The following is a 57,671-nucleotide window of genomic DNA, read 5'->3' on the forward strand; positions in this document are numbered from 1 at the left end:
TGTCCGGCTTGTCCGGGTTGTCCGGCTTGTCCGGAGTGTCTGGGCCCGTCGGCTTATCGCAGTTGCACTTGGTGCCAACGCGGATCTTGCGGTCCTGCTTATCCTTCGTCACCGTCTCGGTAGTCTCCGGATCGCCCACAGGCTCACCGTTTACAAGCTTCCAAGTCTTGGAAACTTCCTTCTCACCATTGACACCAGGCTGGTCCTCTTCGACCTTGCCCGCTTCGAGGTTCGGGTCGTACTCAATGATGGTCTCGTACGGAATCTCCTCGGTGTGCTTATCCGTCAGCTCAGTCTGGTTTTCAGCCGGACCAACCTCGATGATGCGCGGGGAAGGCTTGCTGATTTCCTCAGAAGACTCCTCCTTGCTCACCTCGCCGTTATCAACAGTCACCGTGACGGTGTGCTTGGTCTCACCAGGCGTGCCTTCTTGGACAACCTTGGTCTCACCCGGCTGCAGGTCCGGGTTCACGCGAATCTCGGTATCGTACGGGGTCTTCTCAGTCCATTCGACCTTGTCGGAAACAGGGTCAGTCTTGGTACCCACACGGATGACCGCGTTGCTCGGCTCCTTGGTGCGCTCGGTGGTCACGGTCGGCTCGCCGGAAGGCTTACCGTCCACGATCTTCTGAGTGGAAGTGACGACCTCAGTACCCAGCTCGCCCTGCTTATCGACGACCTGCTCGCCCGCCTTCAGATTCGGATCGAAGACGATTTCAGTCTCGAACGGAACAGACTTCTCCAGCTTGGTCACTACCTCGCTGTCGTCAATCTTCGGACCGTACTCGATGATCTGCTCAACCGGCTGCTTGGTTACCTGCTCGGTGGTGTTCACCGTGGAGGTGTTCTCCTTCGCAGTGAAGTCGGCTGTGAATTCCTTCTCGCCGTATTCGCCCTTCTGGACAACCTTCATCTCACCTGGCTTCAGCTCCGGGTTCACGCGCACGATCGTGTCGTACGGCAGCGGCGCAACCCAAGTTGCCTTGTTGGTTGCCTCAGCCGGCTTGGTGCCGACAGCGACAATCTTCTCAACCGGCTTCTCGATGATCTCTTCAGTAATCTTCGGGTCGCCCGGCTTGGAGTTGACGATGTCGCGTTCGATCGTCACCTTCTTCTTGCCAGGCTTGCCTTCCTGAGTGACCTTGGATTCGCCCGGCTTCAGGCTCGGGTCGTAGACAACCTTCACCTCGTATGGAACCTCAGTCTCAATGGACTCAGTGTTCTTACCGGTGGTCTTGGTACCCACACGGATGATTTGCTTCGTCGGCTCCTTGGTGCGCTCAGTGGTTACCTCAGGATCACCATCCGGCTTTCCGTCCTTGATCTTCTGGGTAGAGGTGACAACCTCGGTACCGGTCTCACCCTGCTGATCAACCTTCTGATGACCCTCTTCAAGAGAGTCATCGAAGACAATCTCAGTCTCGAACGGAACCGGCTTCTCAACCTTGGTCACCACAGTGGTGTCCTCAGCGGCCGGACCGTACTCAATGATCTCGTTGACCGGATCCTTGGTCTGCTTCTCCTCCGGGGTCACAGTTGCCTGATCACCCTTAGCGGTGAAGTCAGCAGTGTAGGTCTTCTCACCAGGCACGCCCTTCTGGACAACCTTGATCTCACCCGGCTTCAACTCCGGATTCGGACGAGTCTCAACCTCGAACGGAACCTGAGCCTTCCACTCAACCTTCTCGGAAGTCTCCGACGGCTTGGTACCGACCTTGATCACCTGGTCAACCGGCTCTTCGGTGACCTTCTCCTCAACGGTGGCCTCGCCATCCGGCTGGGAGTTAGTGACCTTCTGGGTCACCGTGATGGTCTTCTTGCCCGGCTTGCCCTCGGTGACAACCTCAGAGGTGCCAGCAGGCAGGTTCGGATCGAACTCGATCTTCACACCGAACGGAACCTCAGACTCAACGTTCTTCTTGGTCTCACCGGTGGTCTTGGTGCCAACGCGGATCTTCGCGTTCTTCGGGGCCTTGGTCTGCTCAGTGGTCACGGTCGGCTCGCCGTCCGGCTTGCCGTCCTTGATCTTCTGGGTAGAAGTCACAACCTCGGTACCAAGCTCACCCTGCTCATCGATGACCTGCTCACCCTCCTCGAGGGAGTCATCGAAGATGATTTCGGTCTCAAACGGAACCGGCTTCTCAACCTTGGTCACCACAGAGGTGTCCTCGGCCGCCGGACCGTACTCGATGATCTGGTTAACCGGAGCCTTGGTCTGCTTCTCCTCCGGCGTGACCGTTGCCTGGTCACCCTTGGCCGAGAAGTCAGCGGTGTAGGTCTTCTCGCCCGGCACACCTTCCTGAACGACCTTGATCTCACCCGGCTTCAGTTCCGGGTTCGGACGAGTCTCGACGTCGAACGGGACCTGAGCCTTCCACTCAACCTTTTCGGAAGCCTCAGACGGCTTGGTGCCGACGGTAATGACCTCATCTACCGGCTTCTTGGTGATCTCTTCAGTGATCTGCGGATCGCCCGGCTTGGAGTTGGTGATATCACGCTTGATGGTCACCGTCTTCTCGCCCGGCTCACCCTTGGTGGTCACCTTGGACTCACCGGCAGGCATGTTCGGGTCGTACTTAACGACGACCTTGTATGGCGCCTCAGCCTTATAGGTCTCGGTGTTCTCACCAGTGGTCTTGGTACCGATGCGGATCTTGGCCTTCTTCGGGGCCTTGGTCTGCTCGATGTTGATGCTCGGCTCGCCGTCCGGCTTGCCGTCCTTGATCTTCTGGGTGGAGGTAATGGTCTGCTCACCCGGAACGCCCTCTTCGTCGACAACCTGCTCGCCGGACTCGAGGGTGTCGTCGTAAACGTACTCGATCTCGAACGGGACCTCTTGGGTCTTCTTGCTGGTCAGCTCCTGATCAGGGATGCCCGGGCCGACCTCGATGATGCGAGTGACCGGTTCCTTGGTGGTTTCTTCCTCAGCAACCTGAGCTTCAGAACCCTTGGAGGTGAACTTAGCGGTGTAGGTCTTCTCGCCGTTCTCGCCTTCCTGGATAACCTTCATCTCGCCAGGCTTGAGCTCTGGGTTCTCGCGAACCTCAGTCGGGTACGGAATCGGGAACGTCCACTTGACGTCCTTGGCACTCTCGGCAGGCTTGGTGCCGATGACAACGACCTCGTTCGTCGGCTCCGTGGTGCGCTCCCAGGTTCCGTCCTTGTTCATCTTCTCTGCGCCCGGCACACCCTCGGTCTCAACCTTGTAGGTGCCAGCAGGGATGGAGTCGTCGTACTTGTACTCAACATCGAACGGAACCTCACGCTTCGGGACGTCGATGACGTTGACCGTCGCGGTGGTGTTGTCCTTCGAGCCGTCTTCATAGGTCACGATGACTGGAACGTCGATCTTGTCGCCCGGCTTCGCAGTTTCCGGCGCGGTGGAGATGACGTTGCCCTTGTCATCCAGGCCAACGATCCAGTCGCCGTTTGCCGTCTTCACCTTGTAGGTCGGGTTGCCGAACTCGTTGTTCTCACCCGTGGCCTCAAGGCCCTTGCCCTTCGGATCAATAGTGAACGGCTTGTCCGCATCGAGGTTGATGTCTGCAGGCTTCTCGACGCCAATCGGCGAGGTCGCCGTACCACCCGGGTAGACCGTCTGCGACGGAACAACCGGCTCAGATTCCCAGCTATTGGTCAGCTTCACCACGGTGGTGACCGGGGCCTGGGTGGTCAAACCACCCGGGGCGTTAACCGTTACCGTGACGGTGTTCTTGTCACCCGGCTTGGCATCGGCCGGCGGCGTGGAGGAAACTTCACCGGTCTTCGGGTCAATGGAGTACTTCCAGCCGTTAACCTCCTGGGTAAGAACCGGCTTGCCATTCTTGTTACCGAAGGAGAACGTAGAGTTGTCAGGAGTGTCCTCAACCTGGTGCTTGACTTCCTGACCAGGAGCAGTGGTCTGAACGTTGTAGTTCGCCTCGATGTCGCCCTTGATGACGACGACAGTGCCTACAACCGTCTGTGGCTTCTGCTTGCCTTCATCGCTGTAGTGAGCCTGGACCGGAACATTGAGGATGTCGCCTTCCTGCGCACCCTTCGGAATCGTGGTCGTGATCTCACCAGTATTCTCGTCTACGTAGACAGTCCAGGTCTTGCCGTCCTTGCTGGTGAGGGTGGTTTCATTGGTTCCATCCTCGAAGGTGTAGCGCGTCGGGGCCTCATCGGTCGTGTTGCCGCTCAGACCACGCTCCGGGATCTCGGGAGTGAGGCTGACGCTTGCGTTCGGCTGACCAGTCTTGGTGTCGTACGTCGGGATCTTGATGTCCACGATCGCCTGGAACTGGGTCTCGATCTCATCCGTGGTCTGGTCCGGGTAGGTTGCCTTCACCTTCGGGGTAATGATGCTGCCCGGCGTGACGGTGTCATCTGCCTTCGCGGTAACCTTGCCGGTGTCATCGACGGTGACGGTCCATCCCTCAGGGACAGTGGACTGATCAATCTCGAACTTGGCCGGGTGGACCGGCTTGTGGCCCTTCATGATGGACTTGGTGCCCACCTGGGCGGTAATGTCCTCATTCAACTTGCCCTTGGATAGGCCAGGGCGCACGAGGTCTGTGACCTGGGTGTTGTTCGGATCAACAACCACGAGCAGTTCCAGCTTGTCAGTGGAACCGTTCGAGTACTCCACCGTAACAACAGGGCGTGCAAAGCTACCCGGCTTCGGCTCTTCCGGAGCGGTGACGGTGACGTTGTAGTCATCGTCGATGTCGACGGTCCAGCCCTCGTAGACGCACTTCTCGTCCAGCTCAACCTTGGCCTCGTAGCCGTTGTCACCCTTCTTCTTGGCCAGCTCCTTGATCAGGTCAGGGGTCTGGGTGAAGGTAACTTTCTGCGGCTCGGTAGCAAGAGGGCCGGTAGCACTATCGACGCCGGAGATGATCGCAGCGTCCGTCTTGTCGTACTTCGGGTCGTGGTACTCGGTGTCATCCAGCGAGAACGCCTTAGAGTCGATGACGTTCGCCTTGCTGTAGCGTGTCAGCGAGTTGGAGCTGTCGAAGGCCTTATTTTCGCCCCATTCGTTGTTGTGGTCAGCAGCGGCCTGGAGTTGGTCAACGGTACGCGGCTTCGCCAAAACGGAGAAGTTGACGTTCTTGTCGGTCGCCAGGTCAGTACCGCGGTACTCCGGCCAGGTGAAGTAGATGTCACCGGTCTTTTCGTCGATATGCAGGTTCTGCGTACCACCGGAGGCTTCCGGGTCGGTGGTGCCGATGAACTTGCCGTTGCCGTCATAGGCCTCCACGACCATGCGGGACATGGAGTCGTCCTCGCCGTCGTTCTGCACAGCAGGAATGTTGACGGTACCGACCTTGGTTTCGTCACCGGGCACGATGACGTGCTTCTCCCAGTTCTCCCACGACACCGTAATCGGGTTACATTCAATGTTCTCGCTCGGCCACGGGTTTACAGTAGCGCTGAATGCAGAGCTGTCACCTTCCGTGGCTTTCAGGCCCGAAGGATTGTCCTTCTTGTAGTTGCTCTGCCAGGCGTAGCGCACGGGATTCTCGGCAGTGGCCGAAGCGAACTGCTTGACCTTCTCAGCAGTGAGATCTGCGTAGAGATTTAGGTTTCGTTGGTCGCGAGAACCAGTAATTTCGATGCTTTCGTCAGCCTTGTGCGTGACGCTCTTGTCAAGGAAGGTCTGGCCGGCCTCCATTGAAGGCACATTGCCGGTACCCAAGACCTTGCCAAGGTTCGCGCCATTGGTGAAGGACCAATCGGCGAATGTGCGGTCCTTCGAGTTATCAAAGGAGACGCTTAAGCCCCACAGGGTCTTGTCGGGGCTATCTGTACCTGGCTCTAGGGTGTTCCAGCTGAAACCAGCCTGGCTGTGGTTAGCGGTGTCGGTCTCTGAAACAACACATGATCCGGCCGGCAGGTCGGAGGCCTTCTGGGCGCCCTTCTCTACCGCGCCGGACTTGTCGCGGATGCCGCCGCTCAGCGTGGCAGCGGTGGCCTCGGGCATCACCGTGTTAAAAGAGGTGATGCTCAGCCCACTGAGCGCGAGTGTAATAGCAGAAAGAGCTGCCACTCCTTTACGGGAAGAGCGTCGCCGAGCGGCGCCGTTCCTTGATGCATTCATTCTTTAGGTCCTTTCAAATGCAGTACCCTGCTCCACCCCCACAGTGCGGAAACCCGAAAGCCGCGGAGACCTCTCAGGACAGTTCCTCACAGATTTCCTAGAGAGGTGACAGGAAAAAGGCAGGTGAACCCTAAAAATAATACCCTCCCACACATAAAGTCGCAATAAAAAAGGGATTTTACCTGCAATTTTTAATAATAAACACAACTATATGGAAAGTATAGATTTCCCAGAATCGCCAGCTCTGTGAGATACTCTCCGGTTTCTGCACGTAGAAGGCGGGCGGTGCGGGGAGACGTCGCCAAGCAGGGCGTGCCCATCGCCGTTTTATACAGTCCTAGGTTGTCCCCCTGGCGCCGAGGACTGCGTCCCCTAGCTTGTCACTTCTAGGATTCCTCGTGGACCAAGTCGGACCCGCCGGACGAGTTGGAGTCTCCTTCCTCGTTGAGGTTCTGCATGAGGTTGGCCTCCATCCAGGCACGCACGGCCGCCTCAAAGTCCTCGGCATCTTCCACTTCCTGCACGACTTCATCAAGATCCTGCGTGGTGAGGAACTTGGTAAAGGAGGCTATCTCCAGCTTCTCATCGCGGTTGAATAGCCCGTCTTGGTAGACCACGACGTAATTCTGTGGAAGCTCCGACTTAGAGCTAGGGCAACCTTCAGCACCGGCTGGCTCCACCACGGAGACCTCTGGCGGCAAGGAGGCCATGAGAGCGATGTGGGTGCGCTCCAAAAAATCCACGTCCTTGGTGCCTTCTTCCTTGGCAGCCACGTAGTCCTTGGAAACCGCGCGGGCTTCCTCCGGGTTGTAGACGCTTAAGAATTCACCCGTGCAGCCGACGAAAAAGTTGCCATTAGTGCTTACCCCGCTGACATGCTCCCCTCCCTGGCGCACCAGCATTGGCTTCTGAGAAACGGTAGCCGCGCGTCCCTCATCGCGCAGGGTCTGGCGATAGATCTCCGCCAGCACGCGCTGCTCATGGGAAGTCGGATCAATCATGATGGTGATCGGCGCCGAGTTCACTGGGTTCGGTTCCGGCTTGGGTTCATACCCAGAGCAGGCGCTTAACGACGCCCCCACAACCCCCACCAAGGCCACCCCAACAATGCGGGCGAAGGTGCGGGAATGTGCAATAAGGCGGGGCATCAGAATCAGGCGCATTCTTTCTATTCAACCGGACATGTCGAGCACACATGTCGCTGTTCTTCAGGGTCCAAAGTCCGCAGCGCTGGGCCGCAGCATCTGGCTGAATTTTACACGCCCCGCTGGCCAGACGGCGGGGTGGCTCTCCCCGATAGCACGTGACTAGACTAATGCGCGTTATGACTAGCGCTATTACTGAATCTTCCGTTCGCGACGCGCTCACCCGCGTCGATGACCCAGAAATCGGCCGCCCCATCACGGAGCTCGGCATGGTGAAGTCCGTGACTGTTAACGGTTCGGACGTGGATATCGAGCTTTATCTCACCATCGCCGGCTGCCCAATGAAGGGCACCATCGAGTCCAATACCCGCGCGGCCGTCGCAGAGCTCGACGGTGTCGGCGACATCAGCATCTCCATGACGCCGATGAGCGACGAGCAGCGTAAAGAACTCAAGCAGAAGCTGCGCGGCGGCCAAGCCGAGCCGGAGATCCCCTTTGCCAAGCCGGAATCCACCACCCGAGTCTTTGCGGTGGCCTCCGGCAAGGGTGGCGTGGGCAAGTCTTCCGTTACGGTGAACCTTGCCGCGGCCTTGGTCAAGAAGGGCCTCAAGGTAGGAATCGTGGACGCCGATATTTACGGCCACTCCGTCCCCAGCCTGCTGGGTTCCACGGCGGGCCCCACAGTGCTTGACGACGAAATGCTGCTTCCCCCCATCTCCCACGGCATCAAGCACATTTCCATTGGCCAGTTCGTGGAGGGCAATGCGCCCGTGGTCTGGCGCGGGCCGATGCTCCACCGCGCACTTCAGCAGTTCCTCGCAGATGTCTTCTGGGGTGACTTGGACGTGCTCCTGCTGGACCTGCCACCGGGTACTGGGGACGTTGCCCTGTCCGTAGCCCAGCTCATCCCTAATGCGGAGCTCCTCATCGTGACCACGCCGCAGGCGGCCGCCGCCGAGGTGGCCGAGCGTGCCGGTTCCATCTCCCAGCAAACGCGCCAGCGCGTGGCCGGCGTGATTGAGAACATGGGTGCCATGGTCATGCCGGATGGTTCCACCATGGACATCTTCGGCTCCGGCGGCGGCAGCGTGGTGGCCGAGCGCCTCAGCGTCCTACTGGGCCACGAGGTTCCCCTATTGTCCAGCATCCCGCTCGATCCGAGCCTGCGCGCGGCTGGCGATGCCGGAACCCCCATCGTCATTTCCGCGCCCGACTCCCCCGCTACCCAAGCCATCACCAAGGTGGCGGATTCCATTGCGGTGCGCTCCGATTCCCTCGTGGGTAAGAAGCTCGGCTTGGGTGTGACCCGCAAAGGCTAAATAGCCTTTAGGTGACATCCTCCCAGGAGGAGCTGCCCTCGCCGGTGGGCGCATTCCCACCGCGCGGGGGCTGTGTCGTTTTAGTCGCCTTCTCCCCCGTCGGCTGTTGTACTCCGGCGTTCAGGTCCGGGTAGACCTGCGAATAATCAAAAGTCGGCCGACCAGGATTCTGCTCCGGCGCTGGTTGCGCCGGACCCTGCTGCGTATGCGCGGGTTGGTTGGTCATATCCGCATCGTGCTCATACGGGCTGGTGCTCTTCTTGATGTCCTCGGCCATCTTTTTCGGGTTGAAATCATCCCAGGCGGAGTCGTCGCCGTCGAAAAGCGCCTTGGTAATGACCCCGCGCGGTCCCATCCGCGTCCACTCCGCCGCCTGACTCAAAGGCACCCGGAGATCGTCGAACTCCGCGCCGAGCCCGCTCATCTCACCGTTGAGCTCCGCCTTGGCATTCGCAATGGCCTTGCGCGCCGCGTAGATAGCCGCACGGACATCCATGATCACGCCGGGCAGGCGCTCGGGACCGATGATCACCAGACCCAGCAGCACGATGACAAGGATCTCTACCCAACCAATTGAGGAAAACACGAAACTATCTTAACTACTTAGCTAGTGGTGACTGGGCGACGGGCGCGCGGGAGGCTTCGGTCTCTTGTTAGCCCCGCTGGTTATACCGGATGGCGCGCACCACCATCTCCACCTTGTCCAGGAAATCCTGGCGTGGCTGGTGCGCGGGAGCTTCCGCATCCGGCCCGGGCCCTATGCCCTGATGGGCGATACCCGCGAGCTTTGTCATCAGGGAATCAGGAGCCTTGACATGGGATTCCACGCTGCATTCACGAACCCACTCGGCGGCGTTGCGCTGGTGGTGAATCTCCGCCCGGCATTCCGGGCAGTGCACGAGGTGGATGCGTACGCGGTGGGCATACTTGGCCGGCATTTCGCCGTCGACAAAAGCGACGACCGCCTCGGGCCCTAAATGGCCGATAGTATCTGCCCGCTGGGCGCGGGACTTTGCCTTATCGCGGACTTTGGCTTGGGCCTCGGTGAAGAACCCGGACAGGCTCAGGGAATGCCCGTCGCTGCTATGTCCTTCTGCTTTCACCTCAACGTCACCTCACCTCAGTGCATGCTCTTGTGCAGTGGCCTAGTGCTTAGCTGCGGGAGTCTAGCCCTCTAAGATTCAAACGCTGCCCAGTCTAGCGGGTACGCAGCAGGCTGCGCGTGTCTGCGTTTGTCTGGGCTTCCTTTTCCAGCGCGGCACGCAGCTGGGAGCGGCCGCGGTGGATGCGCGAACGCACAGTACCCATCTTCACGCCGAGGGTTTCAGCGATTTCGTCGTAGCTCATACCCACGACATCACAGAGAACCACCGCCACACGGAAGTCCGGCGCCAGGTTATCCAGGGCTGACTGCAACGCCGGATCCAGGTTGGCCACCGTATAGGCCTGCTCCGGGGTCATATCTGTACCTGGGACACGCTCATAATCCTCCGGCAGCGCCTCCATGCGGATCTTGGAGCGGTGGCGGACCATATCCAAAAAGAGATTGGTGGTAATCCGGTGCAGCCAGCCCCCAAAGGTTCCTGCTTGGTACTTATCCAAGGAGCGGAAGACACGCATGAAGGTTTCCTGCGTGAGGTCTTCGGCATCGTGCTGGTTACCAGACAGGCGATACGCCAAGCGATAGACATCATCGGCGTGCTCAGCCACGAGCTCACTCCACGAAGGCATCTCGGCCTGGCCGGCGTCGAATGCAGCGGTTCCGGTCAACTCCTCAACTTCAGCACTGACAGCATGGCTGCCAGTGGCAGAGGAATCGGTGGAACGGTGAGCGTGCTCAAACTCGCGCTGCTGTGTGGTCATGGCGAATATCTTTCTATAGTGCGCGTCGAAACTCCAGCCACGGCCCTGTGAGCAGCCTGTGAATCCGTCACACCTCTTACATGCGCTTCTTGCGTCACAGCTGAGGAGAGTTGCGGGCGATTCTCGGCACGCAGCTGAGGCGATTTCACTATGGTTTTCTTTGTGACTACTACGGCTTATGACGCAATGCGTACCTATATCGAATCCACCAGCGAGGTCTCCGAGGTGCTCGCCGGCGCCCGCGCCCATGCGGAGGAGTACGGCCTGCCGGCCCCGGATGAAGCCACCGGCCAGCTGCTCAGCACGCTCGCGGCGGCTTCATCCGGCACCACCTCCCGCCCGCAAGCGGTAGCGATCACTCCCGCAGCATCCGTCGTGGGCCTCTACTTGCTCGCCGGCATGCCGGAGAACGGAATCCTTACCTGCATTGACCCGGAAGCCGAGCACCAGGCCAGCGCCAAGAGAACTTTCCGCGAGGCCGGCTACTCCCCTAGCCGTGGGCGCTTCTTGCCCTCGCGTCCCCTCGACATCATGGGCCGCCTAGCCAATGACACCTACCAGGTGATTTACGCCGAGGTCCCAGCGCTCGATATGCCCGCGCTGCTCAAGGCCGCTTGGCCTCTACTGCATCAGCACGGCACCTTGGTGTTGGCCAATGCGCTTCTCGACGGCACCGTCGCCGACCCCTCCCGCACCGACCGCGACACCGCCGCCGCCCGCGAGGCCGACGAATACGCTCGCTCTCTCGAGGGTGCTGCCGTCACTCGCCTGCCGTATGGGGCGGGCCTAACACTCATCACCAAGCTGTAGTCGCCTTCTGAAACTGCCCGATCTGCCAAAACCATCGCCCGTTTTTCGATCGGCACGGAGATTTTCGTCATCTAGGGCACCGTTGGTTTAGCCACTGATACGTCTCCGAGCTAAACCCCGCCCTGTGTCGTCGGTGTCCTTTTTGCGCCGACTTTTTATTCCTTCTCCGTTCCCCCCACCCTTCGCGCTCACCGTGGGGGCTTCGCTAGGCGGGCTGCGCGCTCTCGGTGAGCGCGAAGGGAGTGTACTGAAAGGTGCGGTGTTGCAGGGCGTTGTTGCGCAGGCTCCTGAAGCATTCCGAGACTCGTCGGCGCCACCAAAACCACGAAAGGCGGACGTGGAGTGGACTTCAATCCACCCACACGCCCGCTTAAGGCGCTGCGCTGTCTCGCGGCTTAGACCTTTACGTTCTTGCCCACGACAACCACGCCGCCCTCAGACACCTTGAATCGCTCCTCATCGCGCTCGCGGTCAACACCAATGATGGCCCCGTCGCTGACCACCACGTTCTTATCCAAGATGGCATGACGAACTACCGCGCCCCGGCCAATGCGCACGCCTGGCAGGATGACGGAGCCTTCCACCGTCGCGCCATCCGCCACGTGCACGTCTGAAGCCAACACGGAGTTGCGCACCGTACCACCGGAGACGATGCAGCCCGGAGCCACCATCGAAGACTGCGCAATACCGTTCTGCACGAACTTCGCCGGCGGGAAGTTGGAATCATCCGTGGAGTGAATGGGCCACGAACGGTTGTACAGGTTGAAAATCGGGTGCACCGAAATCATGTCCATGTGTGCCTCATAGAAGGAGTCGATGGTGCCAACGTCACGCCAATAGCCATGGTCACGCTCCGTGGCACCGGGCACCTCATTGGCCATGAAGTCATAAACATGCGCCTGCCCACGCTCCACAAAATAAGGAATGATGTTGCCGCCCATGTCATGTGCGGAGTCCTCATCCTTTTCGTCTTCCAGCAAAGCGTCGATAAGCGCCTGCGTGGTAAAAACGTAGTTGCCCATGGAGGCGTAGGTCATGTTCGGGTCGTCCGGGGTCGCCGGAGGATTGGCAGGCTTCTCGACGAACTCCGTAATCGTGCCCATCCCATCCGCCTGAATGCAGCCAAAGGCAGAAGCCTCAGAACGCGGGACGCGGATGCCCGCCACCGAGCAGTCCAGGCCAGTCGCGATGTGCTCTTCCACCATCTGCGCTGGGTCCATGCGGTAGACGTGGTCAGCACCGAAGACGATGACATAATCCGGCTTCTCGTCATAGATGAGGTTCAGCGACTGCAGGATCGCATCGGCCGAACCGTTGTACCAGCGCTTACCGCGGCGCTGCTGAGCGGGCACGGAAGCGATGTACTGCGGAGTCGGACCAGACAGGTTCCACGCTTGGGAGATATGGCGGTCCAGAGAGTGGGACTTGTACTGGGTCAGCACAGCAATTTTGAGGAATCCGGCGTTGACAAGGTTCGACAGCACGAAGTCGATCAGGCGATAGGAACCACCGAAAGGAACGGCGGGCTTAGCGCGGTCTTCCGTCAGCGGAAAGAGGCGCTTTCCCTCGCCGCCGGCAAGGACAATAGCAAGGACATTAGGAAGGCTTCTCACACCACCCAATTTATAGACGTTTTCTGGATCGCGCAGAAGAAGTGCGTTTGTTTCTACCCCCCATTGTCCACCTCACACCCCGCCCGCTGCTTTCCGACGAACCACCGCACCGACCTGTCCATCAAGGTTTAGCGCGAGCTGTGGATAATCCGTATTCTGGCGAGTATGAGAGCCGGAATATTTTCTAAGGAGTATCCGCCAGAGATTTATGGCGGAGCGGGCGTCCACGTTGCAGAGCTCACGCGCTTCATGCGCGAGATTATTGATGTCTCTGTGCACTGCATGGGTTCTGAACGCGATGAGAAGGACGTCTTTGTACATGGCATTGACCCTGCGTTGAAGGAGGCCAATGGCGCCGTGCAGACGCTTTCCACGGGTCTGCGTATGGCCAATGCCGCCTCCGATATCGATGTGGCTCACTCCCATACCTGGTACACCGGTCTAGGTGGCCACCTTGCCGGCCGCCTATACGGCATCCCCCACGTGGTCACCGCGCACTCGCTCGAACCGCACCGCCCATGGAAGCGCGAGCAACTCGGTGGTGGCTATGAGATCTCCTCGTGGTCCGAGAAGAACGCTATGGAATATGCCGATGCCGTCATCGCCGTGTCGGCCGGGATGAAAGATTCCATCTTGGATGCCTACCCCCGCATCGACGCCGACAAGGTCCATGTAGTCCTTAACGGCATTGATACTCAGGTCTGGCAGCCGGGTGAATCCACGGTGCTGGATGAGCTGGGCGTCGACAAGCAGCGTCCCATCGTTGCCTTCGTGGGCCGGATTACTCGGCAGAAAGGCGTCAAGCACCTGCTCAAGGCTGCCCAGAGCTTTGATGCAGACATTCAGCTTGTGCTGTGTGCTGGCGCGCCGGACACACCGGAGATTGCGGCAGAGACCGAAGCCCTCGTGGAGGAACTGAGCGCGCAACGTGACGGCGTGTACTGGGTCAAGGACATGCTCTCGCGCGAGCAGATCAAGCAGGTCTACTCCGGTGCGGACGTTTTCGTGTGCCCCTCTATTTATGAGCCGCTGGGGATTGTCAACCTTGAGGCAATGGCCTGTGGCACCGCGGTTGTGGCCTCCAATGTGGGTGGCATCCCTGAGGTCGTCGTGGACGGCGAAACCGGCGTTCTGGTCAACTATGACGTAAATGACGAAGCCACCTTTGAAGCTGATCTGGCTGCCGCTGTGAACCGTGTCGCCGCCGATAAAGAGCTGGCATTACGCTTCGGTTCCGCCGGCCGCCAGCGCGCCATCGAGGACTTCTCGTGGGCTACCATCGCGCAGCAGACCGTGGACATTTACCGCTCGTTAATGTAGGAAGGACTGCCGTGACGCATAAAGAAACGCACCATCGCCCAGAACTTCACTTCGTTCCCGATAGCGGGATCCTCGAGGCCCCCGCAGGAATCGTTCGGGACGGTCATACCTGGCACCTGTTCCACCAGTACCGTCCTGATGCCGGCCAGCCTGCGCGCTGGGGCCATTCCACCTCTGAGGAAACGGCCTTCGAGTGGCTGGAGTGCGACGACGTCCTCGCCACCGTCGGCGGCGAGCTATCGCTGCGTGCAGGATCCGTGGCGGAAGGAAAGGACGCTCTCAACCTGTACTTCACGTCGGTGACCTCGGTCGGCACTAGCGTGCGCTTGGCGCGCTACACCGACTACGCCGATGAATGCATCGTGTCAGATGACCCTTCGGCGCTCGACCCAGACGTTGTCCGCTTCGGGGAAGCCGTAGGCGCCCACACCAATTATGACCGCTTCCGCTCGCCCTCCGTGGTCCCGGACTGGGCTAAGGAAGACCGCGAAGAGGGACACGATGGCTGGCTTATGCTGGCGCTGACCGGGCATTCCGACGCACCAGTACCGGTAATCCTGGACAGCCCCAATGGCGAATCCTGGACGCTCCTCGGCCCCTTGAGCTTCGATGGTGATCCTGGCTTTAAGGAGGGCGAAGTTCCGGCCACCTCTCCCATCCCGCCGGTGGTTTCACCGCGTCTGGTACGCCTGCGCGACGAGGTGGATAGGGAAATTTACGACGTTCTCTTCGTGACCTTGGAACGCGAGGGCCGCGATGTCTCCGGATATATCGTGGGCCGCCTTGATGGCACTGTGTTCACCGTGGCGAAGGGCTTCCAGCGCGTGGACTTTGGCCATGATTTCTCCCGTCCGCGCAACACCAACACCACGACCGGAACAATTCCGCAGGATTGCCGCTACGACCGCGCAGTCATCCTCGGTCTGCTCAACGGCAACGGCCGCGGCGATGATGCCACCAAGCACCCCACGTGGGAGGCTGAGGGCTGGGCTAATAGCTTGTCCCTGCCGCGCGCGGTGACGCTACAGGGCGGCGTGCTGTTCCAAACCCCGGCGGAGGGGCTGCCGGATGCTGTAAAGCTTTCGGATTACGCACAGTCTTGGACGGGCGTCCTCGAAGTACCTACGGGTTCGAGCGTGACCGTGACGCTGAAGGACGGCTCTGGCGATACCGCTGCGGTCATTCGCCATACTGGTGAAGAAATCAGTCTGGACCGCTCCATGTCCAAGGCCTTCGATAACTACTTCAAGGACTCCGCTCCTGCGGTAGCGCCGCTGGCTGAGGGGGATTCGGATACCCTCACCGTCATTCAGGATGGTGCCAGCGTTGAGGTCTTCGTCGACGGCGGTTTGGTGGCCATGAGCTCCCGTGTCTACTTCGATGGTGGTTGCTCCGCCATTGAGGTCAGCACCGATGGCGAAGCTGTCATTGAACAGTCCTGGAGCCGCAAGGGTACCAAGCGCTCCTAATCGCATCGACTGCGAGACGGCATATAGGAGGAGGACCGAGTTGTCTCGGTCCTCTTTTTAATGCGCCCCCCTACCCTTCGCGCTCACCGGGGTTCTCAAACAACCACCGCGGGCGCTGCCGGTGAGCGCGAAAGGAGATTGAGGCGGAGGTCTATGCAGATGCCTTCGAGCGCCGACAAGACCACGCAACATCAGAGCCACAACGAGCCAGGCCGGGCCTCACCCCGCCCTTCGCGCTCACCGCGGACCATAAACTTCCTCCACGCTCATCCCCGGTGAGCGCGAAGGGAGACCACGGCGGACTGGGCAGCTGCAAGCCCCCTTCGCGCTCACCGAGGACATCAAACAACCACCGCGGGCGCTGCCGGTGAGCGCGAAGGGTGGTTTCGAAGAGAAGCAGCGAAGGAAGGCCCTAAAAAGGAGCGTCAGCAATTAGGCCGAGCGCAGGCGATCCAGGCGAGCGTGAGCCGTCACGGTCAGCGACTGCGGCAAGGAGGCCATGCGCTCTGCCAGCTCTTCCGGACTGATGTGGCGCGCCGACGGGCTCATGCCAACCTGTGCGGCGATGGAGGCCTTATCCAAGACGATGGGGAAGGAAATATCGACCGGGTCGGCCGCCTGCTCCAAGAAGCCTTCCGCCTGCGCATAGAGGCGTTCCACCTTGCCTTCTTCCACACCGAGGATGCCCAGAGGCTCCCGCAGCTCGTCCAGATGGCCCGCCTGTGGAGTCAGCACGATGACCTCCCCGCCCGGTGCGAGAACGCGCTGGAACTCCGCCGGGTTGCGCGGGGCAAAGACCACCGAAATGGCGTGAATCGAATCATCCTTTAGCGGAAGGCGCTCCCATACATCCGCAACCACGGCGCCAACTCGCTCATGCGACTTGGCCAGGTGCTTAGCCGCGTGCGTAGAGATATCCAGGCCAACGCCGCGTGCGCCCTCAATCGAATCAAGGGTGTGTGCGAGGTAGTAACCCGTACCCGCGCCGACCTCAAGGAGCGCAGGGGCGGTGTCCGCATTCAGGCCAGCCGCATGTTCAGCCGCATCCTGGGTCTCCAGAGAATCCTGCACCGCACCGGTGACTGCCTCCACGAAGGGAGCAAAGTGTCCCATGGCCAGGTAGGTTTCGCGGGCGTTGACCATCGCGGCATCATCGCCTTGGTGCTTCAAACCGGCACCGGCTGCCAGCGTGACGTAGCCCTGCTTGGCCACATCATAGGAATGGCCGGTCTCCGACACGAGGCGGGAAAAATCATCCGCACCCTGCAGGGCGCTGCCATCGGCGGGATCGGCCAGAATATCGACGATATGTGAAAGCATGCTCCTAGACTAGCTAGAAACTGCTACGAGGAGTGAACCCAGCTCCGCTGCTTCTTCTTTGCTGAGCTCAATCACAATGCGCCCACCCCCGTCAGAAGGAATGCGCATGACAATCTTGCGGGACTCCTCTACCGCTTCCATCTCTCCACCAGTGGTACGGGGCTTCATCGCTGCCATATTGAGTCTCCTTCGACTGAGTTTTGTACGTCCCTCTAGTCTAGCCCTTTTTCAGCCGACGGCGGCAGGCTCGTTCCCACAGGCTTCCCCGCAAGCTCCCTCAAGGCCTCGTCCAAGGACGAGTCAAAGGGTTAAGCCGAAGGTTCGGAAGAAGCGTCAGACGCTGTCGCCGGCGCTGCCTTTAAACGGCGCTCCACCGCAGCTAGGAGGGCATCCACCTGGTCCTGACGGTAGCCGCGCGCGACCACGTCGAAACGCAGGTCGTCGAAACGCCCCTCGTCGAGGGCACGCAGATTCTCATAGTCGGTGTCCACAGCCTTGTCGGGGGCCTCCATAACAGGTCCCCGCCCCACCAGGCTTCCCCACGCCCACGTGCCAATGATCACGAGAGCGATGAGGACAACGATCAGCAGCATCCAGGACAACATGCGCTAAATCTTACCCAGCAGCGGCGGTCGTTGGGCAACGGGCCCGACCACGCCCGCGCGGGAGAGGATGGTGCGCGAAACTACATCGGCCATCGGGGATAGCTCATGGAGCGGGCGGTTGCGGTGGGCGCGAGTGCCCAGGTCCACTTCGGCGATGGCGTGGGGGCCGTGGCGCTTGGCGACGTCTATCAGTAACCCCGCTTCCACCCCATAGCCCGCGACGAAAGGCAACCCCACAGCCGCATCGCGGCGAATCGCATACTCCCCGCCCAAAGGCTGATCAATGTGCGCGAGCTCTGGGAAAAACATGCGCAGAAGCGGCTTGGCGCTCAGCTCCGTGACCCGCCCGCCACCTGTGGGCTGACCGTTCAGGCTGCGTGTATAGCGCGCCTTGACCAGCTGCACGTGGGGGTCCACAAAAGGCTCACTTAGCGCGGTCACCATGCCGGGGGCGGCGGATTCTAAATCCGCATCGATGAAGACGACGACCTCGCCCCGGGCCGCGGCCACCCCGCGCCACAAGGACTCGCCCTTGCCAGGCTGCGGCGGCTCCTCCACCACGTCGCGCCAATTGCACACCCGAGCCCCAGCCGCGGCTGCCTGTGCCGCGGTCCCATCGGTGGAGTCGGCGTCGACGACGATGACCTCTAACGGATCGTCGGCCAGGCAGGCGCGCACCACGTGGGCGACGGTGCGCTCCTCATTAAGCGCAGGGATAACTACGGAAACGCTGACAGACATGGCTTAGGCTAGCCCCCGGGTCGTCGCCAAGGGCGCCATCTGGCCCTGGATGGCGGCGGTCATCCGAATGACATCGAGTGTCGGGGCCACCTCATGGACCCGGAATGCCGCGACGCCCCGTGCCGCCGACCACGCCGTTGCCGCCAGTGTGCCCGCGACGCGCTGGTCCACGGCGCGGTCGAGGGTCTCACCCACAAAGTCCTTGTTCGACAAGGCCATGAGCACCGGCCAGCCCGTTGCCACGCTCTCCTCTATGCGCCGCAACAACTCCAAACCGTGGAATGTGTTTTTGCCAAAATCGTGTGTGGGGTCGATGAACGTCAACTCCTCCGGACAGCCGAGGTCGGCGGCGCGCTCAGCTAGCCGCGTGGTCTCGGTGATGACATCGGCGACCACATCGTCGAAGTGCACACGATGCGGGCGGGTGCGTGGGGTCACGCCACCGGTGTGCGAGCACACGTAGCCCACCTTGTGGTGGCCAGCCACCTCGATGAGCTCAGGGTCCCAGCCGGCCCACGTGTCGTTGACCAGACCAGCACCGGCGGCGATAGCCGCTTCTGCTACCTCAGCGCGCCACGTATCCACGGAAATCAGCGCCTCCGGGCGGCGGCAGTGCAGCTCCGCGATGGTGGGCACGACGCGCTCAATCTCCTCGGCCGCGTCGACGTGCTCACCCGGGCCGGCCTTGACTCCGCCGATGTCGATGATGGAGGCGCCGTCGTCAAGCGCCTGCTCAGCGCGCTGGATGGCGGGGTCGAGCTCGAAGGTGGCGCCCTTGTCGTAGAAGGAGTCGGGTGTGCGGTTCACAATCGCCATGACCCGCGCGAGGTTGTGCGCTTGGGTCACTTGTTTTCTTGCTCCCGCAAGCGCTTGTCCGACATCACCTTGTGCGCGGCCAAGATGTGGGCGACGGCTTCGTCGATATCGTCGGTGATCAAGAAGAGATCAAGGTCTTCAGGGTTGATGAACCCGCCCTCGGCCAAGGTTTTCTTCATCCACTCCACCAAGCCGGACCAATATTCGGTGCCCATGAGCACGATGGGATAGTTGGTCACCTTGCCGGTTTGGACCATACACATGACCTCGAAGAACTCATCCATGGTGCCCATGCCACCCGGTAGGCAGATGAAGGCCTGGGAGTACTTGAGGAACATGGTCTTGCGCGCGAAGAAGTAGCGGAAGTTCAGGCCAAGATCGACGTAGGGGTTCAGGCCCTGCTCGTGCGGCAGCTCGATGCCTAAGCCCACAGACAGTCCGCCGGCCTCATGCGCGCCGCGGTTGGCCGCCTCCATGATGCCGGGGCCGCCGCCGGTGATAACGGCGTACTTGGCCTCTACTAGGCGGCGGCCCAAGGCAACGCCCAGCTGGTAATTCGGATCATCCTCCGGGGTGCGCGCAGAGCCGAAGACGGTCACGGCCTTGGGCAGCTTGGCCAGCGCGTCAAAGCCGTCCACGAACTCGCCCTGAATGCGCAGGACGCGCCAGGGATCGGCGTGCTGCCACTCATGATCCGCACCGGACTGCAGCAGGCGCTGGTCAAAGGTGGAGGACTGCTCTCCAGCAGTGCGCACGAGAAGAGGTCCGCGCAGAGTGCGCAGTTGCTCAGGCGTCATAGTGGTCTTATCCCTTCAGGTAATTCAAGAGTGCGGTCGAGACTTCGGTGATCTGAACGACGGGCACTTGCTCGTCCTTCTTATGGGCAAAGCCCGGATCCCCGGCGCCGAAATTGACGGCTGGGGTCCCCATCTCGGAGAAACGGGCCACATCGGTCCAACCATACTTGGCGCGGACGTTGCCGCCGACGGCGTCGACAAGCGCGCGTGCCGCCGGCTGGCCCAAACCGGGCAAGGCCGCACCCGCGATGTCATCGACCTCCACGGTGATGTTCTCGTACTCGCCGAGGACCTCCATCAGGTGCGCCAGCGCCTCCTCGGAGCTGCGGTCAGGGGCAAAGCGGAAGTTGACGAACATCCAGGCCTCATCCGGGATGGTATTGGTGGCCACACCCGATTCGAGGTGGACGATGTTGAGGCCTTCCTTGTAGGTGCAGCCGTCAATCTCAACGTCGCGGGGCTGGTAGTTGGCCACGTTGAGCATCACCGGTGCCAAGGTGTGCGCGGCATTGGAGCCGAGCCAGGCGCGGGCTGAGTGCGCGCGGGTGCCGTGGGCGGTCACGCGCACGCGGATGGTGCCCTGGCAGCCGGCTTCGATCATGCCGCCGGAAGGCTCACCCAGCAGCGCTAGGTCTCCCTGCAGCCACTCCGGGTGATCCTTTTGCAGGTGGCCCAGACCGTTGAATTCGGTGGCGACCTCCTCGCCCTCATAGGCAATAACCGTGAGATCGTGCTTGAGCTCATCGGAATTGTACAGCTGCGCAAAAGCGTTGAGGTAGACAGCCATGCCGGACTTCATGTCAACGGTGCCGCAGCCATACATGATGCTGCCATCCTCCAACATGGTGTGGGGCACGTTATCGGCTAAGGGCACGGTATCGATGTGGCCGGCGAGGACCACGCGGCTTTTAAAGCCCCGATTCGTCCGGGCACAGACGGTGTTACCGTAGCGTTTCACCTCTACTTTGCTCTGGTCCAGACCACGCAGAGCTTCTTCGACCGCATCGGCGATCGCTTGCTCGTGGTGTGAAGGGCTGGGGATATCCACCAAGGCCTTGGTCAGCTCAATGGGATCGGAGAAGAGATTTAAAGTCACAACCCGCCATGCTAGCGCCCCCGGTTGCTTAGTGCATTGCGTAAAGTGCTTCCCGTTGCAAACAATCAACAGCGTTGAAGGTGATTTCCCTATGGCTGCGGCCACTCAACTCAAAACCCGCCACCTCACCATGATGGGGCTCGGCTCCGCGGTGGGCGCGGGCCTCTTCCTGGGCGTCGGCTTGGGCATCCAGGTCTCCGGCACTTCCGTCCTTATTTCCTATGCGGTGGCTGGTGTGCTCATCGCCTTGGTGATGTGGATGCTCGGTGAGATGGCTGCCGCCCGCCCTTCGTTGGGTGCTTTCTCCACTTATGCGGGCCAGGCTTTCGGGCCGTGGGCGCGGTTCACGCTGGGCTGGATTTACTGGTTCATGCTGGTCATGGTGATGGGCGCAGAGATTACTGGTGCCGCGGCAATCGTCTCCAACTGGTTCGGGGTAGACCCCTGGATTCCAGCATTGGTGGCCGTAATTCTCTTCGCCATCGTCAACTTTGCCGCCGTGGGCGGCTTCGGCGAATTCGAGTTCTGGTTCGCCATCATCAAGGTTGCCACCATCGTGGCCTTCCTCGGCATCGGCGTGCTCATGGCACTGGGCATCCTGCCGGGTATGGATCTCTCGGTGGCGGGCCACAACTTTACGGAGAACTTCCTCCCCAATGGCGGCCCCGGCTTTGCTGCCGGCCTGCTCGCCGTGGCTTTCGCATTCGGTGGCATCGAACTGGTCACCATTGCCGCAGCTGAGTCCGAAGACCCCGCACACAACGTGGCCACTGCCGTGCGCGCCATCATCGTGCGCATCATGGTCTTCTACATCGGCTCCATCCTGGTCATCACCATGGCCTTGCCTTTCAGCTCTATCCAGGACGCCGATGTGGCCGCGGACTCGCCCTTCACGTTGGTCCTTGCGGCCGCGAAAATCCCCTTCGCCGCGGGATTCATGGAGGCGATCATTGCCCTGGCGCTGCTCTCCGCCTTCAACGCGCAGATCTACGCCACCTCCCGCTTGGTCTATGACATGGCTAAGGACCACAGCGCGCACCACGTCTTTTTGAAGACCAACGCGTCCGGCTCCCCCATTTATGCGGTGGTGCTCTCCATCGTCTTCGCCTTTGCATCGGTAGCTCTGCAGTACTGGAACCCGCCGGGGCTTCTGGCCTTCCTCTTCAACGCGGTGGGCGGTTGTTTGCTGATCATCTGGTGCTTCATCGTGGCTTCCTACATCAAGCTGCACCCTCAGATGAAGGCCAATGGAGACCTCACTACGCTGCGTGTTCCGTGCTTCCCGTGGCTGCCATGGATCACCGCCCTGGCGCTGGTGGGTCTTACAATTCTCATGCTTTTCGATCCCTCCGCCCGCAACCAAGTCCTCGCCGTCCTCGTCCTGACCGTGGCCCTGGTTGTGATATTCCACCTACTCCCGGGTAACTCAAGGCGCGCGGCGGACGCGTAACTGCTAGGGTGTGAGCCTATGACTTCAGCATCCGCACGCGGCCTGGCAACCATTACCCACGACGGCACCGTCCTGGACGTCTGGTTCCCCGCAGTTCACACCGATATCTCTGTAGAAGCCAGCGGCACCGAGCGCTTGGAGGAGGTTCCGCAGCAGTTCGCTGACCTGGTGGGCCCTGACGAAGAGCGCGGCGTCGCCCGCATCGCGGTGGAGACCTCCATCAAGGATCTGGACGAGGCTCCCGCCGACACCTACGACGCCTACCTGCGCCTGCACCTGCTCTCCCACCGCGCAGTCAAGCCTCACGGCCTGAACGTAGACGGGATCTTCGGCAAGCTGGCCAACGTCGTGTGGACCAACTACGGTCCCTGCGCGGTTGCCGATTTCCAGATGGTCCGCGGCCGCCTCGCCTCCCGCGGCCCGGTCGTGGTCTACTCCGTCGATAAGTTCCCGCGCATGGTGGACTACGTCGTTCCGTCCGGCGTGCGCATCGGTGACGCCGACCGCGTCCGCCTAGGCGCCCACTTGGCCGAGGGCACGACCGTGATGCACGAGGGCTTCGTTAACTTCAACGCCGGCACCCTGGGTGCCTCCATGGTCGAGGGCCGTATTTCCGCAGGCGTCGTCGTGGGCGATGGCTCCGATATCGGCGGCGGCGCCTCCATCATGGGCACCCTGTCCGGTGGCGGCAAGGAGGTCATCTCCATCGGTGAGCGCTGCCTGCTCGGCGCGAACTCCGGTGTGGGCATTTCGCTTGGCGACGACGCCGTCGTCGAAGCCGGCCTCTACGTCACCGCCGGCACCAAGATTGCCGTCTTTGGCAAGATCGCGGCGGCCCTAGGCCTGTCTGAGGGCGACACCATCAAGGGTTCCAAGCTCTCTGGTGTTTCCGGCGTGCTGCTGCGCCGCAACTCCGTGACCGGCGCCGTCGAGGCCGTCGATTGGAAGTCTGAGGCTGTGGCTCTCAACGAGGATCTGCACAAGAACTAAGCGCTGCTGCTTGAGGCCCCCGTTTCTGCGGGGGCCTTTCGTGATCCCAGATTCATTCCCTCGCCCACGTCCCTGCGCCACGGGCACCCCTCGATGCCCTACCTACGACAGCCGCGGCCTAGAATGCTAAAGGTGACTGCTCAAAACGATTCCTCCTCTCGCTCACTCGGCAGCGGCTTGAAGGTCCGCCACCTGACCATGATGGGGCTGGGCTCCACTATCGGTGCCGGTCTTTTCTTGGGCACCGGTGTTGGCATTTCTGCCGCTGGCCCCGCGGTCCTTTTGGCCTACCTCATCGCTGGTTTCCTTGCCATCCTAGTCATGCAGATGCTCGGTGAGATGGGCACGGTCATCCCCGCATCCGGCTCCTTTTCCGAATACGCGGAGCACGGCATCGGCCGCTGGGCAGGCTTTACGCAGGGCTGGATTTACTGGCTCGCCACCGTCGCTGTCCTTGGCGCGGAAATCACCGGCGCCGCCGGATTCATCGGCGCGTGGTTTAACTGCCCGCCCTGGATCCCCGCTGCCATCTGCGTGGCTCTTTTCGGAACCATCAACCTTTTGCGCGTGCGCTTGTTCGGCGAGTTCGAGTACTGGTTCGCCTTCATTAAGGTTGCCGTCATCATTGCTTTCCTCATTATCGGCGCACTATTGATTTTCGGACTGCTTCCCGGCCATACCTTCATCGGCACGTCTGTTTTCCTTACCGATGGCTTCATGCCCAACGGTCTCGGTGGTGTGGCCGCTGGTCTGCTCGCCGTAGCTTTCGCCTTCGGTGGCATCGAGGTCGTCGCCATCGCTGCGGCGGAATCCGAGGATCCCGAGAAATCCCTCGTCAACGCCGTGCGCACTACAATTACCCGCATTTCGGTGTTCTACCTGGGCTCTGTCCTCGTCATCACCTTCCTCCTGCCCTATTCCTCGCTCGGCTCCGCGCAGTCGGCCGCCGAGTCGCCGTTCACCATGGTCTTGGACCGCGCGGGAATCCCAGGCGCGGCCGCCATCATGGAAGTAGTCATCGTTCTCGCACTGCTTTCTGCTTTCAACGCGCAGATTTACGCTTCTTCGCGCATGATGCACTCGCTGGCCTCCCGCGGTGAGGCGCCCAAGCTCTTCGCCGCCACCGACCGCCGCGGCGTCCCGACTGCGGCCATCGCGTTGTCTGTCATTCTTTCCGCGGTGATGGTCATCCTGAACTATGCGGATACCGGGTGGCTGCTGTCCTTCATGCTCAATGCCGCTGGAGCCTCGCTGCTTATCGTGTGGGTGTTCATCGCGGTGAGCCAGTTGCGCCTGCGCCCCCAGCTCGAGGCCATCCACCCACTGCCGGTGCGAATGTGGGCCTACCCGTACCTCACGTGGTTCGCGTTAGCTCTCTTCGCAGCCATCGCGGTGCTCATGCTTAGCGACGCCTCAGCCCGCATCCAACTCTTCTCCGCCGCCACCATGTTCGCGGTACTCGCAGTTGCAGGTGTCATCAACGCCAAGGTCCGCGGTATCGCCCCGACGTCTCGCCTGCCCCTGCCCACGGCCGAGGAGCTCGAGGCCCGCTAGCCGGCCCACACCCTTCGCACCGCCCCTCTCCCCCTCGCGCTGCGCCTCACTACCGGCCCCTCCTTCCCTTCGCGCTCACCGGCGCACGACGTCGCGCTGCTTCCCCGCTCCCCCGTGGCCGCGAAGGGCATAGCGCGTGAATAATCCCCTAAGCACGCGCCTTCACACCGCAGCTCCACCCCTTCGCGCTCACCAACGATGGCTAGCACAACGGCCGAGGCCTCCTCGTGAGCGCGAAGGGTACGCGGCCCCGAAGCCGTCATATCCAATGCCCCTCCCGATCCTTCGCGCTCACCGACATCGATCGGGCAGCCTGTCCAAGGCTGCCTGTGAGCGCGAAGAGGTTTTAAGGGAAGTAAGACTACCTAAATTACAGACACGACAACCTTTACCGCCGAAATCAGCGTCTCGGGGCTGAGTTATCCACAGGCGGGAAATTGACCGTCGACACGTCGTTAAGCACTGCATACCTTGAGCGTCATGAAGGCATGGACGACCGCGGAGCTTCGCGCGCAAGGCTTGAGCAAGGAGGCAATCAGGCGGAAGCTTCGCGCGGGGACGCTCTTTCGCGTGCACCGTGGGATTTATAGCGACGAGTGGTCGCCGCTAGCTGTGGCGCGGGCTCTGGCGCACGGGCTCAGTCGAATACATTTCACGGGCAAGACCGCGCAGGAGATTCACTTGGGGAGGAAGCTGACCTTTCCACTGGAAGCCGAAGGTCCGCGCACGCTCAAGGGCAAGAATTTTCGGGTGACACATTCACGCCTGGCGGCTACTGCAAAGGTGAATGGCCTGCCTGTTGTTCAGGTGCTGTGGGCAGCTCGTCGTATGGCCGCTAACTGCAGACAACTGCTGGAAGAATATTATCGCGGCAAGACTGGCCCTGAGCGTTTGGACAATGACCGGCGGAGAATGCGTCGGGTCCCTCGGCGTTTGAAAGAGACGATACGCCGCACGCCCATCGGTACGGACAGCGTGCCGGAGCGCCAGCTCAGTCGAGGCCTTAGCGCAGACGGAATCTTTCCTGAGCACAACGCGCTCATTGCGGGCTACCGCTTTGACCTGAAGATTGGCAAACTCATCGTGGAGGTCGACGGCTGGGAGCACCACAAACATAGTCGTGCGTTTCAGGCAGATCGCTCGAAACAGAACGCAGCAGTAGCTCATGGGTATACGGTTTTGCGCTTTACTGCTGACGATATCCGCTACCACCTCGACGACGCCGTTCTACTCATCAAAACCATGCTTGAGCAGCTCAAAGGACGGAATCCGACGTTGCCAGCTGTGGTGACGCAACCCTATTGGACATGGCACTTGTGTATGTAACTCTTGAATTTATGACAAGCATTCTTTACACTTGGTCACGCAAGCACGACATACTGTAAAGGAAGCCACATGGCCGAGCATCACAATATGGTCCGCAAATGGCGGCGCTGGCTCGAGATGTCCCAAGCCGAACTCGCCGAACGAGCCGGCGTATCCCGCCAAACTATCGCCAATATCGAACGCGGCAACTACTCGTCCTCTGTCTACCTAGCGCTAGACATCTGCCGCGAACTAGGAAAAACCGTCGAAGAAGTCTTTGGAGATGAACAACATGATTAACGCCATTGCCAACTACACGCTCCGCGAGATCGACCGCGCTTCCCGCGACGAATTCGAGCGCGAGACTTTCTACAAGGCCTACGCCATCTCTGCGCCGCCTGCACAGTTCCTCGAGTTCGTTGTCGCCGCCATCCTTGCCTGGGTCCTCCCCGGTCAGATGAGCATGCTGAGCTTCCTCGTCATCGTGCCTTCTGTCTTAGGAAATACCATCGGAACTACGTGGCTGCGCAAACGCGTTGCCGCTCCGCTTGTCGGCCGTAATTGGTCCGCGATGGCGATTTACTTCATACCGATAATCGCGATGATCGCGGGTACCGCATTCAACGCCTATGCACCAGCTGACGGCCACATTCCCTCCGCTTATCTAGCCGGCGCCGCAGTTGGCGCTATCACCGTCCTCATCCTCGCACCCTTCATCCGCCGCTATCAACACCGTCGAGACCAAGCCCGCCTCGACGCCGAGCTCGACGATTAGACCGCACTGCGCGGCCTATCCCCTTCCCGCCCTTCGCGCTCACCGCGGACGGCGGGTTCTCGTTTTTACAGGCGCTGGTGAGCGCAAAGGGAGAATCAGGCGACTACCGCACTAACCCGCAGCTATGATCCTCCCACCTGCCGAAACATTAGTACCTGCTGCGCCGCTGGCACCGGTTCCGCTGCCATCTCCCTTCACGCTCACCGTGTGCGGGAACTAGCGATTCTTTTAGACGCCGGTGAGCGCGAAGGGCGGGCCTCCAGCTTCCATCCCTAAGCGCTCACCAGCGCGATGGCACGCCTCCACGCCAGGTTCCCGGTGAGCGCGAAGGGAGCATTGCTTGCCGACGCCCCCCTTCCCGCTCACCGCAGCATGTAAAAGTCCCCGGCGGCCAACGCTGGTGAGCGCGAAGGGCAGGCGCGGGGCAGGTGCACTGCGGAAGGGCAAGCGGGTTGGCGGAAGGGCAGGCAGGGCGGAAGGGCGGGGCGAAGGGCCGATATTAAGCCGGCGCGGTCTCGTGGACCACGACCGGTGCCTTGGGCTTCGAACGGAAGGTCCACAGCTTATTGAAGATGAAATTGATGGGCATGGCTACCACGATAGAAATGGCATTGGCCCAGTAGTACATCGTGCGGAAGCCCGTCGAGTCATCGAAAATATGCGGCGGCAACTGCAGCGGCGAGGTCGGATTCATCAGCAGGTACTGCACCGCGAGCGTGACCAGGTAGGCGCCGATACCCGTGATGAGGAACGGGAAAAAGCCACGTAGCCAGGACACCTTGTTGACGGACTTGAACGTCCACATGCGGTTGAGCTGGTAATTCCAGGTATTCGCCACGAGGAAGGCAATCGTGGAAAAGAGCATGAACCAACGCACGTGGAACTGTGTGCCGAAGAGATTGAACATCGCGTCATGCGGCGTAGCGCCAAACCAGGCCAAACCGCATTTCGCAGCCACGATAGAGGTCGCGATGTTGACCAACGCGCCCGAGCCGCCGACCAGACCAAACTTTATGAACTGGCCAAGATTCGAGGCAAAGCGAGCAAAGCTCAGATCCGCCATGGACACGCCCTTCGTACAAAATGCTCAATTATGATGAATAAAACTTCGTACAAGTTTAGTCCGTCGCTCAGCGCAAACTAAAATGCGCGCCGCAATAGCGCCCAATCTCACAGCTTAAACTCACGCTTCTCGCCCGAAAGCGGGTCCTTAAAGCTCATCGCAATGTGGGAAAGCTGCAGCGGCGTTGAAAAGTCATAGAGGGACAACCCGCGATCCACCGGATAGGTATCATCCCCCACGAGCGGATGGCCCAGGTGATTGAGCACCACGCGAATCTGGTGGGTGTGCCCGGTCAGCGGCCAGACATCGGCCACCGTTCCCCGAACGCGCACCCGAGTCACTGTAGGCGTGCCGGAAGGATCCACGCGGACCTGGCGCTCGCCCCGCACCCGCCGCATGCCCAGCCGCACCGTGCCGTCGAAGGAGAAGGGCGCGGCCACCCGAGCACGGTAGTGCTTCACCACCGCCCGCTCCTGAAAAAGCTGCTGGTACGCAGCGCGCGTGCGCGAATTACGCGAACACAGCACCAACCCCGATGTCAATCGGTCCAGCCGGTGCAGCGGCACAATAGAGTCCTCCCCATAGTCCACGCGCAGGCGGGTCTGGAGGGTCTCGCGCACGATGCGCCCATTCGACGTCGTAGGCAAAAAGTGCGGCTTGTCGACGACTATCAGGTCCCCATCCTCATACACCACGCGATAGTCAAAGGGAATAGGTTCTTCGGCAGGCGCCGGAGGGTGATACCACGCCAGCGTTGGACCGGGAAGCACAGTGCCAGGTTCTAAGCGGGCACCAGGCGAAAACGCGGAATCGCCCGCCTCACCTGCCCAATAGGTAGGAGTGGCGGGCACGATGCCGGTGAGCATCACCTTGCGCGGGCTAATCCCCTCCCGCGCCGGCGGGCGAAAGACCACTTACTCAGCCAAGCGCGCGACGGCTGCGGCAATCCGCTCATCGGTGCCGTTCAGGCCGATGCGTACGTACTGCTCGCCCGCTGGGCCGTAGAAATCACCCGGCGCCACGAGGATGCCGCGCTCGGCCAGCCAGTCAACGGTCTCGCGGCAGTTCTCACCACGGGTTGCCCACAGGTAGAGCCCAGCCTCGGAGTGCTCGATTCTAAAGCCCGCGCCGGTCAGTGCGCGCATGAGTTCTACACGGCGCGCGGCGTAGCGCTGGCGCTGGAGGGCTTCGGAGGGGTCGTCGTCAAGCGCGGCAACCATGGCCGCCTGAATGGGGCCCGGCACGATGAGCCCTGCGTGCTTGCGCAGCTCCAATAGCTCCGCGATGAGCTTGGCATCGCCCGCGAAGAAGCCCGCGCGGTAGGACGCCATGTTCGCGCTCTTGGACAGCGAATGCATGGCGATAAGCCCCGTATTGTCCCCATCGGTCACGCGCGGATCCAGGATGGACACCGGCGGGTTCTCATCATCCCAGCCCAAGCCCATGTAGCACTCATCTGAGGCCACGATGGCATTGTTCTCGCGCGCCCAAACGACGATCTCACGCAGCTTCTCGACGCCCAACACCTTGCCCGTCGGGTTCGACGGCGAGTTGATGAACACCAGCGAGGCGTCTTCGAAGTCATCGTCCGCACGCAGGGGCTTAGCACCGGCCAAGAGCGCACCGACTTCATAGGTGGGATAGGCCACCGTCGGGAAAGCTACGGTCTCGCCACGCATGCCCAGCAAAGTGGGCAGCCAGGCGATGGCCTCCTTGGTGCCGATGACCGGCAGCACCGCGTCCACATTCATGTTGTAGCGGCGCTGCAGCGCCTTCGCGATGGCCTCCCGCAGATCCGGGGTGCCCTGGGTCTGTGGGTAACCGGGAGCCTCGGCCGCTGCGGACAGTGCTAACTGCACGCCAGGGGCGACCGGATCAACGGGGTTGCCAACTGATAGGTCAACGATCCCGTCTGGGTGCGCCTGGGCCTTCTCCTTGGCACCGGCGAGCGAGTTCCACGGAAAATCCGGGAGTGTGTGTCCAAGCGGCGTGCGGCTCATGTTCTACTCCTGGTTCTGGGGCGGGAGCGCAGAGATCATCGGCACGTCAAAGTCCTGCGGGCCGAGTGCAGCTGCACCGCCCGGGGAGCCGAGGTCATCGAAGAAGGCGGCGTTGGCGTCGTTGTAATCCAGCCACTCATCCGGGACATCATCCTCGTAGAAGATGGCCTCCACCGGGCAAGCCGGCTCGCAGGCGCCGCAGTCCACGCACTCGTCCGGGTGGATGTAGAGCATGCGCTTGCCCTCGTAGATGCAGTCGACCGGGCACTCTTCAACGCAGCCGCGGTCCATCACGTCGACGCAAGGCTGCGCGATGGTGTAAGTCATAAGGTGTTTAAACTCCTGTGTGTCACGGGTTTTCTACGACTAACAGTATGCTACTCCGAGGCGAAAAATGGCCAAACGCTACCCGCGATTCCCGCGGCGAACAGCAGCAGGCTGAGAATATTATTGGGCAGCAGGCTACCGTCACCGATGGCGGCTCCCAGCATGAACGCAAGAAATCCTCCCACCCACGCCAGCCCGGGCACACCGGCGATGTAGGGATTCTCACTCCACAGGCGGGCTGTGCGAGTCAACACTCCGTTGAACCAGAATGCAATGAGGATGGTGATGGGAAAGGCCATCCCGGACTCGCCGGGCCACGGCAGACGAGCAGTGAGATAAACCACCTCGAGAGTCAGCGAGCAGAGTGCGCCTAAGACGAGCCACACTAGGCCCCCTACCTGCTCGCCGCGGGAGAAATCAGTGCGAATGGCGCGCTCGGTCATTTCTCCCCCAGCAATGAATCCTGTGGTTCACCCTGCCCCAATTGGTAGAACTCTCGACGCAGCAGAGGCATGGTGAGCAAGTTTGACAAGGCATAGGCTGCGGGAACCTCCGCGGGATCCTTGAGCCCTGCCTGGGCGGCGTGCGGGTTGACGGTGGTGAGGGAGCCGTCGGCAAGCCAGATCTGCGTGGCGTGGGCCAGCATCGCCGCACGCTTGGCGCTGAGAGCCGCGTCAGTGAGCTCGTAGGTGATATCGCAGCCAGTGTTGGTGAAGTTGTCAAGGTACTCCTTATCCGGCAGGCTCCAGCCCTCGGGAGGTGTGACAGCCTCGAGGCCGCGATAGTGCGCGGTGCGCTCGAAGACGGCCCACCAGATCCGCTGCTCAGGCGCAGCAGCCGCATGCACGGCCTTGTGTACGGCGATATGGTCGGGGTGCCCGTAGCCACCGTCTGGACCATAAGTCAACACCGCGTGTGGTCGCAGCGCAGTAAGGTGGCTACGCAATAACTCTGCGGCCTCGTCCACACGGTTCACCAGGGCCCGAGGATTCTCGTGAGCGGGCGAGCCTTCCATCCCGGAATCACGGAAGTGCCCAAATCCGCCCAGCTGAATGCCCTCGACCCCTAACGCGTCGAGCGCGTGCTTGAGCTCCCAAGCACGGAAACCTCCCAGCTGATCGATTTCTGCCAGGCCTTGGTAAGGCTCGCCGATGATCTCGCCTTCCTCACCCAGCGTCGCGGTAATCACGGTGACCTGCGCGCCGCGCGCGGACAAGTCCGCCAGCGTGCCGCCGGTAAAGAGCACCTCATCATCCGGGTGAGCGTGAACAGCCACGACGCGGTAGCCCGCGAGATCCTTAATCATCGTCTTTCCTCCACTGCGGTGCGCTAATCAGACCGGAATCCCAGTCCTTAATGCTTTGTCCGGGGCCAACAATACCCTTGCCCAAAGCGTGGACTCGCATCTCATTGAGCAGCGGGATGAAGAGCACTTCTTCCTTGTTGAGGTGCTCTACCCGCTCTTCGGCGGCCTCGGAATCCAGTTCGCCTGAAAGAATGTCAAGGGCTGACTCTGCGGAATTTTCTGGGCAGAATCCCGACAGCGTTGCCGCTGGGCGCGTCGGCGTTGCGCACACGAAGTAATTGGCCAAGGTTATCGCATCCCTGCCGTTCTCATCCCACGCCACCACGGCATCAACCTTGCCCGCCGGAAGCAGATCCGAGGTAATTGTAGTCAGGCGTTCGGTGACGACCTCCGCGTCAATAGCCTTGGCTTGCAGCACGTCCACAATGGTGGTGGCTGCCGCCAAGGCCGTGGGATTTTGAGGATCCACACCGATGCGCACGGGCTTGCGTCCCGCCCGCTCCCGCAGTGGGGCAAGTTCCGCGTTACTGTCAAAGGGGTTGTTCCCAGGCTCCAGCTCTGAGGCACGGCCAGTGGCCAAGCGGGCTATCTGGTCGGTATCGAGAAGCGAAGCCAATGCGCGGCGCTGGGGCTGCTCGTTGAGAGCGCCCTCCGCAGCGGACATTTCCAAGCGGAGCTGGCGTTGCCGTGTCACCACACCGGTATTGACATTGCTGAGCAGGCTCAAGTTCTCCAGGGTGGTCTGTTGCGGGGTGAAATCAGCAAAACCGATCTGCCGCGAGCGCAACATATTCACCGCTTGCGCGGTATCGCGAACCGCACGCAGCTGGATGACGTCGATGTTCGCGGGATCTTCTCCCCAGAAACGGTCATTGCGATTAAGCGTGATGATTCCTCGCCCGCGGTCCATGCTTTCCACGAGGTAGCGCCCAGCAGAGGCGGGGATCCCGTCGGCCAGCACTGAGGCGAAATCCCTGTCTTCTAGAAGGTGGGAGGGCAAAAGATGGGCAAAAAGTTTGTGCCAGTCTTCGACGCGGTGGTCGAAGTCCACGGTCACCACCCGCCCATTGCCGGAGGTCCGCACAGCCGAGATCGCCCGATAGCCAGAAACATTCTTAGCCCCCGGGGTGCGAGTTATCTGGGACCACAAATAGTTAAAGTCGGAACCACTGATCGGCGTGCCATCAGACCATTGGGATGGCGCGGCGATGGTATAGCGCACACGCATCGCAACGCCTTCGGGGGCTTCGATCTCCTCGGCAGATTCCAGGACATCCGTGTCCATCTCGGTGCCGTGGAAAGCAGAGGGCAGCACTAGCTCCGCAATCTGGTTGACCAGCTCAGAATTATTTGCCACGAGGTGCGGGTTGAGGCCGCCGCGCAGCGGGTCAACCCCGATGGCCACGGTGCTGCGCTTCGGCAGAAGGTCCTCTTCGGGCGCTGCCTCAGGTGGCGGGGCGGTGGTGCTGGAATTCGTTGGAGTGGCGCTGCGATCATCCTCGTCCACCACCGGCGGCGGGCCAGGGTTAGCCTGGCAGGCCGTCAGCAGGGCGGCTGCGAGGATAACGCCGAGCCGAGGCAGGAAACGGTCCACTCCACACAACCTCAAATTCCGGAAAGTACTTCTTTACCACCCTGGGGCGGCGCTTGACGACGCCCCACGCATCCCCAGTGGTTACTTGTTGAGCTGCTTAGCGCGGGCGGCCGCACGCTTGCGTTCGGTGGAGGACAGCTCGACCTTGCGCACGCGCAGGACGTTCGGGCCGACCTCGACGCACTCGTCGGTGCCACAGAACTCCAGCGCCTCTTCCAGGGACAGGGTCCGAGCCTTGGCGAGGGTGACGGTGGCATCCGCGGTAGCGGAGCGCATGTTGGTAAGCTTCTTTTCCTTGGTGATGTTGATATCCATATCCTCATCACGGTTATTGGCGCCGACAACCATGCCTTCGTAGGCCTCCATGCCCGGCTCCACGAAGAAGTCACCACGGTCCGCCAACTGCTGCAGAGCGTAGGCGGTGATCTGGCCGGAACGGTCGGCCACCAGCGAGCCCGTCGGGCGTGCCTTGATATCGCCAGCCCAAACATCGAGACCATCGGAGATGGAGTTGGCGATACCAGAGCCGCGAGTCTCCGTCATGAACTGAGTGCGGAAGCCGATAAGGCCGCGGGCGGGGACGCGGAAAACCATGCGGACCCAGTCGCCCTCGCGGACATCCATGGACTGCATTTGGCCCTTGCGGGTGGCCAGCAACTGGGTAATAGCGCCCTGGTGCTCGGAGGGGGAATCGATGGTGAGCATCTCGTACGGCTCCATCGTCTTTCCGTCGATGACCTGGGTGACCACCTGCGGCTTGCCGACGGTCAACTCGAAACCCTCACGGCGCATGTTCTCGATGAGCACGGACAAGGCCATCTCGCCGCGGCCCTGAACCTCCCAAGCATCCGGGCGCTCTGTCGGCAGCACCTTGAGGGAGACGTTACCGATGAGCTCCTGGTCCAAGCGAGCCTTGACCATGCGGGCAGTGAGCTTATCGCCGCCGCCCTGGCCTGCCATCGGGGAGGTGTTGACGCCGATGGTCATGGAAATAGCCGGCTCGTCGACCTTGATGCGCGGCAGCGGCTCTGGGTGCTCGACGTCCGCGATGGTGTCACCAATCATGATGTCGGAGATACCGGAGATGGCCACGATGTCACCGGCGATAGCCTCGGTGTCCGGCTGGCGCTGGAAGCCGACGGTGCGCAGGAGCTCTGCCACCTTGACGGTCTTGGTGTGCATCTCCCCTTCCTCGTCATAATGTATCCAGGCCACCTGCTGGCCCTTCTTGATGGTGCCTGAGTAGATGCGCAGCAGAGCGATACGGCCGAGGAAGTCATCGGAGTCCAGGTTGGTCACGTGCGCCTGCAGCGGGGCGTCGACCTTGGCGGAGGGCTCAGGGAGGACGTCATAGATGACGTCGAAAAGCGCCTGCAGATCATCGGCGTTCGGGACGTTGCCATTGCCCGGGTTTTCGGTTGAGGCCTTGCCCTCACGGCCGGAGGTGTAGAGGACCGGCAGATCCAGCAGTTCCTCGGCAGCAGCTGCTGCTTCCTCATCTTCCAGGCCGGCGGCGATTTCCAGCAGCAGGTCCTGGGCCTCGGTAACGACCTCATCGATTCGGGCATCCGGGCGGTCGGTCTTATTCACGCAAATGATGACCGGCAGCTTCGCCTCCAGCGCCTTGGTAAGCACGAAGCGGGTCTGTGGGAGGGGGCCTTCGGAGGCGTCGACAAGCAGCACGACGCCGTCGACCATCGAGATACCGCGCTCCACCTCGCCGCCGAAGTCGGCGTGGCCCGGGGTGTCGATGACGTTGATGATGAGATCCCCGCCGTCCTTGCCCAGGCCCTTGCGGTGGATGGCGGTGTTCTTCGCCAGAATGGTGATGCCGCGCTCGCGCTCCTGATCATTGGAGTCCATGACGCGATCCGAGTGTTCGCCATGGTCGCCGAAAGCGCCGGACTGCTCCAGCATGCCGTTGACGAGGGTGGTTTTACCGTGGTCAACGTGCGCGACGATGGCTACGTTACGGAACTCAGTATTACTCACGTGTGGGGTGCTCCTTAAAGCATGATGCGTTAGCGATGTGAACGGCCCTTAAATATACTCTCTAGCTCTTTGATGTGCAGCATCGCGCAGGATCCCGCAGAGCGCTGCGGGATGTAACGAATTGATATCAACACCCGACATACCGCACAGTAGTCCTCTATTGAGAGTTGACTACACCAAAAAAGTGAATATTGTGGCAGCAGATACTATTGTGACGCATGTGATTTAGTTTCTGCCGTCACGCCCCCACCCACACACAAGGATTTTCCATGGCCTTTTCCGAACAGCACTCTTCCCGCTCCGCCCGTCGTGGCGTCGCCGGACTCACTGCTGCCGTGATGATGGGCCTACTCAGCATCACGCCCGCAAACGCCGGCGCCCCCGACCTCTCCTCGCTCGTGAATATCCCACAGAGCAGCAACCCGTTGGACAGCCTCGGCCGCCCCACCCCGGAGACGCAGGAGCGCGTTCGTGCTTTCGCGGCACAGCCATGGATCCCGCAGGAGGCCCGCAGCGCCATCCTCACCGCCCTTAATTTCACCGCCGGTGAAGGCGGCGAAGGCGGCGTTGCCATGCCGGAGGGAAATAACCCCGGCTTCCGCCAGTTCTACTGGCCCACGGTCTCCGCGCAGTGCATCGGCGGGCAGGGCGATTCCGTGGGCTCCGCCATCGCTGTGCCTGGCCCGACCGAGATGCCGGCCCCAGGTGCCGGTGAAGGCGAAGCCGTCTTCCTCTTCACCGCGCTGGGCACCCCGACCGCCGCTGAAGAGCAGGGCGCCATGCGCGTTCAGTGGTTCAACCTGAACACCTTCCAGTTTGGCACCACTCCCCTGTTCAACAATGGCATCAACACCGATGGGCCAACCACGGTCTCGGGCCGTGCCACGACTGGCAAGGGTACCGTCGTGGCGGTCCTTTCCGGCGCAGTCAACACTGCTGAATCCTCGTGTTCCTTCCCACCTACCGCGGCTTACCTCGAGGTGAACTAATGAGCACAGACCTGCACCCAGTCAAGCAAGAAACCTTTAATACCACCGACAACATCAACGTCGACCCGAAAGGTTTCGAGCGCGAGGTAGACACCTACCGGGTCACCGACTTTGGCCTCTACATGGCCCGCGGCGCTAATCACCCGCGCTTCGGCTACCTCGAGTCTTGGCTGCTGCCGGACCTTGGCTTGCGCGCCAACATCTTCCACTTCCGCGAGGGCGTCGATGTGCACCAGGACTTCTACATCGACGTTGCCGATATCGATATTGACGGGGACGTGTGGACCACCCGCGATCTCTACGTCGACTTGGTCTCCACCTCTGGCGAGCCAGTCGATGTACTCGATATTGACGAGCTAGCCGCCGCCACCTCCAACGGCCTCATCAGTGCCGAGGAGGCCGAGCGCGCCATGGAGCGGACCCTGACCGCCGTCGAAGGCATCACGCGCTACGGCGATGACGCCATGAATTGGTTGCGCACGCTGGGAATGGACCTTACTTGGGCAGAAAATGTGGAGCTCGTTCCCGCCGAGTAACCTAGGGTGAGTACTTCTCCCCCACCTTAAAAGGATGTGAGCCATGGCCGGTGGTCTCTTTGCCCTGCTTGACGACGTCGCCCTGATCGCCCGCTCCGCTGCCTCCAGCGTCGACGACGTGGCAGCATTGGCCGGAAAGACTTCGGTGAAAGCCGCCGGGGTCGTTGTCGACGACGCCGCTGTCACGCCCCAATATGTCCAGGGCGTCAAGCCGCAGCGTGAGCTGCCCATGATTTGGCGCATCACCAAGGGCTCGCTCATCAACAAGCTCGTCATCATCCTGCCGATTGCGCTCATCCTGTCGTGGATCGCGCCGTGGGCGCTCACCCCTATCCTCATGTGCGGTGGTGCTTACCTGTGCTTCGAGGGCGCAGAGAAGATTTTCCACTCTGTTTTCCACCGCGGGGAAAAAGACGATAAGCCTGCCGAAGAAAGAGGGCCCGACGCCGAAGACTCCCTGGTGAAATCCGCTATCACCACCGACCTCATCCTCTCCGCCGAGATCATGGTGATCTCCCTCAACGAGGTCATTGATCAGCCCTTCTGGCTGCGCCTCGGCGCCTTGGTCACCGTTGGTGTCCTCCTCACATTGGGCGTCTATGGCGCCGTCGGGCTGCTAGTCAAGATGGATGACATCGGCGTCGCCCTGCTCAAGCGCCACGATGGTGACTCCGCCCTGGGCACCGCCTTGGTGAAGGGCATGCCGATTGTGCTCAATATCATCGGCATCATCGGCACCGCCGCCATGCTGTGGGTCGGCGGCCACATTGTGGTCAAGGGTCTGAGCGAATTCGGCGCCGAACAGCCTTATGGCTTTATCCACCACGTGACCGAGAGCATCAACAACGGTGCCCTCGCCTGGTTGGCGGACACCGGCTTGTCGATGTTGTGCGGCTTTATTCTGGGCGCCGTTATCGTCACCATCATCATGGCGGTCAAGGCCACCGCCGAGCGCGTGAAATAGACCTTAGATAAACAGCGCGAGGGAGACGGCCATGACCGCCATCCCGGCGATCAGTCCGTAGATGGCACAGTGGTGTTCTCCGGTCTCCTCCGCCGTGGGCAAAAGCTCATCCAAGGAGATGAACACCATGATGCCGGCGATGACGGCAAAGCAGATGCCGAAAGTCATCGGCCCGATAAATGGCATCAGCAGCGCGAAGCCAATGAGAGCGCCGAGGGGCTCTGCCAAGCCAGATAGCGTGGCCACCAGAAGGCTTTCTTGCGTGAGCCCGTTGCACTGCGCAAAGGTACCGCTACCGCAATGCCCTCGGGGATGTTGTGAATGGCAATAGCCACGGCAACGGGGATAGCGATCTCCGGGGCTTCCAGGCCCGAGAGAAACGTGGCAAAGCCTTCCGGGAAGTTGTGGATGGCCAGCGCGAAGGCGGTAAAGATGCCGGTCTTCATCAGCCGTTTGCGCCGCGCGTCCTCCTCGGTGGTGGCCGGCTCGTGCGGGTTAATCTCCTCGGGCACAAGGCGGTCAATGATGGCAATGATCGCAATACCCGCGAAGAATGCCGCCATCATCGTCCAAGTGGCGCGAGCTTCGTCCCCGAGGGTGCTTTCTAGCTTCTTCAGGGCCTCCGGCAGGATTTCCATGAAGGAGACGTAGAGCATTACGCCCGCAGACAGCCCCAAAGCAGTGGCCATGAACTTCGGGCCTGGCTCCCGCTTTCCGACGGCCAGGGCGCCTCCGATGGACGTCGACAAGCCCGACAGCAGCACAAGGCTGAAAGCGAAGGCAATGGTAGCTAAGTCCATAGTGGGAAACTATAGCGTGTCTAACCCGGCCTCTGCGTAAGCTTGGAAGGAGTCCATCGCTTCCCATCTGACTCACGAGGTGACTGTCGCAACCATGGTGCTGTATCCGCTGGCTCCGTCCTATTTTGGTGTCGAGCACGTCGCGATTCTTGAGCACGTCAACTTTTCTACCGCGTTGAGCATTCCGGGGTTGGCGCAGCAGCCTGCGCTCGTCGACGTTTCCTTGCTCCCCGACCCCACTACGGGTGGCTGGCGCGTGCGCTCGGATTTCGGTTTTCTCGGTGCGCTCGATGGCGAAGAGTCCGCTGAGTATCCAGCGCTGAACCGGCTGCGCACAGCGGCGATGACTCCAGCAACACATGCGACCGTCGAGATCGTGGACGGTGAGGTGGAGGTGGCCGTTGCTCTGGGGCTCGACCCGTGGATGATTCCCGCGAACAATCAGCCAGCGGGTACTGCCCTGCTCAGCGGTGGGCACGGCGCTCTCGTTCGTGTCGCGGAGGGAGAGCTCACTACACATCAGCTGCGCGAGATGGGAACCGAACAGCTCTTCGTGACGCTTGCGCTTCTCGACGACACCGTCCTCGCCACCCACGACAACCTCGTCCTCGGCCCGTGCGGGGAGCTCTCCGATACCCCAGCGCTGGCCACCGCATTCGCGGCCGCCTCCCAATCAGGTGCTTCCCTGGCCGCTCGGGCTTATGCTGCCGCGGGCCGCATCGCAGTGGACCTTCCCCTCGCCCCCGAAGACCCTGCTGCCCCGGCTCAGTCTGCCGAGCTCTTCGCACCTGTGGTCCCGCCGCTGCCGGTCGACCCAAACAATCCCGCCATCCCGCCGGCACTCGACCCTGATGCCGACTGGGAGTTCACCACGCCTGCGGATCCCCTTGCCTCACCACTGCCCACCGGCTCGCGTACCTTCACGTCCCCTAAAGACACCTTTTAACTGGCACCTTATGCGCTTACACTAATTCATTGACCTGGGATTTCTCTGAAACCCGCCCGCAAATGGTGCCTTTACTTTGGTGCTCTTTCCCTTGGCCCACACACGAAGCGTTTGCCTTCGACTAGGCGGGTCGCGCCGGTGGCATCGAGGTGCTCCAACAGTGGGACAGCAACCCGGCGCGTCGTGCCCAGGGCCTGACGTGCCGCCGAGAGGGTGAAGGGCTGTTCCAACTGTGCCGCCACATCGAAAGCCGCACGCGGAGCTGAAGGCAGAAGCACAACGCCCTTGGCCAGGCGAAGCAGGCGCCCGGCGCGCTCGGCGGCGGCGAGCTCCTTGGGGCCCAGTCCCAATTCCTTGAGGTCTTCTGCCTCCGGGGCAGCGAAGGGCTCAGCGCGCAGGCGTTGTTCGAGCTCAGCTACTGCCTTCTCCGCAGGGCCAAGGTCGACGGTCTTGCCGGGAACGCGCAGCACACCATCTACTGATTCGAGCTTGGCTGCCGCTACCGCCAACCCCAGCAGGGCCGGCTCCGATAGGTTCAGCGCGTCCATGGCCGCTGCCTTCGTCAGCCCCGGGGACAGCGGGTTCGCCGCAGCATGTGCTTCCACTGCCTCAACGAGGGCATTCTTCCACGCGGTTACCTGGCGGGCGGCAATCCACCACTCGCGGAAAACAATGACCCCTGCCGGCTTTTCCTCCACCGAAAAGCCATCGCGCAGGAGGTCGTCGCGCGAAGCGTAGCCGCAGCGCTTGAGCCACTCGGACGGGTTGGTCGGTTCTAAGGCTTCTAGCTCAGCTGCGCGCTTCTTCGCTGCACCGCGCCTACTCAGCGCGGCCGGGTGCATGTCCACGACTTCGAAGCCTGCCGCTACATGTCGCCCGCCGGGGCTGCGCACCACGAACCTATCAAGCAGCGTGAGAGATAGCGGGCTTTCCAGTGTCAACCTCGCGAACTCACCTCCTAATGGCCGCAGACGGGCACCAACGCCCGCGGTGCCGATATGCACCACGAGGTTCTGGGGAAGCTCAGCCATCTCAGTACCAAAGGTGCGGCGAATATCCACGGTTTCGAGCGCCCGCCAGCCCCCAGGGCTCAGCAGTGCATCCCCGCGATGAACCTGGTCGGCGGCCACCCCGCGAAGGTTGAGGGCCACGCGCGTGACTGGACCGGCGCTATCCACCGACTTGTTTTCACTGTGCACTCCGCGCACCGTCACGCGTTGCCCATGAAGCTCCAACTCATCCCCCACCGAGACAGTCCCCGCCGCCAGCGTTCCTGTCACCACGGTGCCCGCACCCTTCACGCTAAAGCCGCGATCGACCCACAACCGCACGCGCGCCTGGGGATCAGGCGCGGGCATAGCGGCGAGTACCTGGTCCAACTCAGTGCGTAATGTCCCCACGCCCTCGCCGGTCTTTGCGGAGACCTCGACTATGGGAGCGTCGGCAAGCGCTGTTCCAGCCAGTTCTGCCTTGACCTGCGCGGCTACCTCAGCGCGGCGGGCGGCATCTGCCCTGTCCGCGCGGCTCAGCGCCACCACTCCGTGCTCGATTCCCACGGCGCGCAGGGCATCCCGGTGGTCAGTAGACTGCGCTTGCCAGCCTTCATCGGCCGCCACCACAAAGAGCACCACCGGCGCGGGCCCCACCCCGGCCAGCATGTTGCCCAGGAACTTCTCATGCCCCGGCACATCGACAAAAGCCACGTCGGCGCCGGAGTCAAGCTTCGTCCACACGAAGCCCAAGTCAATGGTCAGGCCGCGCCGCTTCTCTTCCTCCCAGCGGTCCGGCTCCATCCCCGTCAATGCCTTGACCAGGCTCGACTTGCCGTGGTCGACATGGCCGGCGGTAGCCACAACGTACACCTACATCACCGCCTGAATCGCAGCAATAAGCTCCGCGTCCTGCGACTCCGGCACGCAGCGCACATCCACCAGGCAGCGGCCCTGGTTCACGCGCGCCACCACAGGAGGCTCGCCCAACCGCAGCGGACGGGCCAGCTCTTCTGGCAACGCCACAGCCCAGCCTGGCAGCGGTACCTCGGGCGCCCCGCCGCCACCAACACGCCCGGCATGCTCGACAACCACGCCGCCTACCGCCGCAGCGACCTTCTCGGTGCGCTCGCGGTGGCGCTGAGCGTCGATGTGCAGCGCATTCTGCACGGCATTGGAAGGAGCGGCAAGGGAGGCCTCAAGGGCGTTGAGCCGCAGCTTATCGATGCGCACCGCCCTCGCCAGCGGATGTTTCTTACACGCGGCGATCGCTTCCTTCTTTCCCACCAGCACGCCGGCTTGCGGTCCGCCGAGAAGCTTATCCCCCGAAAAGAGCACCACGTCTGCGCCATCTCGAAGAGCCTCGCTGGCCGAGGGTTCCTCAGGCAGCACCGCATCGGGAGTGAGCAACCCGGATCCGATATCCACGATGAGTGGCACATCCGTAAGCGCACGCAACTCAGCAACCGACACAGAAGACGTGAAGCCACTGATCACAAAGTTGGAGGGATGCACCTTGAGTATCGCCCCGGTGTTCTCCCCCAAGGCCCGCTCATAGTCCGCCAGGTGAGTTCGGTTCGTCGCGCCAACCTCACGCAAGCGGGTGGCCGTGGACTCGATGAGCTCCGGCAGACGGAAGCCCGCACCAATCTCAATAAGTTCGCCACGGGAAATGATGAGCTCCTTGCCGGGGGCCAGGGCGGCGGTCGCCAGCAACAGCGCGGATGCTCCATTGTTAACCACCAGCGCGTCCTCCGCGCCGGGACAGGCAGCCAGGACAGCCTCGACCGCGCCGCGTCCCCTATCCCGCGAGCGCTGACCGCTGTCTAAGTCCATCTCAACGTCCGTATAGCCGGCTGCGGCTGCGAGCGCGTCCACCGCGGCTGGTGGCAATGGCGCCCTACCCAAGTTCGTGTGGATGATCACACCGGTGGCATTGATGACGCGGCGCAAGGAATAGGGCTGTGCGCTTTCGAGTCTGTCGGCCAGCTCCTGCTGAAAGCGGGTGGGGTCGAGGGATCCGGAGCGGGCGTCGGCAAGCACGGCGTCGATGATCGCGCGCACCTTATGGGGTGCACTGCGCTCCTGCGCAGTGCGCACTGCCGGGTACTGGAGGATCTCATCCATCTTCGGGATGAAGCGGCGGGGGTCAGTCATCAAAGTTCCTCCTAGCTGCGCTCATGGCGGAGACGGACAGGAATCGAACCTGCCAGACCGAGATACTCGGCCTCACCGGTTTTGAAGACCGGGGCGCCCACCAGGACACGTACGCCTCCGTCTGCTCACCTTACACGGGGCTAAAGTAGTACTTATGACTGACATTAAACTTACGTCCTTTGCCGCCGGTGGCGGTTGTGCTTGCAAGATTCCCCCGGGTGAGCTCGAATCTGCTGTGGCGGGCCTGGTAGGCACCGCGGACCCCAACGTGCTGGTGGGGCTTGACGACGGCGACGATGCCGCCGCCGTACGCATCCAGGACGGCCTGGCGGTCATCTCCACCGCGGACTTCTTCACCCCGATGCTCAACGACCCCTATGACTGGGGCCGGGTGGCAGCAGCTAATGCGCTTTCCGACGTCTACGCCATGGGCGGCACGCCCATCACCGCCATCAACCTCGTGGGCTGGCCGCGCGAAAAGCTCAGCCTCGATATATTGCGCGAGGTCCTGCGCGGTGGCATGGATGTGGCCAGCCAAGCAGGGATCTCGATTACTGGCGGGCACTCCATCACCGCCCCGGAGCCCACCTATGGTTTGGCTGCCACGGGCACCGTCCACCCCGACAAGATTATGCGCAATGACGCCGCCGAGGCTGGTCTTCCCATCACGCTGACCAAGCCGATTGGTGTGGGCATCCTCAACAATAAGCACAAGGCCACCGGTGAGGTTTCTCAGGCCGCGGTAGATTCCATGACCACGCTCAACCGCGATGCAGCTGCGGCAGCGGTGGAGGCAGGAGTGCGTGCAGCAACCGACGTCACCGGGTTTGGTCTTTTGGGCCACCTCTACAAGATGTGCCGTGCCTCCGGTATCGGCGCCGAGCTCGACTTCTCCGCTGTTCCTGCGGTGAACGGCGCCAAGGAAGCCCTGGCGGAGGGCTTCATCCCGGGCGGCTCGCGCCGCAATCTAGATTGGGTCCGCCCCCACCTCGATTCGGACTTGAGCGAAGAGGACCTGGTCTTCCTCGCCGATGCCCAAACCTCCGGTGGCCTCCTCCTCATCGGCGAGGTACCCGGCTACCCAGTTATCGGGCGGACCGTGCCGGGTGAGGCGCGGATTTCTATCTCTGCTTAGGAACGCGCGCTCAGAATGCGCGCGACGCCATCGACTCCGGCATGCGTGAGGTGATTGGACAAATTGTGTGTCACGGACTTCTCGCTGATGCCGGATACCCAGCGAATAGAGTCCGGAGCACACATGTTGTGGTCGATGGAAGCGCGGCGGAGGTCAACGTAATTGGCACCAGCAGCGGAGGCCGCAGTGCGCATCGCGGAGTTAATGGTGTCCTCTCCCAAACGAACCAAGCCCAGCACATCCATGTTGAAACCCACCTCGCTGCTGGTACCAGAGCGCACGGGGCACATCGCGCCATTAGCGGCAGAGATAGCTGGGTACCCCACAAACGTGATGGTGGCATGCGGCGCAGCCTGACGGATGCGATTCGTGTTATTCACCATGGCCTGCCGGTAGGAATCATTATTAAATTGCGAGACAGCAATGTCCTGCAGATTATTGGCGCCGAATTGCACAAAGACACTCTTGGTATCGGCAGTGAGGTGTTTATTGGCAATGGCACCAACGACCTGCTGATCAAAGTCCTTCCGGAAGGAGCCCCCGCTAGCCTTGGCGGCCGAACAGGCATAGTTCGCCACCGAGCGCCCCGTGATCTTGCCGTACTCCGCGGCCACTGTCTTCTTTCCTTGCGGGCAGCCTTGTGGTGATGGAGCGCCTGCTTCCGAGCCGCTGCCCTCGATGCTGCTGAGGCCCGCACGCACAAGATCGGACCGCACGCCAGCCACCTGCTTGTAGCCGGGGTTAGCAAAGAAAGAATCACCGAAGAACACGGCGTCGGCGCCGCGGTGCGGGTCTGCGGAGGCCGTAGCGGTAGAGAAGGTCACGGCACTGCAGGCCAAAGCGGTTGCGGAAAGAGCAACGGAAAAACGCTTGATGCGCTGGGAGAAGGAGAGAGACATGATTCCTTAACAGAACGATTAGGGAGAACGAGAGAATGTTTACCTCGTTCTACTCAATCACATTGGTCTATCTCTTTGCTAACCCTTTGCCATTCTTGCAATTCTTTCCCGTCACAAAATGAGGGTTCTTATCCGCCCGTCACGACGGAAGTGCCGTAGTCACCCCGCGCTTCAGCACGCCGCTTCTGTGGAGCAATCGTGGTGGCTGGGTCCTTCACCGCTTCCAGTCCCGCGTTGAGCACACCAAAGCGGGTGCACGCAGATCCCGCCATGAGCGCAAGGCCGGACAATACCGACACGGTGCGTGACTTGGTCGCCGCAGCTACGGCCGTTCCCACACCACCGGAGGCGATGAGCCATTCAGAAGCCTTCATGAGCTTTCCCGGCAATCCCTCATGCAGCGGCCGCCTGGGTTCCGGTTCCATGTGATTTTCCATGATCCGCGTCGCGACTAGGTCACTCACTGCGGCCGTGATGCCCAGGGCGCGTGCAGGCCCAGCGTTCTTCACCGGGGTAAAGGCCATGGCGGCACCCGCCGCCGCGGCCGACGCCGAGGAAACAAAGACATAGGGCAAGTGCTTCTTCGCATCGTTCCATGTCGGGTTAGAGGTATTAGCCAACAGCACCGCTGTATAGCCAGCGAGTGGTCCGCCGAGAACTCCCGCAACGGCCCCCGCTGGGCCGGCTGCCTTATCAAGGGATCGGCGAAGCGGTTTCGGCAGCACACCGCCGACCAGCTCATCAGCCTCGACGACTGCAGGCAGCGACGCGGCAGAAGCAAAGCTGCCCAAAATCCACGAGCCGATGGACATCGGAGAGGTCACCTTGAAAACGCGGAACATGTTGAGCAGACGCTCTGGGCGCCCAAGGTCGAGGATCAGAAAGACAGAGCCCACCGAGGCCGCAGAGAACGCCGTCAATCGGGTAGAACGTTTGAGAGGCGCGTTACCCGTAGCCTGCGCGCCAGCGGCGAGTAATGCCGAGCCTCCCGAAAGTCCACCGAGGAACAGATAGCCACCAATTGGCCACTCCCACGGCGGGGCCTTGACTACGGGCTTGCCGTAATACGAGGAGAACTCGAAGTCCTCCGCCATGCGCGCTTCTTTGGACCCATCCTGTGCGCCGGCGCCGACTCGTCCACGCCGGCGCTTCTTGCCACCGCCGCGACGACGCCTAGGCTCCTGCGGCGGGCGGTACTCATCAAATTCGCTCACTTGCGGCCTCCCAACATGAATGCCCCGGCCACGGCTAACGCCATGCCGCCAATTGCCTTCGCGGCAGTCTTATACATCTGCGGCAGATCCGCCGTGGGCACGCGCGGATCCGGCGGCAAACCATAGACCTCTGGTGAATCGAGGAGCAGGAATATGGACCCGGTCCCTCCAACTCCATCCTGGGAATTGGCGCCATAGAGACGGGCCTCGGTCAGCCCCTGCTCATGGAGGGCGCGCACGCGCTCTTGCGCTGCCGCGAGCATCTCCTCGTAAGGGCCAAACTGGATAGAATCCGTCGGGCAGGTCTTAGCGCAAGCAGGCTGTTCACCAATCTTGAGCCGGTCATAACACATGGTGCACTTCTGAGCTACACCCAAATTTTTGATCGGCATGGCCTGTCCCGGCGTATGGTCTGGACCTTGCGGCTTAAGCTGCTTCAGCTTTGCCAGCACGTTCACACCCGCGTGGTCAGGCACCTCGTAATCCACGGTGGCGGTCTTGTCCGCCTTCAGCGTCACGCCGCCGTCATCGCGGCGCTCAATGACGCCGAAAGGACACCCAGCAACGCAGGTCCCGCAGCCATTGCACACATCATCTTGCACCACAACGGTGCCGAATTCGGAACGAAAGAGCGCGCCCGTCGGGCACACGTCCAAGCATCCAGCATTGGTGCAGTGCTTGCACACATCGGAGGACATGAGCCAGCGAAAATCATCGGTATCTGGGGTGACGCTTGGCGCGGAGACTGTGGGCAGACCCAGTGAGACGAGCTTGCGCCCATCCTCGCGCGCCTGCTCAATACGCTCATTGCTTTGCTCAATGAAGGTCACGTGCCGCCAGGTATTGGCACCCAGCGAGCCTGTGTTGTCATAGGAATTGCCGGTGACCGCATAGCCTTCCACCGGGTTGCGGTTCCATTCTTTACAGGCCACCTCGCAAGCCTTGCAGCCGATGCATACCGAGGTATCGGTAAAGAACGCCATGCGCTGATAGGACTCATAGCCGTGTTTATCAGCCTTTTCGGTGAAAAGATTAGCCATTAGTCCTCCTTAGCCTTCTTTGCCTTCATAGTCCGCCACATTGCCTGCGGTGGCGTCATCGCCGGTGTTCTCCTCAGAAGCATCGCTCTTCGTGCTAAAAGCATCTGAGACGTCCAGGATCCGGTTGCCCGAGTCAACAGTAAGGTGCGCCCGCTCTTGGTACTCGCGCAAGAGTTGCACTCGTGCCTCGCCCCGCGGGCGCCGGCCCGGCTGAATATCGCAGGCGCCCACCTTTGAGTTCTGGATAAACACGTTCGGCTCCAAGGTCAGGCCCAACAGATCGTTGGCACCATCGCCGGCCACCTCGGTGGTCTCTGATTCTCCGTAGTGGAAGGGCAGACCAATCTGGTGGAAGTCCTCACCATTGATGGTGAGCATCTCCATGCGGTCCGTCACCAAAACCTGCGCCTCTATGACACCACGCGGCGACACAATAGTGGCCCACTCGCCGTTGACAAGTCCACGCTTGGCGGCCAGTTCCTTGTCCACCTCGCAGAACAAGCCCGGCTGCAGCTCCGCCAAGTAAGGCAAGCGGCGCGACATCGCACCGGAGGTATACATCTCCGTCAGACGGTAGGTAGAGAAGACAAACGGGAAGACCTCAGCACCGCGCTCCCCTGGCTCGGGGCGGGAAAGGTTGTCCGCGCGCTTGATAGTCAACCGCGTCGGCGATTGCTGCTGCTTGTACAGCGCATTCTGCACCGGCGATTCCTGCGGCTCGTAGTGAGTCGGCAGCGGGCCGTCGGACAGCCCCTTCGGGGCAAACAGCCAACCCAGGCCATCCGGCTGCATGATGAAGGGATCATCGCCGTCGAGGGCGTCGGGGCCGACGGCGTCGACAGGCGCGACATAGTCCGGGCGCTTCGTCACCGGGAAGTCCGGGACATCGTCACCAACCCACTTGCCCTGGTCCTCATCCCACCAGATGTACTTCTTGCGCTCCGACCACGGAGTGCCATCCGGCTTGGCGGAGGCGCGGTTGTACAGGATGCGTCGGTTAGCCGGCCATACCCACCCCCACTCGAGTGCTACTTCGTTCTGCTCAGAGCCCGGGACCTTCTTCGCGGCGTGGTTGATGCCGTCCTTATACACGCCGGTGTAGATCCAGCAGCCGCCGGAGGTAGAACCGTCGGCGCGCATCTCGGTGAAACTCGGCAACAATTGGCCCTTCTTTGGCCCATCGAGGTAGTAGCCGTTGATCTCACGCAAAATCTCATCCGAGCTGGGATCGCCGTGTTCATCCTCGGTGTAATCCCACGTCACGGACTTAATCGGCAGGTCGCGCGGGTCGGTCGAATCCGCCAAGCGCTCCCTAATCTTCTTGCCCAAGTGGTAGAAGAACCACGCCTCGCTGCGGGCCTGGCCCGGCGGCGGAGTCGCTTGGAAGCGCCATTGCACCATGCGCTGAGTCTGGGTAAATGTTCCGGACTTCTCCACGTGCGTTGCCGCAGGCATGAGGAATACCTCGGTAGCGATCTCCTCGGTCTTGAGCTCGCCGTTCTTGACTTCCGGCGAATCCTTCCAGAAACTTGCCGTTTCAATCTCTTGGAAATCGCGGACAACCAACCACTTCAGCGAGGCCAGTCCGCGGCGCTGCATACCACCGTTGGACTGCGCCACCGCTGGGTTCTGACCGAAGACAAAGTAGCCCTCCACTTCCTTGCGCAGCATGGCCAGCAATGTCTCATAGGTCGAGTGCGCGCCGGACAGGCGCGGCATAAGGTCAAAGCCCCAATTATTGTCCTTGGTAGCGGCGTCGCCCCAATAGGACTTCATGAGCGAGACCGCGTAGTTCTCACCCAACTGCCAGAAGCCCTTCTGGTCTTCCTGCCGGAAGGAATCCAGGTAATCCGCCCAGGTCTCCTGATCCACGTGCGGCATGGGCAGGTAGCCCGGAAGCGAGTTGAAGAGAGTCGGAATATCAGTCGAGCCTTGAATCGAGGCATGCCCGCGCAAGGCCATGATGCCCGATCCAGGGCGGCCCACGTTGCCCATGAGCAGCTGCAGGATCGCCGCGGTTCGGATGAACTGTGCGCCCAGGGTGTGCTGGGTAAAGCCCAGCGCGTAGGCGAAGCACGTGGTGCGCTCCGGGGTGGAGTTCTGCGCAATCGAGTCTGCCAAGTAGTAGAAGTCCTCCGGCGCAATGCCACAGGTCTCCTCCACCATCTCCGGGGTGTAGCGCGAGTAGTGGCGTTTGAGGATCTGGAAGACCGTGTTTGGATCTTCCAGCGTCATGTCCTTCTCCACGTTCCACGAGGAGCCCTCAGGCTTTTGCACGTACTGCCACGAGTCCGTGACGTACTTGCCCTTCTTCGCGTCGTACCCGGAGAACAGGCCTTCCAGGTCCTCGGTGTCTTGGAAATCCGGCGAGATGATCGACGCCGCGTTGGTGTAATTCACCACGTAATCGTGGAAATACAGGTCATTATCCAGAACGTACTTGATAATGGCGCCGAGCAGCACCACGTCCGTGCCACCGCGAATGCCGATGTGGCGGTTCGCAAAGGCAGACGTACGCGTGTAGCGCGGATCCACGTGGATAATGCGCGCACCACGCTTCTTGGCTTCGACGACCCACTGGAAACCCACGGGGTGGCATTCGGCCATATTAGAACCCTCGATGACGATGCAATCCGCATTCGCCATATCCTGCAGCGGTTGGGTCGCGCCGCCGCGGCCAAACGATGTTCCTAGACTAGGAACAGTGGCGGAGTGTCATATGCGCGCCTGGTTCTCTACCTGAATAGCACCGGTCGCGGTAAACAGTTTCTTAATGAGGTAGTTCTCCTCATTATCTAGCGTCGCGCCACCCAGACCGGCGATGCCCATGGTGCGGTTGAGACGACGCCCGTGCTTATCGACGTCCTCCCAATGCCTCGCGCGTGCCTCCACAAAACGGTCCGCGATCATATCCATCGCGGTTTCTTCGTCGAGCTCCTGCCATTCAGTGGCATAGGGCGCTCGGTACTTGATCGTGGTGATGCGGGTCGAGGAGTTAATGAGTTGCTCAGAAGCAGAGCCCTTGGGGCAGAGGCGGCCGCGGGAGATCGGGGAATCCGGATCGCCCTCGATTTGGATGACCTTGTCATCCTTCACGTAGACGCGCTGGGAGCAGCCCACTGCGCAGTAGGGGCAGACCGACTGCACGACGCGATCCGCATCGACGGTGCGTCCCTGCAGGTCCTCACTCTTAGCTGACTGCGTAGACAGGTCGCGGCCGAAGGCATCCTTGTTGCGGATTTGGCGTACGACGGGCCAGTTCAGTGGGCTAAAACGTGACATGCCTTAAACCTACTGCTTCGCCACCATGTTTTCCACCCTGTTCATGACAGCAAAAATTGAAAAGGAACTAAAACGACAGCAGGCCGGAGCTTTGCAGCTCCAGCCTCTTAGCCCTTAACCGAGATTACTTGCGGGTCTCGGTGATGCCGTCGGTATCGATCTGCTCCTTGCGCAGATCCTCGGTGTGGGTCTCGGTGTCCTTGATGGTTTCCTTGGAGAGGTTAACCTTCTCCACCGGGACGGTCTTCTTCTCTACGTTCACACGCTCTTCATGCAGGGTGACGGAGGCTTCTTCTGCTCCGTTATCGCCAATGGTGCCGGTGTAGTTGGCAGCGTCAGCCTCAGAAATCGGGGTGCGCTCGACGCGAACCTCTTCGCGCTCGACCGGAACCTCAACAGTCTCAGTATCGGTCACGACGTACTTGCGCAGGCGAGCCTCACCAGTGGCCACGCGCTCCTTGTTGACGTCTAGGCGCTCCTCGGAGCGGATAACTTCACCTTCGTTGTTGGAGACGCCGTTACCGGTAGCAGTAGCGCGGTCAGTGTCAATACGGTCGGTAGCAGCGGTCTCATCCTTAGCGTGCGCACCTGCTCCAGCGCCGGCAACGCCAGCGCCAGCCACACCAGCACCGGCAGCACCAGCGCGCTCATCACGCTCGTCACGGTAGGTGGTGACATCCTGTGCGTTCTCGAGGTTGTAGTGCTTGAAGATGTCCGCCTGTGCCTCAGGAGTCAGCGGCTTATCGGAGTCAAAGTCCGGTGCGTTCTCGATGCGGTCCTTGGAGAAGGCCAGCTTGAGCTCTTCACCGGTGAAATCGTGACCACGGAGCGGAACCAAGCTGGAGCTCATGCCGAACAGGCCGTGGTTGACCTCAACGAAGGTCGGCTGACCGGACTGCTCGTCGACGAAGACCTCCTTGACAGAGCCCAGCTTGTCGCCGGTCTTGTCGTATGCGGTTGCGTTAAACAGATCCTTGATATTCTTACCCATTATTTCTCTAAACCTTTCTATATTTGGTCTATATGAAACTGGCAAACCACAGATCTCAACATCACCCCCATATACCATAAGAAGTGGGGGGCGATTTGCTATTTCGTTTGCGCTGTCACCCACCATACGGACAAATAAACAATGTGCCACCGCTGTAGCCCATCCCATTGCAAAAATCGCGCTTTGCCGCAGGCCACATTGGCTATAACGATTAGATTACGAGATTATTTACGCACCTCATAAGCTTATCAGAACGACGAAGCTCTCTCCCTCCCCATACCCAGACCGAAACACAAGGACATCAACCTGCCCCCACAACGTAGCACCCAACAACAATCCTCTATACAATTCTTTACGTTACCCACAGGGACAACCAATAAACGTTAGCTACCCCCACCCCGTTCGGCACATTCCTTAATTGGTCTACATTCCCAATCATCATAACTCCACCATTGAGTACCCTGAACATCATGAACCAGACGAAACACTTCGAACTCAAAGTCCCAGGCGGCAAACTACTCGTCGTCGATCTTGATATTGACGCCGACAGCACCGTAATCGCAGCGAAAGTATCCGGTGACTTCTTCCTCGAACCCGAAGAAGCCTACGAGACACTAGCCCCGGCGCTGGTCGGAACCACCACAGCCACCTCGACAGAAGAGATTCAATCCCGGCTCGATGCCGCGCTTGCGCGAATCGACTCCCCCGTAGCCCTTCACGGTTTTGACACCCACCACCTTGCCGTCACAGTTAGACGTGCACTGTCCGGCGGTACCGATTTCACCGACCACAACTGGGAGATCCTGCGCCCAGGAGTTCTCCCAACCCCAGTCAACGTCGCCCTCGATGAGGTCCTCCTCAACGAAGTCGCGGAAGGAAAACGCGGCCCTACGCTCCGCTTCTGGGAGTGGGAAGACCGCGCCGTGGTCTTCGGCTCCTACCAGTCTTATTCCAATGAGTTGGACCAGGAGGGCGTCGACAAGCACAGCATTGTTCCAGTGCGCCGAATCTCCGGTGGTGGCGCAATGTTCATGGAGGGCGGCAACTGCGTAACCTATTCCCTGTACGCCCCAGACTCGCTCGTAGCCGGTTATTCCTACGAGGCTAGCTACGAGTATCTGGACCAATGGGTTCTCGCGGCGCTCGGAAAGCTTGGTGTCAACGCCTGGTACGTGCCGATTAATGACATCACGTCGGACGGCGGAAAGATTGGCGGTGCCGCCCAAAAGCGCCGCAAGAGCGCGGTGCTCCACCACACCACGATGAGCTATGACATCGATGCAGACAAGATGATGGAGGTCTTGCGCATCGGCAAGGTCAAGGTCTCTTCCAAGGGCCTAGCCAGCGCAAAGAAGCGCGTGGACCCGCTGCGCCGCCAAACCGGCGTGCCGCGCGAGGAAATCATCGAGACTATGGCTACCGAGTTTGCCACCCGCTATGGCGCCGTCGACGCCGAGCTTTCCGACGACACACTCGCCGCCGCCCGCCACCTCGTCGACACCAAGTTCCTCAACGACGAGTGGACCAAGCGCATCCCATAATTTGCGGGGGAATTTCTGGGCAGCGTACGGTGTTACATGTTCTAATGAACCGATCGGTATGACTTTACCGAACCAAATGGTCCATTTCTATACAACACTGTCTAGAAGGAAAATCTCGTGTCCGACACTTCCTCCCGCGCATCCTCGCGCACGCTGCCCTCGTGGGCCACCGGCTTTGGCGCCCAGGTCATCGCCGGCCTCATTATCGGCCTTATTCTCGGATTCATCGCTTCCGGCATGGAGTCCTCGTGGCTCTCCGATACCTTGTCCGGCGTCGGCGGCGCGTACGTCCAATTGCTCAAAGTGATGGTCCCGCCGCTCATCTTCGCGGCTGTCGTCACCTCGGTTGCCAACCTGCGCAAGGTGGCTAACGCCGCCTCGCTGGCAATCTCCACTCTTGTATGGTTCGCCATTACGGCCTTCTTCTCCGTCTTGGCTGGCATTCTCGTCGCCCTCGTGATGAAGCCAGGCGTAGGCACGACTGTCGACGCCTCCACCGCCGCCGATCCCTCCAACGTTGGCTCCTGGACCGCATTCCTCCAGCAACTCGTCCCCGCCAACTTCTTTGGACTCAAAGCTTCGCTTAGCGACGGCGAAGTCTCCCTCAGCTTCGGCGCCCTTCAGCTCCTTGTCATTTCCTTGGCCTTGGGCATCGCTGCGGTCAAGGCTGGCAAAGCAGCCGATCCCTTCCTGCGCTTTACCGAGTCCTTCCTCAAGGTTATCCAGGTGGTCCTCTGGTGGATCATTCGCCTCGCCCCGATTGGCACCGCCGCCCTCATCGGCAAAGCCGTGTCCACCTATGGCTGGGATGCGCTGAGCTCCTTAGGCAAGTTCGTCCTCGCGATGTATGTCGGACTCGCCCTTGTCATTGTTGTGGTCTACCCTGCCGTCCTTGCTTTCAACCGCATTCCAATCATCGGCTTCTACAAGCGCGTATGGCCAGTATTCTCCCTCGGCTTCGTCACCCGTTCCTCCATGGGAGTCATGCCGGTTACCCAGCGCTTTACGGAGAGGGCCATGGGTGTGCCTCGCGAATACGCCTCCTTCGCCATCCCGCTCGGCGCTACCACGAAGATGGACGGCTGCGCCTCCGTTTACCCGGCTATCGCCGCCATCTTCATCGCTCAGTTCTACGGAATTGACCTTTCTCCGACCCAATACCTTCTCATCATCTTCGTTTCCGTCATTGGCTCCGCAGCTACTGCCGGCACGACAGGCGCCACCGTCATGTTGACACTGACGCTCTCCACGCTGGGCCTCCCGCTGGCAGGCGTCGGCCTCTTGCTCGCCATCGAGCCCATCATTGATATGGGCCGCACCGCCGTCAATGTCACCGGTCAGGCACTGTGTGCCACGATCGTAGCCAAGCGCGCCGGCATCCAAGACCAAGCAACCTGGGATGCTGCCGAGGGTGGCGTCAATGACATCATGAACGCTGATGAGAACGAACGGGACAGCGTGAACGTTTAGGAACATAAGTGACGTGGAACACACATAGTTTCTGTACGGTGGAAGCTATGTCCACGTCAACCCAAGCACCACCAGACCCCGATTCCACACAACACCGCAGCGCCATCAAGGCCTCCTTCATAGGAACCTTCATCGAATGGTTCGACTATGCGGCCTACATTTATATGTCGGCCATTATCTCCCGAGTCTTCTTTCCGGAGATGGAAGGGCGCCGCGCGCTCATCATGACATTCGCACTCTTTGCGCTTTCCTTCCTCGTCCGCCCGCTCGGCGGAATTGTGTGGGGACACTTTGGTGACAAACACGGACGAATTCAAACCCTGACGGTATCGATCACGATGATGTCGCTGGCGACAGCCGTGATCGGCTTCCTCCCCAGCTACGAAGCAATCGGATTCGCCGCCACCCTGCTACTTCTGCTTTCGCGCATGGTCCAAGGTTTCTCCGCGGCTGGCGAATATGCCGGGGCAGCCACGCACCTCGCAGAAATCGCTCCGACGCATAAGCGGGGTATCTACGCCGCAATCGTGCCTTCCGCCACAGCATCCGGCCTGCTACTGGGCTCCCTCATCGCAGCACTACTCACCGGCGTGCTTGACGACGATGCCCTCATCTCCTGGGGTTGGCGCGTCCCCTTCCTCATCGCACTACCCCTGGGCCTTTACGGCCTGTGGATTCGCCGCAACGCCGATGAGTCTTCCCGCTTTGAGAATCAAGATGACACGGAGGAATCCCCTCTTCGCGAGGTCATCAAATACCCCAAGGCCCTGGCAATCGCCTTCTCGGGCGCAGTTCTCAACGCCATCGGTTTCTATGTCATCCTGACTTACCTGCCGACCTATCTCTCCCAGGAGCTGGGCATGGCGGAAACACCTGCCTTCATTGCGTCATCGGTCGCTTCCGCTTTCTATGTCGGCTTCGCACTTCTCACCGGCCTGCTATCAGACCGCCTGGGTCGCCGCACGACCATGCTGTGTGCTGCACTTTTCATGGGACTCTTCATTGTTCCTGCCTTCATGCTCCTGGACGGCGCTGGGATCCTCCTGGTCATCATCATCCAGGTGTGCCTCGGCGGCGTACTTGCGCTTAACGACGGCGTCCTCCCCTCCTTCCTCTCCGAACAGTTCCCCACCCATGTTCGCCTTTCCGGCTTTGCTCTCACCTTCAACACGGCAAACGCTGTCTTCGGCGGCACAGCGCCCATGATCGCCACTTGGCTCATTGACAAAACCGACAACCAACTCGCCCCGGCGTATTACCTTGTTGCCGCCGCAATCATCACCGGCGGAGGCGTTCTCTTCGCCTCCAAGCGGAATCGCCTAAAAGAGATCTAGCCCACCGCCTCACTCTCCCCCTCCTGGTAGTAACTTCCATCAACGACCCACACTTGAGCTTCAGCGGCAGCGTCAATCGCCCGACCGCTGGCGATCCGAATTGTCGTTTCAGACGACGAGCAGGGCCAGGGGACCTGACCCCTGTTAGGTAGACACCTGATATCCAGCCCGGTTGGGTTGGGAAGAAAGGTAATCTACCACCATGCCTAGGTACTCCGAACAGTTCAAACGTGATGCTGTGTCCCTCTACGAAAACAATGAGGACCTTTCACTTCACGCGGCTTCAGCAGAGCTTGGAGTCAATCGCTCCTCACTTTATTCCTGGCTTAAGCAGTACGGCACCGGCAAGCGTGCCCGCACGAAGACCATGCGCGACAAGGCCCAGGAGACGACTGATTCTGAGCGGATCCGCCAGCTAGAAAAAGAAGTCTCTAAGCTGCGCGAAGAACGCGACATCCTGCGTAAGGCCGCGAAATATTTTGCCGAAGAGACACGCTGGTGATCCGCTTCCAGTTTGTCTATGACCATCGAACCGAGTACACGGTCAAGCGGATGTGCCACGTGTTAAAGCTCAATCGCTCGGGCCTGGCCTCTACCCTTGAGGCCATGGGCTTTTAGGCAACCTCCTCAACCACTACACCCCACTTCTACCCCGAGAAATATAGACACCATCAGCACAAACACTAACCATGTTATGTCCATAGGGTTTTTGGACATAACACAGCTCCACTAAGCCAGGAGGCCTAGCTATTTCACAAGACCGAAAGTGCCACCAACGTCACGGTCGAGTACAACTAGTGGGTGTCACTGTGGCTTTCCGAAGTCCACCACACTGACGTTCCCGTCATTGCGGGGGCGGTACAGAGGGCTCCTGACGGATTGCCCGAAGTCCTCTGCACGAATTGACTTCCGGCCTGATGCCGCTGTACCAACCTGTCCTGATAGGCGGGCGCCTCGTTTGCCAGAAGATGGGCAAGGTTCCCCCTCCCCCTTGCTTTTTGGGAGTCCTCGGCCAGCTACGGGATCGTGCCTGGCCGGTCCTCGGTCGAGTTGTTGTCCGGAGTTGGTGTGCAGCAGTCGGGTTCCCCGCTTTGCCCGGGGCCCTCGCCTGTGGGCGGCGTTCCCTGTCTGATGCGCAGTCTCCTGCGCCGGTTGAGGGCGGCCAATGCCGATGCGAGCACCACGGCTGCGGCGAGGGCTGCGATCAGGGTGCTGTTGTCGCTGATCCAGGCGCTGGCGGCGGCTGACCATACGGCGAGGCTGTTGGCCTGTGCGGTTCCGCCGGTGGCGGCGGGATACCAATACCAGCTGAGGTAGGCGCCGGTTATGGTGAGGATGAAGGCGGCGATGCGGTTGCTGTGCTTGGCCAGGCCGGTGATTCTTCGCCCGAGGGCGGCCCCGGCGATGGCCGTGCCTGCCGAAACGAGCATCAGGACAGTGGCCGAGCCTGCGGCGTAGGCGGCGAAGACCGCGAGCAGCCCGGCGTAGCTGGCGACGGCCTGGGCTTGGGCGATCACGGCCAGGAGCACCCCGAGGGTGCAGCCGAGGGATGCTGCGGCGTATCCGATCCCGAAGGCCACCATGCGCCCGGTTTTGTGACCTGCCCCTGCGGCTTCTTGTGTGCGGGGTTTCGTGGCCCAGGCCGGCAGACGGAGCCGTGGTGTGAGTCCGGTGAGCATGGCCAGGCCCAGCAGGAGAAGGATCACCCCGGTGGCCATTCCCAGCCAGGGCGCTGCGCTGATCAGGGTCCTGGCGCCCGCGCTGACGATCAGCCCGAAGGCTGCCAGGGTCCCGGCGAAGCCGAGGCTGAGCGCGAGCCCGGCCCGGAGCCCGTGGGCCAGACGCAGCGCGAGCGGGCGCGTCCGGGCGTCCCCGATGGTCTGGGCTATCCAGGCGGGCAGGAGGGCGAAACCGCAGGGATTGACCGGGGCAATCATTCCAGCGGCGAAGGCCAGGGCAAGCAGGGCTGTCATTGGGCACCGGCCTTGGTGAGTTCTTCTTGGATCTTTTCCGCAGACGGGTCGGTGGCCCG

The 57,671-nt window shown here is 61.1% G+C and carries 48 protein-coding genes, 1 tRNA gene and 2 pseudogenes (1 of these 51 running past the window's edge); 19 read left to right on the forward strand and 32 right to left on the reverse strand.

All coding sequences use genetic code 11. The features are described 5' to 3' along the window. A partial coding sequence (locus tag HMPREF2781_RS07980; RefSeq protein ID WP_141750579.1) for a G5 domain-containing protein occupies nucleotides 1–6,082 on the reverse strand: 6,082 nt, incomplete at its 3' end. Between the two features lie 386 nt (nucleotides 6,083–6,468). Next, nucleotides 6,469–7,245 (reverse strand): hypothetical protein, encoded by a 777-nt coding sequence (locus HMPREF2781_RS07985; protein WP_070645250.1) that lies wholly within the window; start codon nucleotides 7,243–7,245, stop codon nucleotides 6,469–6,471. A gap of 161 nt (nucleotides 7,246–7,406) precedes the next feature. On the opposite strand from HMPREF2781_RS07985, the gene HMPREF2781_RS07990 reads away from it, so the two are divergent. Then, nucleotides 7,407–8,546: an Mrp/NBP35 family ATP-binding protein gene (locus HMPREF2781_RS07990; RefSeq protein WP_210384553.1), complete on the forward strand. Its 1,140-nt coding sequence runs from the start codon at nucleotides 7,407–7,409 to the stop codon at nucleotides 8,544–8,546. A gap of 7 nt (nucleotides 8,547–8,553) precedes the next feature. On the opposite strand, the gene HMPREF2781_RS07995 is transcribed toward HMPREF2781_RS07990, so the two are convergent. The 3 genes from HMPREF2781_RS07995 to sigE all read right to left on the reverse strand — a co-directional run bounded on the left by HMPREF2781_RS07995 (nucleotide 8,554) and on the right by sigE (nucleotide 10,409). After that, nucleotides 8,554–9,132, reverse strand: a complete 579-nt coding sequence (locus HMPREF2781_RS07995; RefSeq protein ID WP_070645254.1) for a twin-arginine translocase TatA/TatE family subunit — start codon at nucleotides 9,130–9,132, stop codon at nucleotides 8,554–8,556. Nucleotides 9,133–9,199: 67 nt separating this feature from the next. Next, nucleotides 9,200–9,649: an anti-sigma factor family protein gene (locus tag HMPREF2781_RS08000; RefSeq protein ID WP_070645257.1), complete on the reverse strand. Its 450-nt coding sequence runs from the start codon at nucleotides 9,647–9,649 to the stop codon at nucleotides 9,200–9,202. A 94-nt stretch (nucleotides 9,650–9,743) separates the two neighbouring features. Then, on the reverse strand, nucleotides 9,744–10,409 hold the full coding sequence (gene sigE, locus HMPREF2781_RS08005) for an RNA polymerase sigma factor SigE (protein ID WP_070443151.1): 666 nt from the start codon (nucleotides 10,407–10,409) through the stop codon (nucleotides 9,744–9,746). Nucleotides 10,410–10,571: 162 nt separating this feature from the next. Here sigE and HMPREF2781_RS08010 point away from each other — a divergent pair, with 162 nt between their 5' ends. After that, a complete protein-coding gene (locus HMPREF2781_RS08010) occupies nucleotides 10,572–11,219 on the forward strand; it encodes an O-methyltransferase (protein WP_070443206.1) in 648 nt (215 codons plus the stop codon). A 395-nt stretch (nucleotides 11,220–11,614) separates the two neighbouring features. Here HMPREF2781_RS08010 and glgC read toward each other — a convergent pair whose 3' ends face one another. Continuing rightward, nucleotides 11,615–12,832, reverse strand: coding sequence for a glucose-1-phosphate adenylyltransferase (glgC, locus tag HMPREF2781_RS08015; protein ID WP_070443154.1), 1,218 nt, complete (start codon nucleotides 12,830–12,832; stop codon nucleotides 11,615–11,617). Between the two features lie 165 nt (nucleotides 12,833–12,997). Here glgC and glgA point away from each other — a divergent pair, with 165 nt between their 5' ends. Together glgA and HMPREF2781_RS08025 are read left to right on the forward strand one after the other, a co-directional pair. Further along, on the forward strand, nucleotides 12,998–14,152 hold the full coding sequence (gene glgA / locus HMPREF2781_RS08020) for a glycogen synthase (protein WP_070645259.1): 1,155 nt from the start codon (nucleotides 12,998–13,000) through the stop codon (nucleotides 14,150–14,152). A gap of 11 nt (nucleotides 14,153–14,163) precedes the next feature. Then, the gene (locus HMPREF2781_RS08025; protein WP_070645261.1) at nucleotides 14,164–15,621 is read left to right on the forward strand and encodes a GH32 C-terminal domain-containing protein; all 1,458 of its coding nucleotides are present in this window, start codon (nucleotides 14,164–14,166) and stop codon (nucleotides 15,619–15,621) included. 432 nt (nucleotides 15,622–16,053) lie between these two features. Here HMPREF2781_RS08025 and HMPREF2781_RS08030 read toward each other — a convergent pair whose 3' ends face one another. The 7 genes from HMPREF2781_RS08030 to dapE form a co-directional block, all read right to left on the reverse strand. Next, the gene (locus HMPREF2781_RS08030) at nucleotides 16,054–16,941 is read right to left on the reverse strand and encodes a methyltransferase domain-containing protein (protein WP_070645263.1); all 888 of its coding nucleotides are present in this window, start codon (nucleotides 16,939–16,941) and stop codon (nucleotides 16,054–16,056) included. 9 nt (nucleotides 16,942–16,950) lie between these two features. Continuing rightward, nucleotides 16,951–17,118, reverse strand: coding sequence for a DUF3117 domain-containing protein (locus HMPREF2781_RS08035; RefSeq protein WP_010187237.1), 168 nt, complete (start codon nucleotides 17,116–17,118; stop codon nucleotides 16,951–16,953). A gap of 131 nt (nucleotides 17,119–17,249) precedes the next feature. Then, nucleotides 17,250–17,546 carry a DivIVA domain-containing protein gene (locus HMPREF2781_RS08040; protein ID WP_070645265.1) on the reverse strand — a complete coding sequence of 99 codons (297 nt, stop codon included), beginning with the start codon at nucleotides 17,544–17,546 and terminating at the stop codon, nucleotides 17,250–17,252. Nucleotides 17,547–17,549: 3 nt separating this feature from the next. Continuing rightward, complete coding sequence (locus HMPREF2781_RS08045) at nucleotides 17,550–18,287, reverse strand: glucosyl-3-phosphoglycerate synthase (protein ID WP_070443164.1); 738 nt, start codon at nucleotides 18,285–18,287, stop codon at nucleotides 17,550–17,552. A 3-nt stretch (nucleotides 18,288–18,290) separates the two neighbouring features. Further along, nucleotides 18,291–19,103, reverse strand: a complete 813-nt coding sequence (gene folP / locus HMPREF2781_RS08050) for a dihydropteroate synthase (RefSeq protein WP_210386020.1) — start codon at nucleotides 19,101–19,103, stop codon at nucleotides 18,291–18,293. Between the two features lie 26 nt (nucleotides 19,104–19,129). After that, nucleotides 19,130–19,900 (reverse strand): LOG family protein, encoded by a 771-nt coding sequence (locus HMPREF2781_RS08055; protein WP_070645270.1) that lies wholly within the window; start codon nucleotides 19,898–19,900, stop codon nucleotides 19,130–19,132. Nucleotides 19,901–19,907: 7 nt separating this feature from the next. Then, nucleotides 19,908–20,996 (reverse strand): succinyl-diaminopimelate desuccinylase, encoded by a 1,089-nt coding sequence (gene dapE, locus HMPREF2781_RS08060; RefSeq protein ID WP_070645272.1) that lies wholly within the window; start codon nucleotides 20,994–20,996, stop codon nucleotides 19,908–19,910. A 91-nt stretch (nucleotides 20,997–21,087) separates the two neighbouring features. Here dapE and HMPREF2781_RS08065 point away from each other — a divergent pair, with 91 nt between their 5' ends. The 6 genes from HMPREF2781_RS08065 to HMPREF2781_RS08095 all read left to right on the forward strand — a co-directional run bounded on the left by HMPREF2781_RS08065 (nucleotide 21,088) and on the right by HMPREF2781_RS08095 (nucleotide 27,070). After that, the gene (locus tag HMPREF2781_RS08065; RefSeq protein WP_070645274.1) at nucleotides 21,088–22,446 is read left to right on the forward strand and encodes an amino acid permease; all 1,359 of its coding nucleotides are present in this window, start codon (nucleotides 21,088–21,090) and stop codon (nucleotides 22,444–22,446) included. An 18-nt stretch (nucleotides 22,447–22,464) separates the two neighbouring features. Beyond that, nucleotides 22,465–23,436 carry a 2,3,4,5-tetrahydropyridine-2,6-dicarboxylate N-succinyltransferase gene (gene dapD / locus HMPREF2781_RS08070; RefSeq protein ID WP_070443173.1) on the forward strand — a complete coding sequence of 324 codons (972 nt, stop codon included), beginning with the start codon at nucleotides 22,465–22,467 and terminating at the stop codon, nucleotides 23,434–23,436. A gap of 123 nt (nucleotides 23,437–23,559) precedes the next feature. Further along, on the forward strand, nucleotides 23,560–24,990 hold the full coding sequence (locus HMPREF2781_RS08075; RefSeq protein WP_070645276.1) for an amino acid permease: 1,431 nt from the start codon (nucleotides 23,560–23,562) through the stop codon (nucleotides 24,988–24,990). Between the two features lie 480 nt (nucleotides 24,991–25,470). After that, nucleotides 25,471–26,316 (forward strand): type IV toxin-antitoxin system AbiEi family antitoxin domain-containing protein, encoded by an 846-nt coding sequence (locus HMPREF2781_RS08085; protein ID WP_070645278.1) that lies wholly within the window; start codon nucleotides 25,471–25,473, stop codon nucleotides 26,314–26,316. 69 nt (nucleotides 26,317–26,385) lie between these two features. Beyond that, entirely contained in the window at nucleotides 26,386–26,595 is a 210-nt protein-coding gene (locus tag HMPREF2781_RS12640; RefSeq protein ID WP_070645280.1) for a helix-turn-helix transcriptional regulator, read from the forward strand. After that, nucleotides 26,588–27,070, forward strand: coding sequence for a hypothetical protein (locus HMPREF2781_RS08095; protein WP_070645320.1), 483 nt, complete (start codon nucleotides 26,588–26,590; stop codon nucleotides 27,068–27,070). Before HMPREF2781_RS12640 ends, HMPREF2781_RS08095 begins: the two co-directional genes overlap by 8 nt. Before the next feature lie 499 nt (nucleotides 27,071–27,569). On the opposite strand, the gene HMPREF2781_RS08100 is transcribed toward HMPREF2781_RS08095, so the two are convergent. The 8 genes from HMPREF2781_RS08100 to typA form a co-directional block, all read right to left on the reverse strand. Beyond that, entirely contained in the window at nucleotides 27,570–28,133 is a 564-nt protein-coding gene (locus tag HMPREF2781_RS08100) for a GtrA family protein (protein WP_070443187.1), read from the reverse strand. A gap of 107 nt (nucleotides 28,134–28,240) precedes the next feature. Then, the gene (locus HMPREF2781_RS08105; protein ID WP_070645282.1) at nucleotides 28,241–29,047 is read right to left on the reverse strand and encodes a pseudouridine synthase; all 807 of its coding nucleotides are present in this window, start codon (nucleotides 29,045–29,047) and stop codon (nucleotides 28,241–28,243) included. Then, nucleotides 29,048–30,133: a succinyldiaminopimelate transaminase gene (gene dapC, locus HMPREF2781_RS08110; RefSeq protein WP_070645284.1), complete on the reverse strand. Its 1,086-nt coding sequence runs from the start codon at nucleotides 30,131–30,133 to the stop codon at nucleotides 29,048–29,050. It lies immediately after the preceding gene. A gap of 3 nt (nucleotides 30,134–30,136) precedes the next feature. After that, nucleotides 30,137–30,460: a ferredoxin gene (fdxA, locus tag HMPREF2781_RS08115; protein ID WP_070443193.1), complete on the reverse strand. Its 324-nt coding sequence runs from the start codon at nucleotides 30,458–30,460 to the stop codon at nucleotides 30,137–30,139. A 50-nt stretch (nucleotides 30,461–30,510) separates the two neighbouring features. After that, nucleotides 30,511–30,903 carry a hypothetical protein gene (locus HMPREF2781_RS08120; protein ID WP_070645286.1) on the reverse strand — a complete coding sequence of 131 codons (393 nt, stop codon included), beginning with the start codon at nucleotides 30,901–30,903 and terminating at the stop codon, nucleotides 30,511–30,513. Beyond that, nucleotides 30,900–31,763 (reverse strand): PIG-L family deacetylase, encoded by an 864-nt coding sequence (locus HMPREF2781_RS08125; RefSeq protein WP_070645322.1) that lies wholly within the window; start codon nucleotides 31,761–31,763, stop codon nucleotides 30,900–30,902. Before HMPREF2781_RS08125 ends, HMPREF2781_RS08120 begins: the two co-directional genes overlap by 4 nt. Continuing rightward, nucleotides 31,759–33,360: an ABC transporter family substrate-binding protein gene (locus HMPREF2781_RS08130; RefSeq protein WP_070645288.1), complete on the reverse strand. Its 1,602-nt coding sequence runs from the start codon at nucleotides 33,358–33,360 to the stop codon at nucleotides 31,759–31,761. The genes HMPREF2781_RS08125 and HMPREF2781_RS08130 overlap by 5 nt, the downstream gene beginning before the upstream one ends. A gap of 81 nt (nucleotides 33,361–33,441) precedes the next feature. Continuing rightward, on the reverse strand, nucleotides 33,442–35,352 hold the full coding sequence (gene typA / locus HMPREF2781_RS08135; protein ID WP_070443198.1) for a translational GTPase TypA: 1,911 nt from the start codon (nucleotides 35,350–35,352) through the stop codon (nucleotides 33,442–33,444). 269 nt (nucleotides 35,353–35,621) lie between these two features. Between typA and HMPREF2781_RS08140 the strand changes: the two genes are divergently transcribed. Genes HMPREF2781_RS08140 through HMPREF2781_RS08150 form a run of 3 tightly spaced genes read left to right on the forward strand, consistent with a single transcriptional unit; the run spans nucleotide 35,622 to nucleotide 37,841 of the window. Next, nucleotides 35,622–36,341 carry an Rv1157c family protein gene (locus HMPREF2781_RS08140; RefSeq protein ID WP_070645290.1) on the forward strand — a complete coding sequence of 240 codons (720 nt, stop codon included), beginning with the start codon at nucleotides 35,622–35,624 and terminating at the stop codon, nucleotides 36,339–36,341. Then, nucleotides 36,341–36,877 (forward strand): ribonuclease FAU-1 family protein, encoded by a 537-nt coding sequence (locus HMPREF2781_RS08145; RefSeq protein ID WP_070645292.1) that lies wholly within the window; start codon nucleotides 36,341–36,343, stop codon nucleotides 36,875–36,877. The genes HMPREF2781_RS08140 and HMPREF2781_RS08145 overlap by 1 nt, the downstream gene beginning before the upstream one ends. Nucleotides 36,878–36,920: 43 nt before the next feature. Next, nucleotides 36,921–37,841: a DUF808 domain-containing protein gene (locus tag HMPREF2781_RS08150; protein ID WP_070645294.1), complete on the forward strand. Its 921-nt coding sequence runs from the start codon at nucleotides 36,921–36,923 to the stop codon at nucleotides 37,839–37,841. A 3-nt stretch (nucleotides 37,842–37,844) separates the two neighbouring features. Here HMPREF2781_RS08150 and zupT read toward each other — a convergent pair. Next, nucleotides 37,845–38,641: pseudogene (gene zupT, locus HMPREF2781_RS08155) on the reverse strand (zinc transporter ZupT). Nucleotides 38,642–38,720: 79 nt separating this feature from the next. Between zupT and HMPREF2781_RS08160 the strand changes: the two are divergent. Beyond that, nucleotides 38,721–39,587: a hypothetical protein gene (locus HMPREF2781_RS08160; RefSeq protein ID WP_246821815.1), complete on the forward strand. Its 867-nt coding sequence runs from the start codon at nucleotides 38,721–38,723 to the stop codon at nucleotides 39,585–39,587. Nucleotides 39,588–39,658: 71 nt separating this feature from the next. Here the strand turns inward: HMPREF2781_RS08160 and selB are convergent, their stop codons facing one another. From selB to HMPREF2781_RS08175, 3 genes are all read right to left on the reverse strand, one after another. Further along, nucleotides 39,659–41,449: a selenocysteine-specific translation elongation factor gene (gene selB, locus HMPREF2781_RS08165; protein WP_070645296.1), complete on the reverse strand. Its 1,791-nt coding sequence runs from the start codon at nucleotides 41,447–41,449 to the stop codon at nucleotides 39,659–39,661. Further along, a complete protein-coding gene (gene selA, locus HMPREF2781_RS08170) occupies nucleotides 41,450–42,733 on the reverse strand; it encodes an L-seryl-tRNA(Sec) selenium transferase (RefSeq protein WP_210386019.1) in 1,284 nt (427 codons plus the stop codon). It abuts the gene before it with no gap. A gap of 24 nt (nucleotides 42,734–42,757) precedes the next feature. Continuing rightward, nucleotides 42,758–42,852 (reverse strand) — tRNA-Sec (locus tag HMPREF2781_RS08175). Nucleotides 42,853–42,887: 35 nt separating this feature from the next. Here HMPREF2781_RS08175 and selD point away from each other — a divergent pair. Then, a complete protein-coding gene (gene selD, locus HMPREF2781_RS08180; protein ID WP_070446981.1) occupies nucleotides 42,888–43,868 on the forward strand; it encodes a selenide, water dikinase SelD in 981 nt (326 codons plus the stop codon). On the opposite strand, the gene HMPREF2781_RS08185 is transcribed toward selD, so the two are convergent. The 5 genes from HMPREF2781_RS08185 to HMPREF2781_RS08210 form a co-directional block, all read right to left on the reverse strand. Continuing rightward, a complete protein-coding gene (locus HMPREF2781_RS08185) occupies nucleotides 43,865–44,767 on the reverse strand; it encodes a GDSL-type esterase/lipase family protein (protein WP_070645300.1) in 903 nt (300 codons plus the stop codon). The two genes, selD and HMPREF2781_RS08185, sit on opposite strands and share 4 nt — an antisense overlap. A gap of 128 nt (nucleotides 44,768–44,895) precedes the next feature. Beyond that, on the reverse strand, nucleotides 44,896–45,981 hold the full coding sequence (gene nrfD, locus HMPREF2781_RS08190) for an NrfD/PsrC family molybdoenzyme membrane anchor subunit (RefSeq protein WP_070446985.1): 1,086 nt from the start codon (nucleotides 45,979–45,981) through the stop codon (nucleotides 44,896–44,898). Next, entirely contained in the window at nucleotides 45,978–47,021 is a 1,044-nt protein-coding gene (locus HMPREF2781_RS08195) for a 4Fe-4S dicluster domain-containing protein (RefSeq protein ID WP_070645302.1), read from the reverse strand. Before HMPREF2781_RS08195 ends, nrfD begins: the two co-directional genes overlap by 4 nt. A gap of 9 nt (nucleotides 47,022–47,030) precedes the next feature. Continuing rightward, nucleotides 47,031–50,303 carry a formate dehydrogenase-N subunit alpha gene (gene fdnG / locus HMPREF2781_RS08200; RefSeq protein ID WP_246821817.1) on the reverse strand — a complete coding sequence of 1,091 codons (3,273 nt, stop codon included), beginning with the start codon at nucleotides 50,301–50,303 and terminating at the stop codon, nucleotides 47,031–47,033. A gap of 124 nt (nucleotides 50,304–50,427) precedes the next feature. After that, the gene (locus tag HMPREF2781_RS08210; protein WP_070645308.1) at nucleotides 50,428–51,294 is read right to left on the reverse strand and encodes a PRC and DUF2382 domain-containing protein; all 867 of its coding nucleotides are present in this window, start codon (nucleotides 51,292–51,294) and stop codon (nucleotides 50,428–50,430) included. A 470-nt stretch (nucleotides 51,295–51,764) separates the two neighbouring features. Between HMPREF2781_RS08210 and HMPREF2781_RS08215 the strand changes: the two genes are divergently transcribed. From HMPREF2781_RS08215 to HMPREF2781_RS08230, 4 genes and pseudogenes are all read left to right on the forward strand, one after another. Next, nucleotides 51,765–52,835 (forward strand): lipoate--protein ligase family protein, encoded by a 1,071-nt coding sequence (locus HMPREF2781_RS08215; RefSeq protein WP_070645310.1) that lies wholly within the window; start codon nucleotides 51,765–51,767, stop codon nucleotides 52,833–52,835. A 117-nt stretch (nucleotides 52,836–52,952) separates the two neighbouring features. Continuing rightward, the gene (locus tag HMPREF2781_RS08220; protein WP_070446994.1) at nucleotides 52,953–54,305 is read left to right on the forward strand and encodes a dicarboxylate/amino acid:cation symporter; all 1,353 of its coding nucleotides are present in this window, start codon (nucleotides 52,953–52,955) and stop codon (nucleotides 54,303–54,305) included. Between the two features lie 47 nt (nucleotides 54,306–54,352). After that, nucleotides 54,353–55,639 carry an MFS transporter gene (locus HMPREF2781_RS08225; RefSeq protein ID WP_070645313.1) on the forward strand — a complete coding sequence of 429 codons (1,287 nt, stop codon included), beginning with the start codon at nucleotides 54,353–54,355 and terminating at the stop codon, nucleotides 55,637–55,639. Between the two features lie 202 nt (nucleotides 55,640–55,841). Continuing rightward, nucleotides 55,842–56,221, forward strand: a pseudogene (locus HMPREF2781_RS08230) (transposase); the annotation flags it as partial. Nucleotides 56,222–56,655: 434 nt separating this feature from the next. Here HMPREF2781_RS08230 and HMPREF2781_RS08235 read toward each other — a convergent pair. Together HMPREF2781_RS08235 and HMPREF2781_RS08240 are read right to left on the reverse strand one after the other, a co-directional pair. Then, nucleotides 56,656–57,612, reverse strand: a complete 957-nt coding sequence (locus HMPREF2781_RS08235) for a cytochrome c biogenesis CcdA family protein (RefSeq protein ID WP_005326045.1) — start codon at nucleotides 57,610–57,612, stop codon at nucleotides 56,656–56,658. Next, nucleotides 57,609–57,671, reverse strand: the final stretch of a protein-coding gene (locus tag HMPREF2781_RS08240; RefSeq protein ID WP_083308548.1) for a TlpA family protein disulfide reductase. The gene runs 420 nt beyond the window's last position; the window shows 63 of its 483 coding nt (coding positions 421–483); its start codon lies off the right edge, out of view — the gene reads right to left on this strand; it ends in the stop codon at nucleotides 57,609–57,611. The genes HMPREF2781_RS08235 and HMPREF2781_RS08240 overlap by 4 nt, the downstream gene beginning before the upstream one ends.

The organism is Corynebacterium sp. HMSC062A03 (assembly GCF_001811145.1).
Taxonomy (GTDB): domain Bacteria; phylum Actinomycetota; class Actinomycetes; order Mycobacteriales; family Mycobacteriaceae; genus Corynebacterium; species Corynebacterium aurimucosum.

Excerpts from the sequence above, each read along its gene's own strand:
- HMPREF2781_RS07985 (WP_070645250.1), bottom strand. The coding sequence starts at position 7,245 with ATGCGCCTGATTCTGATGCCCCGCCTTATTGCACATTCCCGCACCTTC.
- HMPREF2781_RS07990 (WP_210384553.1), top strand. The coding sequence starts at position 7,407 with ATGACTAGCGCTATTACTGAATCTTCCGTTCGCGACGCGCTCACCCGC.
- sigE (WP_070443151.1), bottom strand. The coding sequence starts at position 10,409 with ATGACCACACAGCAGCGCGAGTTTGAGCACGCTCACCGTTCCACCGAT.
- glgA (WP_070645259.1), top strand. The coding sequence starts at position 12,998 with ATGAGAGCCGGAATATTTTCTAAGGAGTATCCGCCAGAGATTTATGGC.
- HMPREF2781_RS08030 (WP_070645263.1), bottom strand. The coding sequence starts at position 16,941 with ATGCTTTCACATATCGTCGATATTCTGGCCGATCCCGCCGATGGCAGC.
- HMPREF2781_RS08035 (WP_010187237.1), bottom strand. The coding sequence starts at position 17,118 with ATGGCAGCGATGAAGCCCCGTACCACTGGTGGAGAGATGGAAGCGGTA.
- HMPREF2781_RS08040 (WP_070645265.1), bottom strand. The coding sequence starts at position 17,546 with ATGTTGTCCTGGATGCTGCTGATCGTTGTCCTCATCGCTCTCGTGATC.
- HMPREF2781_RS08045 (WP_070443164.1), bottom strand. The coding sequence starts at position 18,287 with ATGTCTGTCAGCGTTTCCGTAGTTATCCCTGCGCTTAATGAGGAGCGC.
- folP (WP_210386020.1), bottom strand. The coding sequence starts at position 19,103 with ATGGCGATTGTGAACCGCACACCCGACTCCTTCTACGACAAGGGCGCC.
- HMPREF2781_RS08055 (WP_070645270.1), bottom strand. The coding sequence starts at position 19,900 with ATGACGCCTGAGCAACTGCGCACTCTGCGCGGACCTCTTCTCGTGCGC.
- HMPREF2781_RS08065 (WP_070645274.1), top strand. The coding sequence starts at position 21,088 with ATGGCTGCGGCCACTCAACTCAAAACCCGCCACCTCACCATGATGGGG.
- dapD (WP_070443173.1), top strand. The coding sequence starts at position 22,465 with ATGACTTCAGCATCCGCACGCGGCCTGGCAACCATTACCCACGACGGC.
- HMPREF2781_RS08075 (WP_070645276.1), top strand. The coding sequence starts at position 23,560 with ATGCTAAAGGTGACTGCTCAAAACGATTCCTCCTCTCGCTCACTCGGC.
- HMPREF2781_RS08085 (WP_070645278.1), top strand. The coding sequence starts at position 25,471 with ATGAAGGCATGGACGACCGCGGAGCTTCGCGCGCAAGGCTTGAGCAAG.
- HMPREF2781_RS12640 (WP_070645280.1), top strand. The coding sequence starts at position 26,386 with ATGGCCGAGCATCACAATATGGTCCGCAAATGGCGGCGCTGGCTCGAG.
- HMPREF2781_RS08095 (WP_070645320.1), top strand. The coding sequence starts at position 26,588 with ATGATTAACGCCATTGCCAACTACACGCTCCGCGAGATCGACCGCGCT.
- HMPREF2781_RS08100 (WP_070443187.1), bottom strand. The coding sequence starts at position 28,133 with ATGGCGGATCTGAGCTTTGCTCGCTTTGCCTCGAATCTTGGCCAGTTC.
- dapC (WP_070645284.1), bottom strand. The coding sequence starts at position 30,133 with ATGAGCCGCACGCCGCTTGGACACACACTCCCGGATTTTCCGTGGAAC.
- fdxA (WP_070443193.1), bottom strand. The coding sequence starts at position 30,460 with ATGACTTACACCATCGCGCAGCCTTGCGTCGACGTGATGGACCGCGGC.
- HMPREF2781_RS08120 (WP_070645286.1), bottom strand. The coding sequence starts at position 30,903 with ATGACCGAGCGCGCCATTCGCACTGATTTCTCCCGCGGCGAGCAGGTA.
- HMPREF2781_RS08140 (WP_070645290.1), top strand. The coding sequence starts at position 35,622 with ATGGCCTTTTCCGAACAGCACTCTTCCCGCTCCGCCCGTCGTGGCGTC.
- HMPREF2781_RS08145 (WP_070645292.1), top strand. The coding sequence starts at position 36,341 with ATGAGCACAGACCTGCACCCAGTCAAGCAAGAAACCTTTAATACCACC.
- HMPREF2781_RS08150 (WP_070645294.1), top strand. The coding sequence starts at position 36,921 with ATGGCCGGTGGTCTCTTTGCCCTGCTTGACGACGTCGCCCTGATCGCC.
- selA (WP_210386019.1), bottom strand. The coding sequence starts at position 42,733 with ATGACTGACCCCCGCCGCTTCATCCCGAAGATGGATGAGATCCTCCAG.
- selD (WP_070446981.1), top strand. The coding sequence starts at position 42,888 with ATGACTGACATTAAACTTACGTCCTTTGCCGCCGGTGGCGGTTGTGCT.
- HMPREF2781_RS08185 (WP_070645300.1), bottom strand. The coding sequence starts at position 44,767 with ATGTCTCTCTCCTTCTCCCAGCGCATCAAGCGTTTTTCCGTTGCTCTT.
- HMPREF2781_RS08195 (WP_070645302.1), bottom strand. The coding sequence starts at position 47,021 with ATGGCTAATCTTTTCACCGAAAAGGCTGATAAACACGGCTATGAGTCC.
- HMPREF2781_RS08210 (WP_070645308.1), bottom strand. The coding sequence starts at position 51,294 with ATGGGTAAGAATATCAAGGATCTGTTTAACGCAACCGCATACGACAAG.
- HMPREF2781_RS08215 (WP_070645310.1), top strand. The coding sequence starts at position 51,765 with ATGAACCAGACGAAACACTTCGAACTCAAAGTCCCAGGCGGCAAACTA.
- HMPREF2781_RS08225 (WP_070645313.1), top strand. The coding sequence starts at position 54,353 with ATGTCCACGTCAACCCAAGCACCACCAGACCCCGATTCCACACAACAC.
- HMPREF2781_RS08235 (WP_005326045.1), bottom strand. The coding sequence starts at position 57,612 with ATGACAGCCCTGCTTGCCCTGGCCTTCGCCGCTGGAATGATTGCCCCG.